The organism is Edaphobacter acidisoli (assembly GCF_014642855.1).
Classification (GTDB): domain Bacteria; phylum Acidobacteriota; class Terriglobia; order Terriglobales; family Acidobacteriaceae; genus Edaphobacter; species Edaphobacter acidisoli.
In genome coordinates this window covers 1-57,671 of record NZ_BMJB01000001.1, presented here as the reverse complement: position 1 = coordinate 57,671, position 57,671 = coordinate 1, and the positions used below count along the sequence as shown (strand labels likewise).

At 59.7% G+C, this 57,671-nt stretch carries 41 protein-coding genes (1 of these 41 running past the window's edge); 18 read left to right on the top strand and 23 right to left on the bottom strand.

The window, feature by feature from the left end; translation table 11 throughout:
* From IEX36_RS00200 to IEX36_RS00165, 9 genes are all read left to right on the top strand, one after another.
* Positions 1–1,413, top strand: the 3' portion of a protein-coding gene (locus tag IEX36_RS00200) for a phosphoenolpyruvate carboxykinase (GTP) (protein WP_188757378.1). The gene continues 411 nt to the left of window position 1, outside the view; the window shows 1,413 of its 1,824 coding nt (coding positions 412–1,824); the start codon falls outside the window, past its left edge; it ends in the stop codon at positions 1,411–1,413.
* 507 nt (positions 1,414–1,920) lie between these two features.
* The gene (locus IEX36_RS17595) at positions 1,921–2,046 is read left to right on the top strand and encodes a hypothetical protein (RefSeq protein ID WP_263364986.1); all 126 of its coding nucleotides are present in this window, start codon (positions 1,921–1,923) and stop codon (positions 2,044–2,046) included.
* Positions 2,047–2,064: 18 nt separating this feature from the next.
* On the top strand, positions 2,065–3,162 hold the full coding sequence (locus IEX36_RS00195; RefSeq protein ID WP_188757377.1) for a YeiH family protein: 1,098 nt from the start codon (positions 2,065–2,067) through the stop codon (positions 3,160–3,162).
* A 215-nt stretch (positions 3,163–3,377) separates the two neighbouring features.
* Positions 3,378–6,569: a TonB-dependent receptor gene (locus IEX36_RS00190; protein WP_188757376.1), complete on the top strand. Its 3,192-nt coding sequence runs from the start codon at positions 3,378–3,380 to the stop codon at positions 6,567–6,569.
* Between the two features lie 46 nt (positions 6,570–6,615).
* Positions 6,616–8,310, top strand: a complete 1,695-nt coding sequence (locus tag IEX36_RS00185; RefSeq protein WP_188757375.1) for an MFS transporter — start codon at positions 6,616–6,618, stop codon at positions 8,308–8,310.
* A 227-nt stretch (positions 8,311–8,537) separates the two neighbouring features.
* Positions 8,538–9,731 (top strand): acyl-CoA dehydrogenase family protein, encoded by a 1,194-nt coding sequence (locus tag IEX36_RS00180; protein ID WP_188757374.1) that lies wholly within the window; start codon positions 8,538–8,540, stop codon positions 9,729–9,731.
* A gap of 173 nt (positions 9,732–9,904) precedes the next feature.
* A complete protein-coding gene (locus tag IEX36_RS00175; RefSeq protein WP_188757373.1) occupies positions 9,905–11,773 on the top strand; it encodes a 2-oxoacid:acceptor oxidoreductase subunit alpha in 1,869 nt (622 codons plus the stop codon).
* Positions 11,774–12,832, top strand: a complete 1,059-nt coding sequence (locus IEX36_RS00170; RefSeq protein ID WP_188757372.1) for a 2-oxoacid:ferredoxin oxidoreductase subunit beta — start codon at positions 11,774–11,776, stop codon at positions 12,830–12,832. It begins immediately after the preceding gene.
* A gap of 84 nt (positions 12,833–12,916) precedes the next feature.
* Complete coding sequence (locus IEX36_RS00165; RefSeq protein WP_188757371.1) at positions 12,917–13,828, top strand: hypothetical protein; 912 nt, start codon at positions 12,917–12,919, stop codon at positions 13,826–13,828.
* 101 nt (positions 13,829–13,929) lie between these two features.
* Here the strand turns inward: IEX36_RS00165 and IEX36_RS00160 are convergent, their stop codons facing one another.
* The 5 genes from IEX36_RS00160 to IEX36_RS00140 all read right to left on the bottom strand — a co-directional run bounded on the left by IEX36_RS00160 (position 13,930) and on the right by IEX36_RS00140 (position 20,072).
* Positions 13,930–14,130 (bottom strand): cold-shock protein, encoded by a 201-nt coding sequence (locus IEX36_RS00160; RefSeq protein ID WP_013581125.1) that lies wholly within the window; start codon positions 14,128–14,130, stop codon positions 13,930–13,932.
* Positions 14,131–14,464: 334 nt separating this feature from the next.
* On the bottom strand, positions 14,465–15,232 hold the full coding sequence (cmk, locus tag IEX36_RS00155) for a (d)CMP kinase (protein ID WP_188757370.1): 768 nt from the start codon (positions 15,230–15,232) through the stop codon (positions 14,465–14,467).
* Positions 15,229–17,406, bottom strand: a complete 2,178-nt coding sequence (locus IEX36_RS00150; RefSeq protein WP_188757369.1) for a hypothetical protein — start codon at positions 17,404–17,406, stop codon at positions 15,229–15,231. The genes cmk and IEX36_RS00150 overlap by 4 nt, the downstream gene beginning before the upstream one ends.
* 146 nt (positions 17,407–17,552) lie before the next feature.
* Positions 17,553–19,466, bottom strand: coding sequence for a DNA mismatch repair endonuclease MutL (mutL, locus tag IEX36_RS00145; RefSeq protein WP_188757368.1), 1,914 nt, complete (start codon positions 19,464–19,466; stop codon positions 17,553–17,555).
* A 33-nt stretch (positions 19,467–19,499) separates the two neighbouring features.
* Positions 19,500–20,072 (bottom strand): hypothetical protein, encoded by a 573-nt coding sequence (locus tag IEX36_RS00140; protein ID WP_188757367.1) that lies wholly within the window; start codon positions 20,070–20,072, stop codon positions 19,500–19,502.
* Between the two features lie 172 nt (positions 20,073–20,244).
* Between IEX36_RS00140 and IEX36_RS00135 the strand changes: the two genes are divergently transcribed.
* Complete coding sequence (locus IEX36_RS00135) at positions 20,245–21,591, top strand: Gfo/Idh/MocA family protein (protein ID WP_188757366.1); 1,347 nt, start codon at positions 20,245–20,247, stop codon at positions 21,589–21,591.
* On the top strand, positions 21,584–22,618 hold the full coding sequence (locus IEX36_RS00130; protein ID WP_188757365.1) for a DUF6807 domain-containing protein: 1,035 nt from the start codon (positions 21,584–21,586) through the stop codon (positions 22,616–22,618). The genes IEX36_RS00135 and IEX36_RS00130 overlap by 8 nt, the downstream gene beginning before the upstream one ends.
* Positions 22,619–22,689: 71 nt before the next feature.
* On the opposite strand, the gene pyk is transcribed toward IEX36_RS00130, so the two are convergent.
* The 4 genes from pyk to IEX36_RS00110 all read right to left on the bottom strand — a co-directional run bounded on the left by pyk (position 22,690) and on the right by IEX36_RS00110 (position 27,029).
* Positions 22,690–24,171 (bottom strand): pyruvate kinase, encoded by a 1,482-nt coding sequence (pyk, locus tag IEX36_RS00125; RefSeq protein ID WP_188757364.1) that lies wholly within the window; start codon positions 24,169–24,171, stop codon positions 22,690–22,692.
* 128 nt (positions 24,172–24,299) lie between these two features.
* Positions 24,300–25,199, bottom strand: coding sequence for a YihY/virulence factor BrkB family protein (locus IEX36_RS00120; protein WP_188757363.1), 900 nt, complete (start codon positions 25,197–25,199; stop codon positions 24,300–24,302).
* A 19-nt stretch (positions 25,200–25,218) separates the two neighbouring features.
* Complete coding sequence (locus IEX36_RS00115) at positions 25,219–25,719, bottom strand: thioredoxin family protein (protein ID WP_188757362.1); 501 nt, start codon at positions 25,717–25,719, stop codon at positions 25,219–25,221.
* A 104-nt stretch (positions 25,720–25,823) separates the two neighbouring features.
* Entirely contained in the window at positions 25,824–27,029 is a 1,206-nt protein-coding gene (locus IEX36_RS00110) for a VWA domain-containing protein (protein WP_229668572.1), read from the bottom strand.
* A 192-nt stretch (positions 27,030–27,221) separates the two neighbouring features.
* Between IEX36_RS00110 and IEX36_RS00105 the strand changes: the two genes are divergently transcribed.
* Entirely contained in the window at positions 27,222–29,585 is a 2,364-nt protein-coding gene (locus tag IEX36_RS00105; RefSeq protein WP_188757361.1) for a sensor domain-containing protein, read from the top strand.
* On the opposite strand, the gene IEX36_RS00100 is transcribed toward IEX36_RS00105, so the two are convergent.
* Positions 29,582–29,845: a hypothetical protein gene (locus IEX36_RS00100; protein ID WP_188757360.1), complete on the bottom strand. Its 264-nt coding sequence runs from the start codon at positions 29,843–29,845 to the stop codon at positions 29,582–29,584. The two genes, IEX36_RS00105 and IEX36_RS00100, sit on opposite strands and share 4 nt — an antisense overlap.
* A gap of 86 nt (positions 29,846–29,931) precedes the next feature.
* Here IEX36_RS00100 and IEX36_RS00095 point away from each other — a divergent pair, with 86 nt between their 5' ends.
* Positions 29,932–30,429 (top strand): VOC family protein, encoded by a 498-nt coding sequence (locus IEX36_RS00095; protein ID WP_188757359.1) that lies wholly within the window; start codon positions 29,932–29,934, stop codon positions 30,427–30,429.
* Between the two features lie 7 nt (positions 30,430–30,436).
* Here the strand turns inward: IEX36_RS00095 and IEX36_RS00090 are convergent, their stop codons facing one another.
* Together IEX36_RS00090 and IEX36_RS00085 are read right to left on the bottom strand one after the other, a co-directional pair.
* Positions 30,437–31,147 carry an ROK family protein gene (locus tag IEX36_RS00090; protein WP_188757358.1) on the bottom strand — a complete coding sequence of 237 codons (711 nt, stop codon included), beginning with the start codon at positions 31,145–31,147 and terminating at the stop codon, positions 30,437–30,439.
* 60 nt (positions 31,148–31,207) lie between these two features.
* Positions 31,208–31,738, bottom strand: coding sequence for an SRPBCC family protein (locus tag IEX36_RS00085; RefSeq protein WP_188757357.1), 531 nt, complete (start codon positions 31,736–31,738; stop codon positions 31,208–31,210).
* 275 nt (positions 31,739–32,013) lie between these two features.
* On the opposite strand from IEX36_RS00085, the gene IEX36_RS00080 reads away from it, so the two are divergent.
* Entirely contained in the window at positions 32,014–33,651 is a 1,638-nt protein-coding gene (locus IEX36_RS00080; RefSeq protein WP_188757356.1) for a TIGR03118 family protein, read from the top strand.
* 93 nt (positions 33,652–33,744) lie between these two features.
* Here IEX36_RS00080 and rpoC read toward each other — a convergent pair whose 3' ends face one another.
* The 7 genes from rpoC to IEX36_RS00045 all read right to left on the bottom strand — a co-directional run bounded on the left by rpoC (position 33,745) and on the right by IEX36_RS00045 (position 48,002).
* Positions 33,745–37,935: a DNA-directed RNA polymerase subunit beta' gene (gene rpoC, locus IEX36_RS00075; protein WP_188757355.1), complete on the bottom strand. Its 4,191-nt coding sequence runs from the start codon at positions 37,933–37,935 to the stop codon at positions 33,745–33,747.
* 174 nt (positions 37,936–38,109) lie between these two features.
* Complete coding sequence (gene rpoB / locus IEX36_RS00070; protein WP_188757354.1) at positions 38,110–42,597, bottom strand: DNA-directed RNA polymerase subunit beta; 4,488 nt, start codon at positions 42,595–42,597, stop codon at positions 38,110–38,112.
* Between the two features lie 647 nt (positions 42,598–43,244).
* Complete coding sequence (gene rplL / locus IEX36_RS00065; protein ID WP_188757353.1) at positions 43,245–43,625, bottom strand: 50S ribosomal protein L7/L12; 381 nt, start codon at positions 43,623–43,625, stop codon at positions 43,245–43,247.
* 147 nt (positions 43,626–43,772) lie between these two features.
* On the bottom strand, positions 43,773–44,375 hold the full coding sequence (gene rplJ / locus IEX36_RS00060; RefSeq protein WP_188757352.1) for a 50S ribosomal protein L10: 603 nt from the start codon (positions 44,373–44,375) through the stop codon (positions 43,773–43,775).
* 75 nt (positions 44,376–44,450) lie between these two features.
* Entirely contained in the window at positions 44,451–45,161 is a 711-nt protein-coding gene (rplA, locus tag IEX36_RS00055; RefSeq protein ID WP_188757351.1) for a 50S ribosomal protein L1, read from the bottom strand.
* 217 nt (positions 45,162–45,378) lie between these two features.
* The gene (locus tag IEX36_RS00050; protein ID WP_229668571.1) at positions 45,379–46,878 is read right to left on the bottom strand and encodes a PAS domain-containing sensor histidine kinase; all 1,500 of its coding nucleotides are present in this window, start codon (positions 46,876–46,878) and stop codon (positions 45,379–45,381) included.
* 119 nt (positions 46,879–46,997) lie between these two features.
* Entirely contained in the window at positions 46,998–48,002 is a 1,005-nt protein-coding gene (locus IEX36_RS00045) for a sensor domain-containing diguanylate cyclase (protein ID WP_188757350.1), read from the bottom strand.
* A gap of 145 nt (positions 48,003–48,147) precedes the next feature.
* On the opposite strand from IEX36_RS00045, the gene IEX36_RS00040 reads away from it, so the two are divergent.
* Positions 48,148–49,170, top strand: a complete 1,023-nt coding sequence (locus IEX36_RS00040; protein ID WP_229668570.1) for a Dyp-type peroxidase — start codon at positions 48,148–48,150, stop codon at positions 49,168–49,170.
* A gap of 191 nt (positions 49,171–49,361) precedes the next feature.
* On the top strand, positions 49,362–50,441 hold the full coding sequence (locus IEX36_RS00035; protein ID WP_188757349.1) for an SPL family radical SAM protein: 1,080 nt from the start codon (positions 49,362–49,364) through the stop codon (positions 50,439–50,441).
* A 45-nt stretch (positions 50,442–50,486) separates the two neighbouring features.
* Here the strand turns inward: IEX36_RS00035 and IEX36_RS00030 are convergent, their stop codons facing one another.
* The 3 genes from IEX36_RS00030 to IEX36_RS00020 all read right to left on the bottom strand — a co-directional run bounded on the left by IEX36_RS00030 (position 50,487) and on the right by IEX36_RS00020 (position 51,844).
* The gene (locus tag IEX36_RS00030) at positions 50,487–50,840 is read right to left on the bottom strand and encodes a MoaD/ThiS family protein (protein WP_229668569.1); all 354 of its coding nucleotides are present in this window, start codon (positions 50,838–50,840) and stop codon (positions 50,487–50,489) included.
* An 87-nt stretch (positions 50,841–50,927) separates the two neighbouring features.
* Positions 50,928–51,302, bottom strand: a complete 375-nt coding sequence (locus IEX36_RS00025; RefSeq protein ID WP_188757348.1) for a DUF6321 domain-containing protein — start codon at positions 51,300–51,302, stop codon at positions 50,928–50,930.
* Between the two features lie 2 nt (positions 51,303–51,304).
* Positions 51,305–51,844: a DUF488 domain-containing protein gene (locus tag IEX36_RS00020; RefSeq protein WP_188757347.1), complete on the bottom strand. Its 540-nt coding sequence runs from the start codon at positions 51,842–51,844 to the stop codon at positions 51,305–51,307.
* 118 nt (positions 51,845–51,962) lie between these two features.
* Between IEX36_RS00020 and IEX36_RS00015 the strand changes: the two genes are divergently transcribed.
* The gene (locus IEX36_RS00015) at positions 51,963–53,063 is read left to right on the top strand and encodes a hypothetical protein (RefSeq protein ID WP_188757346.1); all 1,101 of its coding nucleotides are present in this window, start codon (positions 51,963–51,965) and stop codon (positions 53,061–53,063) included.
* An 89-nt stretch (positions 53,064–53,152) separates the two neighbouring features.
* Here the strand turns inward: IEX36_RS00015 and lon are convergent, their stop codons facing one another.
* A complete protein-coding gene (gene lon, locus IEX36_RS00010; protein WP_188757345.1) occupies positions 53,153–55,600 on the bottom strand; it encodes an endopeptidase La in 2,448 nt (815 codons plus the stop codon).
* Positions 55,601–56,089: 489 nt separating this feature from the next.
* Between lon and IEX36_RS00005 the strand changes: the two genes are divergently transcribed.
* Positions 56,090–57,187, top strand: coding sequence for a hypothetical protein (locus IEX36_RS00005; RefSeq protein WP_188757344.1), 1,098 nt, complete (start codon positions 56,090–56,092; stop codon positions 57,185–57,187).
* The last annotated feature ends 484 nt before the right edge of the window (positions 57,188–57,671 follow it).

The following is a 57,671-nucleotide window of genomic DNA, read 5'->3' as shown; positions in this document are numbered from 1 at the left end:
TCGCGCATCGGCGTGCAGCTCACCGACTCCGCCTACGCCGTAGTGAACATGCGCATCATGGCCCGCATCGGCCTGCCTGTCTTCGCCGAGATCGACAAGGACGAAAAGCGCGTTGTGCCGTGTATGCATTCGGTCGGCGCGCCGCTCGAACCAGGCGAGAAGGACGTCGCCTGGCCGTGCAACGAGACCAAGTACATCGTCCACTTCCCCGAGACGCGCGAGATCTGGAGCTACGGCTCCGGCTACGGCGGCAACGCGCTGTTGGGCAAGAAGTGCTTCGCCCTGCGCATCGCGTCGAACATCGCACGTGACGAAGGCTGGATGGCCGAGCACATGCTCATCCTCGGCGTCGAGTCGCCCACGCATGAGAAGACGTATGTCGCCGCGGCGTTTCCATCCGCCTGCGGCAAGACCAACTTCGCCATGATGATTCCGCCGAAAGGCTTCGAAGGCTGGAAGGTCTGGACCGTCGGCGACGACATCGCATGGATCAAGCCCGATGCGAACGGCCAGCTCCGCGCAATCAATCCCGAGTACGGCTTCTTCGGAGTCGCACCAGGCACCAGCGCGAAGACCAATCCCAACGCGATGGCCACGCTGTCGCGCAACACAATCTTCACCAACGTCGCGCTCACTCCCGAAGGCGGCGTCTGGTGGGAGGGCATGACCGACGAACCTCCCGCCGAATGCATCGACTGGCGTGGCGAAAAGTGGACGCCGGCTATCGGCAAAAAAACCGGCAAACCCGCCGCGCATCCCAACGGACGCTTCACCGCGCCAGCCAGCCAATGCCCCACCATCGACCCTGACTGGGAGAATCCCGACGGTGTGCCCATCTCCGCGATCATCTTCGGCGGACGCCGCGCCAACACGATGCCTCTGGTCTACCAGGCGTTCAACTGGTCAGGCGGCGTCTACGCAGGAGCGACGATGGGCTCGGAGACGACAGCAGCCGCGGCAGGCGCGCAAGGCAAAGTCCGCCGCGACCCCATGGCGATGCTGCCCTTCTGCGGCTACCACATGGGCGACTACTTCCGGCACTGGCTAAGAATGCAGCGTAATCTCTCCGCCACACCGCGCATCTTTCACGTCAACTGGTTCCGCAAAGATTCCGACGGCAATTTCTTGTGGCCAGGCTTCAGCGAAAACATGCGCGTGCTCAAGTGGATCGTCGACCGCGTACGCGGCCGCGCCATCGGAAAAGAATCGCCCATTGGCTGGGTGCCACACTACGAGGACATCAACTGGAAGGGTCTAGACTTTCCACGCGAGACATTCGACGAGCTTCAGCGCGTAGACCGTGCACAGTGGCGGCACGAGGTCATGGATCACGAGGAACTGTTCCTGCTCGTCCACGATCACCTGCCACCAGAGATGGTCTATGAGCGCGAACTGCTCATCTGTCGCCTTTAACCGGCCAATTTCTACAATGGGATAACCGCATGGAAGACTTCATTTTCCGGCAAAAGCTCCTTGACTCCAGGCTGCTTTTATCGTTACTTTAAACGAGTGGCAAGACTCCCTTCGGGTTGAGTCAGTCATAACGAAGTCCACCCACTTCGTTGCATTACCGGAATACCCACGCAACAGCCCCCACCGCGCTGCGTGGGTTTCCTCTTTAACGGCCCACTTTCTGAATCCTCGCCTTGACTCAAACACTCAAATCCATTAGGTTTAACTCAATGGGATTGATGCACATCGCGGCCTGTAGCTGTTGCCTTTGTTGTATGGGCGACTGTTGTTGCTGCTGCGTTGGAGCCTCCCGCACCTAAGCCACTCGAACCTGATTCGACCCTAAGCGCTTAGAGAATTTCGGAACCCACGTATCAGCGATCGACGCGATATGTGGGTTTTCCTTTGCGACCCAAGACAATCAAGACATTCACAGACAAGACATTGGAAGTACCCGAAGGAGTCATCATGTCCACTCCCATCCAACACGCTACCAACCGCCTTACGAGCCGCATCGACCTGATCGCCATTGGTCTCGGGCTGGCGCTCGCGGTGCTGGTTCGCTTCAACATCCTGCCCTCGATTCCCTTCTAAGCGACATCTACCGAGCGCATGTCCTCTCAAGCCACACTGAGCACCACCGAAGTCCAACACACCACGCCTTCGCCGGGTTTTGCTGCCCTGCTGCCGGGCGTGGCGCTCCTGTTTGGCATCGGCCTGCTCGCGAAGCTGCTTGAGGGCGCACTCGTTTTTCTGCACAACCGCTATCCGCACCTGTTCATTCCCCGCATCGAGCACGTGCTGATCGCCATTCTGCTGGGCCTCGGCATCAGCAACACCCTTGGTGTCTCCGAGCGATTCCGCTCCGGTGTTGCGACCTACGAGCTTTGGTTGAAGCTCGGCATCGTGCTGGTTGGCGCAAAGTTTCTTCTTCAGGATGTACTGCACATCGGCGGACTCTCGCTGCTGCTCGTCGCCGTCGAGCTTGTTCTTTCTCTCAGCGTGATGACGCTGCTGGGCCGCATCTTCAAATTGCCGCCGAAGCTGACTTCGCTGCTTGCCATCGGAAGCAGCATCTGCGGTGTCACCGCCATCATGGCCGCACAAGGCGCCATCGACCCCGAGGAAGAAGACACCTCCACCGCCATCGCCGCGATCCTGACGCTTGGCGCAATCGCGCTCCTGACGTTCCCTGCCATCGGCCATCTGCTGCACATGAGCCAGCAAGGCTACGGCGTCTGGGCAGGCCTCGCCGTAGACAACACCGCCGAGTCGCTCGTCACCGGCGCGCTCTACGGGCAAGACGCAGGCCGCTGGGCCATCCTCGCCAAAACGGCTCGCTCATCGTTCATAGGCTTCGTTGTACTGGGCTACGCAGTGTACTGGTCTTCGCGCGGTCTCGCGCCGGACGTGAAACACAAGGGCCTGTTCCTCTGGCAGAAGTTTCCGAAGTTCATCCTCGGCTTCATGGCGATCTCTATTCTCGCCACAGCAGGCTTCTTCACGAAGGGCCAACTGACCAGCCTGGGCAATCTCGCCAACTGGGCATTCCTTCCCGCCTTTGCCGGAGTCGGCCTGCGTACGAACCTGCGCGACCTCACAGGCCAGGGATGGCGTCCACTGATCGTCGGCATCCTCGGCGAAGTATTCATCGCGCTGGTCACGCTCGCGCTCGTTTACTGGAGCTACAACCACGGAGTCAGCCGATGATGACGACTCCATCCCAGAATCTCCCCATAAATTCTGCCTTTATCGCGCTCGCCAAGACGCGAATGCGAAGCTTCACGCCTGATCTCCAAAGCTGTTGTTGTCGCCCATAGCGAGAACCAGCCTCATCTTCCAGTAACCAGTAAAAACAATCGTCGCGAGCACTCACATTCTTTTCACGTGAGCGCCCCCCATATGTGTATTTCCAGGAGACCATCATGCCTCGCTCAGCCTTTACGCTCCGTTCCTTACTCAAAATCTCCATCGCCGAAGCCATCCTGATTGCCGCGCTCGCGCTCTTCTTTGCGCTTACCGCGGGCGCACAGGTTGTCGGCGGCACACTCTCCGGCATCGTCACCGACGCGACCGGCGCCGCGCTCGCCAACGCCACCATCACCGTCCACAACGATGAAACCGGCAATGAGCGCCACCTGACCACAGGCCCTGATGGCCGCTACTCCGCACCATCCGTGCCCGTCGGCACCTACACCATCACCGCAGCGCTCGATGGCTTCACGCCTGAGCGTCGTACCAGCATTCCGCTCACCGTAGGCCAGAGCGCACAGATCGACCTTACCCTGACTGTCGATACGGTCCAGCAGCAGGTCACCGTCCAGGACACGCCCGCGGCAGTCAACACCTCCACGCAGCAGACCTCGGGTCTCGTCGATCAGCGCCAGGTACGACAACTACCGCTGAACGGCCGCAGCTACGACCAGCTCATCACGCTGAATCCCGGCACCATCAACTACTCGGGCCAGCGCTCAGGCTCTATCGGCACGTCAAACTCGTCGGTCGGCAACATGTTCGCCATCTCGGGCCATCGCCCGCAGGACAATCTCTTCCTGCTGAACGGCATCGAGTACACCGGCGCGTCGCTCATCAATGTCACACCCGGCGGCACCAGCGGACAGCTTCTGGGCGTCGATGCCGTACGCGAGTTCAACGTCGTCACCGACACGTACTCGGCCAATTACGGCAAACGCCAGGGAGCTCAGATCTCAATCGTAACCGTATCAGGAACAAATAAGCTTCACGGCTCGGCCTATGAGTTCCTGCGCAACTCTGCGTTCGATGCCCGCAACTACTTCGACCAGGCACGCATCCCCGAGTTTCAACGCAACAACTTCGGCGCATCGCTCGGCGGGCCCATCCGCAAGGACAAGCTGCTCGCCTTCGCCAACTACGAAGGCTATCGCCAGAACCTCGGCCTCTCCGACGTGACGCTGGTGCCTGACAACGCCAGCCGCGCCGCAGCATCATCCAGCGTCCAACCGCTGCTCGCGCTCTGGCCCGTGCAAAACGGTCCCGAACTGGGCAGCGGCATTGGCATCGCGTACTCCAGCCCCGTGCAGCACATCCGCGAGGACTTCGGCACTTCGCGCGTCGACTGGAACATCAGCCCGAAGGACCTCGCCTTCGCCGTCTACACCATCGACGATTCCACCGCGAACACGCCCACGCAGAACCCGCTCTCGGCCATCGACGAAAGCCTGCGCGAACAGGTGCTGAGCCTCGAGGAGCAGCACGTCTTCTCGCCGAGCCTGCTCAACACAACGCGCTTCGGCTTCTCGCGCGCGAGCTTCTTCTTCCTTGGAACGACGCCAGTCGATCTCCCCGGCTGGGTTGAGGGCAAGCCCATCGGCGCAATCGTCATCGCTGGCTCGACGGCCTCGAACGGCTCTTCACAGATCACCGGCGCGGGCGCGAACGTCGGCTCCGACAACACGACCGCGCGCAACCTCTTCACCTTCGGCGACCACGTCTACTGGACCCGTGGCCGTCATCAGATCGAAGTCGGCGCATGGCTCCAGCGCATCCAGTCCAACGACAACCTCGCGCAGAACCAGTACGGGCAAGCGTCGTTCGCGTCGCTCGCCACGTTTCTCCAGGGCACGGTGAAGACCTTCACGGTCGTCCCCGCGCCAACTGAGCTAGGCTGGCGCTCGCTGCTGGGCGCAGGCTACGTCGAGGACACCATTCGCTTCACGCCTCGCCTTGAAGTGCGCGCCGGCTTCCGCTTCGAGTCGACCAACGGATGGAACGAAGCGCAGGACCGCGCCTCGAACTACGGCTTCACCAACGGCGTCATCGATACCAACCCAACCGTCGGCGCATCTGCCCTCACCACAAACCGCGCAAAGTTCCTGCCGGAGCCGCGCCTCGGCCTCGCATGGAACGTGCGCGGCAACGGCAAGACCGCTGTCCGCGCGGGCTTCGGGCTGCACCGCTCGCTGCTCGACACGCTTGACTACCGCCTCGACCAGTCCGCGCCCTACAACACAACACTGTCGCTCTCGAACGTTCCCGTCTCCAGCCTCAACATCACTGCATCAACCAAACCATCTGCCAGCTCGCTCGTATCGCCATCGAATGTGCAGCCCGACATCGAAACTCCATCGGTGCTCGCATGGGACCTTCAGGTTGAGCAACAGCTATCCCCGAGCACCTCACTCACCGTGGGGTACTCAGGCTCGCGCGGATACCACCAGATCCTCTCCGAAGACCAGAATGAACCCGCGACGACGATCGTGAATGGACGCATCTTCTATCCGACAACCGTGAAGGCCAATCCCCTCGTCGCCAACACCACGTCGTGGGTCTCAACCGGCATCAGCAACTACAACGCACTCATCCTCGACCTCAAGCGCAGCTACACCAACGGGCTCCAACTGCGCGCCAACTACACCTGGTCGAAGAACCTCGACGACGGCTCGGCGTGGAACACCAGTGTCAGCGCCAACACTCCGGCCTACGTCGAATATCCTGCCAATGCACACCTCGACTACGGCCCGGCGGCAACCGACGTGCGCAACCTCGTCTCCATCAACGGCTCGTGGGACCTGCCCTTTGGCCGCAGCCACCGCATCGGTTCCAACCTGAACCCAACCCTCAACCGCGCCGCCAGCGGCTGGACGCTGAGCGCCATCGCCGAGCTACAATCCGGCTTTCCATTCTCGCCACAGCTTGGCTACAACCCCACCGGCTCAGGAGACACGCGCAACCCCGTGCGGCCAGACATAAATCCAAACTTCCGCGGCAACCTCTACCCACGCACAACTCAGCAGTACTTCAACTCTGCAGCCTTCTCTGCGCCAGCCTACGGCACCGTCGGCGACCTCGGACGCGATACCCTCGTCGGCCCCGGGCTCGCAAACCTCGATCTCGCCCTGCACAAAACAACGCAGCTCAGCGAGCGTCTCCATGCGGAATTTCGCGCTGAGTTCTTCAACGTCCTCAACCACACCAACTTCTCGACCCCAAACCCGGTGGTCTTCACCTCCGGCCCGACGCAAGGCACAACAGCGAATCAGACGGCAGCAGCAGCCGTCAGCCCGACCGCCGGAGTCATCACCGCAACCGCAACCAACTCGCGCCAGATTCAACTCGGCGTGAAGCTCCTCTTCTAACCCCAACTCCTCGAAGGGCATCCGACCCCGTACACTTAACGGAGCGATGCCCTTCGAGACCCCAAACACCGGGCCACTTACGCCGCAATCGGAGAACCCCAGCGGCTTCGCGCCGCTCCGCATCCCGCTCTTCCGCGACCGTTGGATCGCCAGCACCATCTCCGGGCTCGGCACCTGGATGCAGGACACGGCCGGCACCTGGCTAATGACAGCGCTCACGCGCTCGCCGCTGCTGATCGCTCTGATGCAGACCGCCGCCAGTCTGCCCGTGCTGCTGCTTGGACTGCTTGCCGGCGCAACGGCCGATATCTTCGACCGGCGCAAGCTGCTCATCTTCTGGCAGTCATGGATGCTCGGCTCGGTCGGCATTCTCGCCGTGCTCACCTTCCTCGGCCACGTCTCGCCGTGGACGCTGCTCGCCTTCACCTTCCTGCTCAACATCGGCTCCTCGATGAACAACCCGGCGTGGCAAGCAATCGTGCCCGAGCTTGTGCCCCTGGAGCTGATCCCCGACTCCGTCTCGCTCAACGCCGCCAGCAACAACCTCGCCCGCGCCGTCGGCCCTGCACTCGGTGGCCTGCTTGTCGCAGCCTTCAAGCGCATCGACACCGGCTCAGCCTCGGTCTTCCTGCTGAACGCAGTCTCGTTCGCCGCCGTCATCTGGGTGCTGGTCAACTGGAAGCGCCAGCCGCTGTTCAAGTCCACGCTGCCGTCCGAGCGCGTCGCCGCGTCAATCCGCTCCGGCCTGCGCTACGTTCGTTATGCGCCTCAACTTCAGGCAACACTCGTCCGCACATTTACCTACACATTCTTCATCTCGGCCATCTGGTCGCTGCTAGCCGTTGTCGCCAGCCGCGATCTGCACCAAGGTGCTCTCGGCTATGGAATCCTGAACGGCTCGCTCGGCCTGGGAGCGCTCATCGCAGCAACGTCACTGCCGAAGCTGCGCCGCATGGTTGCAGCCGACACCATCATCACAACGGCCACACTCTACAACGTCATCACCCTACTTACGCTGGCGTTCGTGCATGTCGCGTGGATTATCATCATCGTGCTCATCATCTCTGGCTTTTGTTGGACCAGCACGATGTCCACGCTCAACGTCTCGGTGCAGCTCTCCGTGCCTGACTGGGTAAAAGCCCGCGCGCTCGGCACCTATCTAATGATCTTCCAGGGGGGCATGGCGCTCGGCTCTGTTCTCTGGGGCGTCATCGCCGACCGCACCTCGACGCCAATTGCCCTGACCGTCTCAGCCTGCGGACTGGTTGTGACACTTCCCATCGTCTGGCGCTTTCACATTCTGCAAGGTCCCGTCCCTGACCTGACGCCCCATATACCCGGACGACCTGCGCCTCAACTACTCACCAGCACCGATCCAACCGACGGTCCCGTCCGCATCTCCATCGAGTACCACATCTCGCCAGAGAATTACGCCGAGTTCAACCACGCCATCCATCAGCTGCGTGGCGTACGACTGCGCGACGGAGCCATCCGCTGGGGCATCTACCGCGATGCCCGCGATCCCGAGCGCTTCAACGAAACCTTCCTGATGGAGTCGTGGCTCGACTATCTCCGCTCCCGCGAGCGCGTCACCGCAGCCGACGAAGCCATCCGCGCACACGTCCGCTCACTCCACAACGGGAAGGAACCACCTGTTGCCTCCTACCAAATCTACGAAAAAGAAATCACGCCAAGTCCACACGAGAACCCGCAACTCGGCGAAGTCTCTTCATCGACCTGAAATGCTGAGTGAAGGAAAGTCACCTAAACAGACCGCGTCTTGCCGCGGACCGTGCCACCCCCAACAGACATTCTTCTGCAAGCCCCAGAGTACAGGGTCAGTTACGGCCCGCATGCTTTGCAGAGGACTCGATCACTGGTTCGAGAGAGCACAGGTACGAGATTTGCATCAACTCTTGCGAGAATGGCAACAACTTCGCACACGCAGCCGCTATAAAATGGCCGACGATGGCATTCAAATTCTCTGGCGTTGACTTTATCGAGTTCGATTCTCTGCTCTCGGAAGACGAAATCCTCGTTCGCGCGAACACACGCGCCTTCATCGAAGACAATCTGATCCCGATCATCGAGCAGTGCAATCGCGACGGACGTTTTCCACGCGAGCTGGTACGCCCGATGGGCGAGCTTGGCTTCTATGGCGCGACGCTTGAAGGCTACGGCTGCGCGGGCATGAACAACGTCGAATACGGCCTGATGACGCAGGAACTCGAGCGCGGGGACTCCGGCATTCGCAGCTTCGTCAGCGTGCAGTCGGCGCTGGTGATGTACCCGATCTACACCTTCGGCTCTGACGAGCAGAAGAACTTCTGGCTGCCCAAGATGGCCACCGGCGAAAAGCTCGGCTGCTTCGGCCTGACCGAGCCCGACTTCGGCTCGAACCCCGGCGGAATGCGCACCCGCGCCCGCAAAGACGGCGACGACTACATCCTGAACGGCGAAAAGATGTGGATCACCTCCGGCAGCCTGGCCGATGTCGCCGTCATCTGGGCGAAGGTCGAAGAGCCAGGCATTCCGCAGGAGAACTGGCGCGTGCGCGGCTTCCTGGTCGAAACCGACAGGCCGGGCTTCTCCGCCAGCGACGTTCACGGCAAGTGGTCTCTCAGAGCTTCAGTGACGTCCGGGCTTTCGATGCAGGATGTCCGCGTACCTGCATCGAACGTGCTGCCGAAGTCTGACGGGCTCAAATCACCGCTGATGTGCCTGAGCCAGGCCCGCTACGGCATCGGCTGGGGCGCAATCGGCGCGGCGATGGCCTGCTACGACGTGGCGCTGCAATATGCCAAGCAGCGCAAGCAGTTCCGCGGACAGCCCATCGCCAGCCACCAGCTCGTGCAGGAAAAACTTGCGTGGATGGTCACGGAGATCACGAAAGCTCAACTGCTCTCCCTGCAGGTCGGACGCCTCAAAGACAAGGGCAAGGTCGAGTTCCAGCACATCTCCATGGCCAAGAAGAATAACGTCTGGATGGCGCTCGAGTGCGCGCGCATGGCACGCGACATTCTTGGCGCAAACGGCATCGCCGACGACTACCCGATCATGCGCCACATGATGAACCTCGAGTCCGTGAAAACCTATGAAGGCACACACGATATCCACACCCTGATCGTGGGTCAAAGCATCACCGGCATCGCGGCATTCTGAGCAACATTTTTGCGTCATGAAGACCCCGCAAGTTGCACCCACGAAAGGTGTACGCCGAATCAAAGCCGATAATCGCCCGATGTGGCCGCAGATACGCCAAACGGCGTAAAGTGGATAGGGTAAGAGATTCGTTTGTGGGGCGGAAAACGTCTCACCAAAGGGGAGTACAACACATGGCGACAGAAGACGTCGCGCTGGCTGGCGCAGAGGGTGGAACGCTGGCCAAACCAGACGCGCAACAACGGGCTTCCGAAAAAAGCATCGTAAACGACCTCAGCATTCAGATTGCGACCGTCAACGGTTCCGGTTCGCAGTCAGCCAATTCAGTTCTGCTCAAGTCGATCTTCCGGATGGGTGTTCCGGTCAGCGGCAAGAACCTCTTTCCTTCCAACATCGCGGGCCTGCCGACGTGGTACACCATCCGCGCCAGCAAAGACGGCTATGTCGCGCGCAAGAAGGAGATCGACGTTCTGGTCGCGATGAACCCGGAAACGTCGAAGGAAGACATGCTCTCGCTGCCTGCGGGCGCGGCAGCAGTTTATGAAGAGTCCGCCGACCTGAAGCAGTTCCGCTCAGACATTGCCTGTTATCCGGTACCGTTCGACAAGCTGACCGCAGCGGTCTGTCCCGAAGCCAAGCTCCGCAAGCTGGTCAAGAACATGGTCTACGTGGGCGTTACCGCCCAGTTGCTCAAGCTCGACATGACCGCCGTCGAAGCCGCCCTGCGCAAGCAGTTCGCCAAGAAGGTGAAGGCCGCCGATCTGAATTGGGCTGCCGTGCAGGCCGGCTACGAGTACGCCGCCGCCAACTTCACCAAGCATGACCCGTTCGTGATCGAGCCCATGCACGAGACCGAAGGCAAGATCATCATCGACGGCAACGCCGCTGCGGCGCTGGGCTGCATCTTCGCCGGCTGCACTGTGGCGATGTGGTATCCGATTACGCCGTCCTCATCGCTGGTCGAAAACTTCATCGAGTACGCCAAGCGCTACCGCATCGAGCCGGACGGCAAGGCGACCTTCGCCATCGTCCAGGCCGAGGACGAGCTGGCCGCAATCGGTGCCGTACTCGGCGCTGGCTGGGCTGGCGCACGCTCCATGACAGCAACCTCAGGTCCCGGCATCTCGCTGATGGCGGAGTTCGCAGGACTCGGCTACTACGCCGAGCTCCCCGGCGTCATCTTCGACGTGCAGCGAACCGGCCCCTCCACCGGCATGCCGACGCGCAACCAGCAGGGTGATCTGCTCTCCGTCGCATTCCTCTCGCACGGCGACACCAAGCATGTCTTCCTGCTTCCCGCCAACGTGAAAGAGTGCTTCGAGATGGCGCAGGCCGCCTTCGATCTCACCGAGCAGTTGCAGACGCCGGTCTTCGTGCTGTCGGACCTCGACCTCGGCATGAACAACTGGATGTCTGAGCCATTCAACTATCCCGACAAGCCGCTCAACCGCGGCAAGGTGCTCAGTGCCGAAGAACTCTCCAAACTCGGCGGCTTCGCTCGCTACAAGGACGTAGACGGTGACGGCGTAGGCTACCGCACGCTGCCCGGCACAGACCATCCGCTGGCTGCCTACTTCACACGCGGCTCCGGCCACAACGAGAAGGCGCAGTACACCGAGCGGCCCGACGACTACATCAACAACATGGAGAGGCTCTCGAAGAAGTTCGAGACTGCACGCTCGCTGGTTCCGCGCCCCGAAGTCGTCCAGACCGGCAAGGCCAAGATCGGCCTGATCGCCTTCGGCACCTCCGACTTCGCAACGCTCGAAAGCCGCGACCAGTTGCGCAACGAGTACAAGGTCGAAACCGACTACCTGCGTATCCGCGCGTATCCGTTCTCGCGCGAGGTGCACGACTTTGTTGCCTCGCACGACCGCATCTACGTCATCGAGCAGAACCGCGACGCGCAGATGCTGAGCCTGATCAAACTCGATATCAAAGCGGAAGAAGTTGTGAAGCTGCGCAGCATCCGCAACTTCAACGGGCTGCCGATTGACGCGCGCTCGATCACCGACGAACTCGTCACGCAGGAAGGAATATAAATGGCGACGACTCCTGTTACCTCTGAAGCACCAAAGCCGGCGGCAAAGACCAACCGCCTCGGCCTGCAGGTGCTCGACTACCGCGGCGGCAAGACAACACTCTGCGCCGGCTGCGGCCACAACGCAATCTCCGAGCGCATCATCGATGCCTACTACGAGATGGGCGTGAAGCCCGAGCGCGTCATGAAGCTCTCCGGCATCGGCTGCTCGTCGAAGAGCCCGGCCTACTTCATGAGCCGCTCCCACTCGTTCAACAGCGTCCACGGCAGAATGCCTTCGGTTGCGACCGGAGCCATTCTTGCCAACAGCACCATGGACGCAATCGGCGTCAGCGGCGACGGCGACACCGCCTCGATCGGCATGGGCCAGTTCGTCCACCTGCTCCGCCGCAATGTTCCGCTGATCTACATCATCGAAGACAACGGCGTCTACGGCCTCACTAAGGGCCAGTTCTCCGCGACGGCCGACATCGGCTCGAAGCTCAAGACCGGCGTCATCAACGACCTGCCCGCCATCGACATCTGCGCACTGGCCATCCAGCTCGGCGCAACATTCGTGGCCCGCTCGTTCTCCGGCGACAAAAAGCAGTTGGTCACGATGCTGAAGGCGGCCATCGCGCACAAAGGCACCGTCGTGCTCGATGTCATCTCGCCCTGCGTCACCTTCAACGACCACGAAGGCTCGACCAAGAGCTACAAGTACATGCAGGAGCACGACGAGGTCATCTCCGAGATCGGCTTCGTGCCGCACTTCCAGGAGATCGACGTCGAGTACGATCCAGGCACGACGATCGACGTCCAGATGCACGACGGCAGCCACATGCGCCTGCGCAAGCTGCACGAGAACTTCGACCCAACCGACCGCGTCAACGCTGTCTCGGCTCTGATGACAGCACACCAGAACAACGAAGTGCTCACCGGCGTCTTCTACATCGACACAGAGAAGCCCAGCTTCACCGAGCTTCTGAACCTGGTAGACGAACCGCTCGCCACGCTGCCCGACTCGCGCGTACGCCCCGGCAAAGCAGCACTGGAAGACGTGATGCAGCGCCTCATGTAGGCTCAAACCTCATTCAACTCAATGATGGCCCCGGTCAATCCTCCGGGGCCATCGTCGTCTGCCAGAGGCACTATGCTTACAAATATGAAGAGAGTCGCGCGCAGTGCGGTGCTACTGACTCTGGCGCTCTGCTGGCCAGTGACGGGTGCCCTGGCGCAAACACAACATACCGCGAATCAACCGGCATCCGCTGCGGAAGACACGCGTCCTCTGCCTGATATTCCCACGCTAATGCATGAGGTCGAGGCCAGGCAGAAGACCGCCGAGGCCATCCAGAAGAACTATATCTACCACTCGACCGTCACCGAGCAGGAATCGGACGGCCACAATGGCATCAGGAAGACCGAGACACGCGGGTACGACGTCTTCTGGGTTGAGGGAGTCGAGGTCTCCCGCCTGACGAAGAAAGACGGAAAAGACCTAAGCGCAAAAGAGCAGCAGAAAGAAAACAACAGGCTCAATAAAGAGATTGCCAAAGCCAAAAAGAAGCGTGAGGAGGCCGAACAGCAAGGCAAGTCAACCGATCCTCGTGGTAATGATGAGATTACGGTGTCACGCATCCTTGAGCTTGGCAGCTTCAGTAATCCGCGTCGGATAAAACTAAACGGGCGCGACACGATTGTGGTCGATTACACAGGAGACCCGAAAGCAAAGACCAAAAACAGAGCCGAGACGGTCTTCCGCGATCTGGTCGGAACGGTCTGGGTGGACGAACAGGACCACGTACTGGTGAAGGCCGAGGGGCACTTCGTCAATGCGTTCAAGATTGGCGCCGGACTAGTCATCAACATCCATAAAGGCACCAGCTTCAGCATGGCCCAGACCAAGATCAACAACGAGGTATGGCTGCCGGAGATGTTCGAGGGGCAGGGTGAAGCGCGAATGCTTCTGCTCTTCAACTTCAAGGGCACGGTGCGAATGGTCAACTCGGACTATCGCAAGTTCCGAACCACCTCGACGATACTGCCGGAGATGGGTATCCCCTCGCAACCGTGAGCTCAAACGAAATAAGCGCCGATTGCAGGTTAAATGCGCATAGGGACAGCCATAGCCATCCCTAGCGCCAAACCTGGGTGATGCCTTTCGCTTACCGGAACTTAGAGAGGCTGGACGTCAGATGCCTGCCAACCCTTGGGTCCCTTCACCACGTTGAACTGCACTGCCTGGCCTTCCTGAAGGCTCTTGAAGCCGTTGGAGTTGATCGCCGAGTAGTGCACAAACACATCCTCGCCGTTCTGACGGCTGATAAAGCCAAACCCCTTGGCATCGTTGAACCACTTTACTGTTCCCTGTTCCATGTTCGTTATTTCCTTGTTGTTGCTGATGAATTTCCGCTAGATCCAAATCGGGGTTCGTACAGTGAAGCAATTGCGAAAACCAACTTGTTTCAAACGATGTGTGAAGGTTAGCACAGAAAGCATTTTTTTTTGGGAATTAGTTGAGATTGCACAATTTATAGTGCAATCCGAGGAGAAACTTACGGAAAACCGAGGGACTTACGAGCTTTCAAAAATTGAAAGCAAGGTGAGCTGCCCTGATTTGGCGCGTATTGTTGCCCATCTCACATAGAGAAGGGCGGTGTTCTTCATTTGTGAATTCACTTGAGCGCTGGATACTTTGATTTCGCGGCAGTTATGACAAAGGCGGCAGGTGTGAGCGAACGATCTCTTCCGCCCGTCCCAGAACCTCATCAAGCGTCATCGCAGTCGAATCAAGGATCACGGCGTCAGTCGCCGGTTGAAGCGGCGATTGGGCCCGGTGACGGTCGCGATAGTCCCGCTCCTTCAGCTCACGCAGGATGGCCTCTTGCGCCTGGCGTTGCTCTGCAGTAAGTGCAGGGCTAGCCGTTCGCTCTGAGTTCCCATTGGATGGATTGGCGAATGTCTGGCGATAGCGCCGGTTGCCGCGAACTTCAGGTGCAGCATCAAGAAAGATCTTCACCTCAGCATCGGGAAAAACCGCCGTTCCGATATCTCGGCCTTCCATCACCACGCCCCCCGCTGCCCCCAGGGTGCGCTGCTGACGCACCATCCACGCGCGAACTTGCGGATGGACAGAGACTTTCGAGGCAGCAGCAGTAACATCGGCTTCGCGTACACGCCGCGAGACATCGGCTCCATCCAGCAGAACGCGATTACCTTCAAGCTGCGGCTCCAGCGTGATCGTAGTCCCCTCGGCCAACGCAAGCAGAGGCGCCTCTTCATCAAAGGAAAGATCGTTTTCGATGGCTTTGAGCGCAAGCGCCCTATACATGGCCCCAGTTTCAAGGTTAAGAAAGTCGAACCGCCGCGCAAGATGTGCAGCCAGAGTACTTTTGCCCGCGCCCGCCGGGCCGTCAATGGCGATGACAGGCCGTTGGCGTCTCTGCCTGGAACTGTCTATCGTGCTCGGCTCGCTCATTCGGCAGACTCACCTTTCCCCGGTTTGAATTTACGCTCAGGCGGCCGTTTACCAAAGGGCTTTTTCCCACCCCTAGGTTTTCCCTTGAAGAATGGAGCCGATGACCCAGGCTTACCCGTACGAGGTCCTGATGTCTTGCCGAAGGGCTTCTTGCCACCGAACTTCTTCGGCTTACCCGCGCGATCCTCAAATGGTTTGCCAAAGCCTTTCGCCTTATCGCGGCCACCCTCGAATGGCTTGCCTTCAAACTTTCTGGGCTTGAAGTCTCTGCGCTTTTCTTCGCGCTGTCCAACATCTGAGCCTTCGCTGCTCCGTGGCTTCAATGAGAAAGGTCGCGGCTTACGCGGCGCATCGAACTTGCGGAAGCGTGGCTGCTCTGAGCGCTCGCCCTGCTCCTCACGCCGGAAACCCTCGGTTCGCGAAAAATCCCGTCGCGGGGTAGGACGGCTGCCATCCTGCCGCGGCTTGCGATCAAACGAAGGCCTGTCTTCACGCGACGATCTGCCTGCAAATTTTGGCTTGCGATCAAATGACGGCTTACCTTCACGCGACGGTTTGCCCGCAAATGGCGGCTTGCGGCCAAACGAACCTTTACCCTCACGCGGCGGCCGATCTTCAAACTTCGGCTTGCGACCAAATGACGGCTTACCCTCTCGCGGCGGCCTGTCTGCGAATTTTGGCTTGCGATCAAATGACGGCCTATCTTCACGCGACGGTTTGCCCGCAAATGGCGGCTTGCGGCCAAACGAAGGCTTACCCTCACGTGGCGGCCTGTCTGCAAATTTCGGCCTACGATCAAACGATGGCTTTCCGCTGGCCGATGACCGATCTCCATACGCCGGCTTACGACCAAACGATGGCTTACGGTCAAAGCGCGGACGCTTCTCTTCTCCTTTAAACTCACGCTGCTCGCGCTTGAAACCCTCGCGCGACGCAGGCTGCGCCGCATCACCGGTCTCTGCCTGCTCATCCAGCATCTTGTAATACGACTTCGGGCGGCGAACATCTTCCTCACGCTTCGGACGCCGCTTCTCTTCCTCCCACGGCTTCGTGAAGTTCGACGCATCGCGGCGGAATGGACGGCGCTCGCGCTCCTCAGGTCTCGCAGTCTGCGCTGGCCGCGGCCTCGCTACAAATCCTGTCCCAGTCTTCCGTGGTTTCGGAACAAACTTCGAGATGCGCTCGCCTGCCTCGGCCGAATCTCCCGCCGCTTCCGCTGCCACAGCGATCATCTCGACAGGCTCAACGGCTGGAATCTCCGCTGCGATGAACTGCGGTGTCTCTCCTGTTACATGCAGCAGCGTGCGGCCTTCAATCACCAGCGTCTCAAGCTGACGTGCTGCAACCAGCGCATGAACAACTTCGCGAATACGCGAGCGCGCAGCCAGCGGCGAAAGAAATACCTCAATCTCGTCTTCGGTCGCAGCAAGTGCCTGGCCGAGGTAGAGCGTAATCAACGCAGAGAGCGCCGTAGGCTGCCCCGCATTGACTCCCGCCTTGATCTGTTTCGTAAAGCGTGTCGTCGCAAGCTCCCACTGCGTCGGCGCACCATCGGGCTGCAGAATAGGCAGCACACGCAGATGCTGCCAAAGCTCCGTCAACGCGCGCAAAACAGCCGCCTCGGTCACTTCTTTGCCGAGCAGCGTCGTGAGATCGTAACTGGTCAGAGAGATCTTTTCCGCAAGCAGGTTATACGTCGCCAGCGCCAGCGGTGAGACCTTAGTTGCCCCGCTGATCGCAGGAGGCTGCTTCCACATCTTGTCTCCGCGCAGCGTGAAAATGTACGGGAACGCAGCGGCTGAAACGACAAAGTCAGGCGTATCCGTACCCGCACCCGTATGGCTGCCCAGCAAATTCAACGGCACTGCTGCGCCATCGGCGATCAGACGCACCAGCAGGCTCCGTGCATGCTCCATATCCCCCGACGTAGGTGTGGCCTGCGCAGAGCCCAGCGTAGCCTCGACTAAAGATGGCGCAGGCGCAGGTAATTGCGTCGTCCGTGGCGTAAACAGCACCAGGCCGGATGCATGCAGCCAGTCGCGCAGCATATTGATCGTCAGGATGGGCTTCGCATCCTGGTGCCAGTGCGCAAGGCGCGTAGAGACCAGTTGGCTGGCCGTGGGAGTGCTCGGGTTACTCAAGGTGTTGCCTTCCTGCTGGAGGTGCGTCCGCACACAACAGCCCTCTCACGCCTGGGCCTGAGAGCGTTCAATCTCTGGACTTCATTCGAAGGATGCGCGACACGTCATACGCGCTCGATGTCCTGCTTCAAGGATACCAGCAACTAAGGTGAGAGAGAGCCAGGCACAGCGCAGTCCCGTCAAATGCGATGAAAAGCACGCTGAATATCTTTATGCGAATAACGCAAAGCAATCGGACGACCGTGCGGACAACTGGTCGGATGCTCCGTCTTCGCCAGCTCTCGCAGCAGCCAATCGACCTTGGTCGGTTCCAGCGGCGTATTGATCTTGATCGCTGCATGACACGCAATGCTGGCGGCGATGCGATGGCGGCGCGCCTCTGCGTTCTCCGCCTGCTGCTCACGGTCCGGCACGCCGAGCACCTCCTCCAGCATCCGCTCCATCTCGCGCCCTTCAAGCCCCACCGGAGCAGCCTTGATCGCGATCGTGTGCGGTCCGAACGGCTCAGCCTCGAAGCCATTGCGCTCCAGCTCATCGGCCAGCCGCGCAAACGAGATCATCTGCGCGGGCAGCAGATCGACCAGCACGGGCATCAACAGCCGCTGACGCTGCACTTTCTCCACCTCGCGCTCACGGAGAATCTTTTCAAAGAGCACACGCTCATGCGCAACATGCTGATCCACAATCCAAAGCCCCTCATCGTTCACCGCAAGAATGAACGAATCGCGAAGTTGACCCAGCGGCTTGAGCGTCGCCAGCGCATTCAGCGTCTCACCTTCATCCGGAGACGGAGCCGCATCATACCCAACAGGAATCTGCGTCTCAGGAAACGCAATGCGTCCCGGTGATTCAGGGACAATCGAAGCGGCAAGATCGAAGCTATCCCCATCCTCAGCCGCGAACGCCTGCTGAGGCAGGTTCGGATCAAAGACTGGCGGCTCAGGCCCGCCAGGCAGCGGACTCACATCGAGCATCAGCGAAGCGCTGGCATGCGGTGAATTGTGCAGCGCCGTCGCGAAGCTGGCCACGGGTCGCGCCTCCATCAACGTGGCGCGCACCGTATCGCGCACAAAGTCATGCACAAAGGTGGACTGGCGAAACCGTACCTCGGTCTTGGCCGGATGCACATTCACATCCACCTCCTGCGCGGGCATCTCCAGAAACAGCAGCACCACAGGAAACGAAGTCGGCGGAATGATATTGCGGTACGCCTCCGTCAGCGCGTGCAGAATCAGCTTGTCGCGCACCAGTCGCCGATTCACAAAGATATAGATCGAGTTGCGATTGAGCTTCTGCAACTCTGGCTTCGAGACAAATCCGGTAATCCGCAGATATCCCGGATCAGGTGGCGTGTAATCCTCGTCACGCTTCCACGGCGGAGGCTCCGGCACACCAGCGCGCGTGAAGTCCATCTCCGCCGTAACAGAGATCATCGCATTCGCCGCATCTTTTCCGAATATCTGAAACAGCCGGTCGGCAGCAGTAGCAACCGACGGCGCAATCAGCAAGGCCTGCGTCGCGCTGTGCAGCTCAAAGTGCTTCTCCGGATGCGCAAGCGCGTAGTGCGTCACCAGGGCAGCAATGTGCGCCAGCTCCGTCTGCTCAGCCTTCAGAAACTTGCGCCGCGCAGGTGTATTGAAGAAGAGATCGCGGATAGCGATCGTCGTCCCCACAGGCAGGCCCGCATCGTCAACGCGGATGATCTTGCCACCGGCAATATCGACCAGCGTTCCGGAAGCCTCCTCCGCCAGCCGCGTCTCCAGCAGCAGCCGCGAGACGCTCGCAATGCTGGGCAAAGCCTCGCCGCGAAAACCAAGCGTCGCAATCGAGAGCAAATCGTCCGAAGTCCGCAGCTTCGAAGTAGCGTGGCGCTCGAAGGCTAGCAACGCGTCATCCTTGCCCATGCCGTGGCCATTGTCGACGATGCGGATGAGCTTCCGCCCACCGCCCTCGACCTCCACGCGAATCCGTGTCGCCTGCGCGTCGAGCGAGTTTTCCAGCAGCTCCTTAACCACCGAGGCAGGCCGTTCTACGACCTCACCTGCAGCGATCTGATTCGCCACAACATCAGACAGAACACGGATACGGCCCATCTGACGATTGTAGCCGCATCCTCGCAGCCGGAATTACGCCTCCGGCTGGTGAACTTTGCTGGAAAACCGCGGCGAATTCATCCGGTAGAGCAGGCCGATGCTCAGAAACAGCCCCGTCCCGAAGAGAAACAGAGAAGCAGGCTCCGAAACTGGAGCGGATGAGGAAGCGGCAAGGTTCTCCGGCCTGGCCGAAATCGTCCCGAAAGAAGCAATGCCGTCGTCAATATTGAAGAAGCCATAAACATTCGTCGTGTCGAGCATAAACAACGTGCGGTCGCTGCCAACCAGCGCAGAATAGACAATGTCATCGAGTTGCCCATCGATGAAGCGCACTATCGTGTCGCCAGTATTTTCCGCCATCGTAAACGTCTCGCCATCCATAGCGAACGACACATCCTGCAGCGTGCCTGCACGTTCGGAATAGACCGAGACCCCATTCGCCGACGGCGCGCTGGCCAGCGTCAGTACGCCCGTACCACCCCAGGACGAGTACAGGTCCGGCGTTAACGTGAGCGCATAAGTAAAAGGGGTGGCGCTGAGCGTCACTGGAGCAAAAAGCGCAACCAACGCAGCGCATGCAATGAGGAAGAGGGTCTTCAAGGACATATAACGCGCCTATCGGCCGGAAAACGAAGAAACCTGAGAAGCCCAGACGATAAATCTTCAAAATATTGGCCAGACCTCTTTTTGCTCGTGTACACTTCGTTCGCACATCGAACATGTTTCTTCTAGCAATTCCAAACAAGACGTAGGACCAACACAGGAGGAAGAGCGACCCATGGCACTGGATGCAAACCGCAGGGACTTCTTGAAGATGGGCGGAGCGGCGCTGGCTGCCGCTTCGATGGACGCACGCAGCTACGCCAAAGTCGTTGGCGCAAACGACCGTGTCCAGGTGGGCGTCGTGGGCTGCGGAGACCGCATGAAGGGCGCGCTGATCCCCGCCTTCCTGCAGAACTCGAAGGACCTGAACTTCGAGCTCGTCGCCGTCTCCGACATCTGGAATCGCCGCCGCGAAGAGGGCGCAGCTTACATCCAGAAACTCAGCGGCAGCGCCGTAACGCCCGTCCGCAACAACGACGAGCTCTACGCCCGCAAGGACGTCGACGCGGTGCTCGTCGCCACGGCAGACTTCCAACACGCCATGCACGGCACCGAGGCCGTCAACGCCGGTCGTGATGCCTACGTCGAAAAGCCAACCGCCCACACCATGGAAGACGCGCGCACATTCCGCGCAGCCGTCCACAAAACAGGCAGGATCGTGCAGGTCGGCACACAGCGCCGCAGCACTCCCAGCTACCAGAAAGCCTACGAGTACATCCAGTCCGGCAAGTTCGGCGACATCGTCATGGTGGAGATGACCTGGAACGTCAACCAGCCCGGCCGCTGGCGCCGTCCCGATGTCGTCCCCCTTCTCAAAGAAGCAGACACCGACTGGAAGCGCTACCTGATGAACCGTCCGTATGAGCCATTCAACGCGCGGAAGTACCTCGAGTTCCGCCTCTTCTGGCCATACTCCTCAGGCATCCCCGACCAGTGGCTCGTCCACCAGATCGACACCGTGCACTGGTTCACCGGCCTGCCCCACCCGCGCAGCGTCGTCGCCAACGGCGGCATCTATCTCTGGAAAGACGGCCGCCACAACTGGGACACGATGACCGCGGTCTTCGACTACGGCCCGCTCGACGACCTCTCGAAGGGATTTCAAGTCCAGTACACCTCCCGGTTCACCAACTCGGCCGGCGGCGTGAAAGAGCTCTACTACTCCAACGGCGGCATGCTCGACATGTCGAAGCAGGCCGTCACTCCAACCGGCGGCCTCACCGCAAGGTCCGCTGCGGAGATGCACATGCAGCCCAACCTGCTCGAAAGCTTCTCGCTGCTCGAAAAAACCGAGGCTGTCTCAACCGACGCCAACACCCACGCCGACCCCGAAACCTCAGCCAACATGCGCAACTGGATGGAGTGCGTCCGCTCGCGCAAGACGCCGAACGCCAGCATCGAAGCAGGCTACAGCCACTCCATCGCGCTCTGCATGAACATCGCGGCCATCCAGACCGGTGAGAAGGTGACGTTCGACGACAAGACGCAGCAGGTGCTCGTAGGAGGCAAGGTCCATGCGTAGTCTGCTTCTCTGCTGCCTGGTTGCTGGCTTCGGACTGGGCAGCAGCCTCATCGCCAAGGCCGCGAGTGGCGTGCAGGTCGTCTCAGACGAAGCACACCAGCGCGTCGACATCACCATCGACGGCAAGCCATTCACCTCGCTCATCTGGCCCACCATACTCAAAAAGCCGGTGCTCTATCCGTTAATCTCGTCCGACGGCGTCACCGTCACCCGCGGCTATCCGCTCGAACCGCGCCCCGGCGAGCGCACCGACCATCCTCACCACGCAGGCATGTGGTTCAACTACGGCAACGTCAACGGCTTCGACTTCTGGAACAACTCCGACGCAATCCCCGCCGCGAGACGTCCCAAGATGGGCACAATCCACTTCCTGAAGATCGTCTCCGCAAAGAGCGGCGCTGACGAAGGCGTGCTCGTCGTCGATTCCGTATGGACCGCAGGCAATGGCCAAAACCTGCTCAACGAAACAACGCGCTACGTCTTCCGCCGCAAAGGCGACGAGCGCATCATCGACCGCACCACCACGCTGACCGCGCTCGACCACGTCGTCTTCAACGACGACAAAGAGGGCGTGCTCGGCATCCGCGTGGCACACTTCCTCGAATCCCCGACCGAGAAGGGTGGCACCTTCACCGACGCAAACGGACACGAGACAAAGGTGTCGTCAACGATGCCCGGCGCAACCGGCGTCTACCTGACCAGCGAAGGCGTCAAAGGCGATGCGGTCTGGTCCACGCGCGGCCGCTGGTGTCTGCTGACCGGCCACACCGGCGATCACGTCGAGACCATCGCCATCCTCGACCACACCGGCAACCCCGGCTACCCAACCTACTGGCACGCACGCGGCTACGGCCTGTTCGCAGCCAATCCCCTAGGCCGAAGCATCTTCGACAAAAACGCCCAGCCATTCAACTTCTCGTTGAACAAGGGCCAAAGCACAACGTTCCGTTACCGCGTCATTCTGCTCCCACGCGCAGCCAGCGCCGAAGAGATGAACCACGCATCCGACGCATTCAACGCAAAGTAAACCTCACCAAACACAAAGAACCCCACCAGCATCCAGCAGGTGGGGTTCTCCGCTTCAGTGGCTTCGAAGGCCTATTTCTTCTTGGCCGGCTTCTTCTTCGGTGCAGCCTTGGTCTCCGTATCGCGATCACCAACAGTATGCAGACGCATGAAGTTCGTCGCGCCCGACTTCGTGCGCGTTCCCGCAACGATGCCAAGAATCTGCTTCTGCTGAATATGGCCGTGGCTCTCAAGAATCTCCTCAGCCATATCGACGAGCTTGTCGGTGTCCTGGAAACGCCCGCACAGAATCGGATACGTCCCCCACAGCAGCATCGAGCGGTTGATGACCGACTCAAACGGCGACAGCGCAACGATCGGCGGGTCAGGGTGATACTTCGAGAGCAGCCGCGCCGTAGCGCCAGTCTCTGTAAAGATCGCGATAGCCGCAACATCCAGATCATCCGCCGCATGCGACATGCACTCGCAGATCGTCTCCGCAATCGACAGCCGCACGCTCGGCATATGCCGTGTACCCGGCCGCGAGTCCATGCGAATCTGGTGCTCCGTCTCGGTCACAATCCGCGCCATCATCGCAACCGACTCCACCGGATACTTACCCGCAGCCGACTCCGCCGAGAGCATCACCGCGTCCGTGCCGTCGTAGACGGCATTCGCCACGTCCGACGCCTCCGCGCGCGTGGGCCGCGGATTCTCAATCATCGACTCAAGCATCTGCGTCGCCGTAATCACCGGCTTGCGATACTCCGCCGCGCGCCGAATGATCGCCTTCTGGATCGCAGGTACCTTCTCCGGCGGAACCTCAACACCCAGATCGCCACGCGCCACCATGATCGCATCCGTCACTTCAAGAATCGAATCCAGGTGCTCCACCGCCTGCGGCTTTTCGAGCTTCGCTACAACCCATGCATCGGACTTGAGCGCGGCCAGGCGGCTCTTCACATGGCGAACATCATCCGCGGTCCGCACAAACGATACGGCAACCGTATCCACGCCCTGCCCAACGGCGAACTCAAGATCTTCTTCATCCTTTTCCGTCAGCGACGGCACCTTCACCGGAATGCCCGGCAGATTGATGCCCTTGTTCTCGCCCAGCATGCCGCCATTGATGATGTCGCAGACCACATTCTTGCCTTGAATCGAGTGCACGCGCAGCTCAATCAGTCCGTCTGAGAGCAGAATGCGCGACCCTGGCTCCAGGTTCTCAGCCAGCGTCTTGAACGTCGTGCCAACCATCTCCGCCGTGCCTTCAATCTCGCGCGGCGTAATCGTCAGCAGCTTGCCCGCGACCAGTTGCACGGGCTTATGGCCCTTCAGCTTGCCCGTGCGAATCTTCGGCCCCTGCAGGTCGGCAAGAATACAGATAGGCTTGCCTTCCTCGCGCGAAACCTGGCGAACCATGCGGATTAGTTCAGCCTTCTGCGCGTGCGTGCCATGCGAGAAGTTCAGCCGTGCCACGTCCAGTCCGGCGCGAACCAGTTGCCGGAAGACTTCAACCGAGCTACAGGCAGGCCCAAGCGTGCCAACAATCTTGGCGCGGCGAACACGGTGCATTCCAGAAAGAGGGGCTTCAGATTTTATCGATGTCTTTTCGGTATTCATGTAGCGCTTGCCACGTTCCTTTTCGCGATGCAGTTGATTTTGGAAGGTAAGACCTTAGGTTTTTTGCTGTCGTCGTCATTCTACCGTGTGGCAGAGCTTGTGGGGCCTGAATCGGTTGAATCCGCTGCGCTTTCCGGAAAAAAATGGGCAGCATGCTCTGCGTTATACTCCGCCCCGCAAAACACGCTGAAGGAGATGATATAGAGCCAGAAAAGCAGTGCAATCGCGGCTCCCAGAGGCCCATAGACCTGTGAATAGTTGGCAAAACGGGTCACATACCAACCAAAGACCAGCGTAGCAGCAAACCACATCAATGTAGCCAGCACAGCCCCCGGAATGACGCGCTTCCAGCTTTGGCGCATCGGCGTGCCCATGTGGTAGATCATCGCCACAATCGCTGTGCTTCCCGTCAGCGCAACCGCCCAGCGAATCAGCAGCCCCGCCAGAAAAAGCGACGGGCGCGCGAAGGGCATGATCTCGTGCGCGAGCCACCTGGTAATGAAGTGCCCAAAGACAATCATCATACTGGCCAGCGCAAACGGAACCAGCGAGAGCGGCACCAGCAGCAGCGACCTTACGCGGCGCTGTACAAAGTTCCAGCAGTTGCGCGGCAGGCCATTGGCGCGGCGCACCCCCTCCATCACGCACACAATCACGCTCGAAGCCCCGCTGATACTGACCACAAACGCCGCAATCAGCGCATGAGTCGAGCGCGGATTATGCGGTGAAGTAACAAAATAACTCTGCAACAACGGGCTGACGTCCGGCGGCAGAATGCGATCGAAGAAGACGGAAAGCTGAAAGCGCAGCGGAGCGTTGTACGGCAGCAGGCTGACCACAGCCGCCGCAACAATCAGCGTCGGAAACAACGAGATGATCGCCGAGTAAGCCGTAGACTGCGCCAGGTAGAAACAATCGTGCCGCAGCGCACGCAAGCAGGCGCGTTGAAAGAGCGCGGGAATGCTTCGAAGTCGTTTCACCGGCGCCCTCGAAGACCGCTCAGGCCTTCCAGCGGTTCAGGAAGTCGGTGACAGACTTCGAGCTCATGTTGCGCATGTCTTCGAACTCGCCGGTCTTCTGCGAGTAAAGCAGCTTACCTCTCGCATCCAGCACGGCCAGCGCAGGAACACCCTTATTCAGCGGAATATTGTAGGTCCTGGCGACATCCGTATTCTTGTCGAACCGTCCGATGTCGATGTGGACGACAACGAAGTGCTTCTCCACGAGCTCCGCATTCGGGCTCTGGTGCATATAAATGTCGAGCACCTGGCAATCTCCGCACCAGTCTCCGCCAAAATCGAGAATGACGCGCTTATTTTCCAGCCGTGCCTGCTTGAGCGCAGCGGCAATATCGGCGTGGGCATCAGCCGTAGACGAGTAGAGATGCTTGTTGACCATCGGCGTCTTCATCACCTGCGCCGTGGCCGGGCTCGCACCCACAAGAACAGTAGCGAGCACAACTGCATAAATCGGAAAATAGCGAAGCTTCACCGGCATCATTACGCCTCTCCTCACAGATGAGACCCGAGCGCGGGCCGTATCACTAGAGATGATGCCTGAAAGCACACCGAGGACGCAAAAGAGCCTATCCCCCGCCGTTGCGCCTATTGCCCCGTATAGTAGCCATCGCGGGCCTGCGGATAGAGGTCCTTCCCCTTCACGCTCAGGCTGATCCGATGGTAGCCATCAGTCGCCGAGGATTTGGCCGCCGTATAGCTCAACAGGTATTGCGCATGAAGCTCATCCGCAATGTGGTTGTAGACGTCTTCCAGGTGGTCACGTTTGCTGACATCGAAGAGATGCCCGCCGGTCTGGCTCGCCATCCGATCAAGCGTCTTTCCGCCGTCGTCATGAGGCGTTTGCGATGGCCGCTGTCCACGCCCATTGCCACCGCCGCCACCCGGATATCCACCACCTCCGCCGGGATACCCACCGCCGCCGCCCGGATATCCGCCCGGATAACCACCACCGGGAAAACCAACTCCTCCTCCACGCGGAAAACCTCCGCCCCGATTGCCGCGCTGGCTGTCGTCGCGCCGCTCCGCCTGCTCGCCTTTGAAATAAACGGTATAGACAGTCGCGCCGGCCCGCTGCGCAGCCTCAATGGCGCTCGTCAGGTCCTCTTTGCTGCCATGATCGGAACCGGAAGAGAGGATGATAATCACCTTGCGCCCCTGCTGCTTCGAGATAATCTCATTCGACGCCAGGTAGAGCGCATCGTACAGCGTCCCTCCAGCATGTTGGCTGCTGCTGTCGGAATCGTCACCAACCGACGGCACAGAAGAAGAGTCGGACGAGCTGCCGCTCGAAGTGCCAATCTCCTGAATCGCCTTTTGCAGCCTGGGCCGTGAGTTCGTCAGGTCCTGCAAAAGCTCCGTCTGTCGTGAAAACTGAATCACAAATGCGCGATCAGCCGGCGTACTCAGCATCTTGTCAAGAAACGCATTGCTCGCATCACGCTCCTCGCCAATCACGTTGTAGCGTGTCGGGCTCGTATCAACCAGAATGCCGATCGTTAAAGGTGCGCTGCTGCTCGCACTAAAGCCGCTGATGCTCGCAGCGCCACCGTCCACCTTAAGCGTGAAGTCATCCTGGGTAAGATTCCGAACCAGATCTCCCTTTTTGTTCCACACCACCGTCGGAATGCTGACCATCTGCGTAGTCGCCGCGTTTTGAGATGCAGCCGGAGCGGCAGCCGGCGTATGCAGCACAGGGCCCGAGGGCGTCTGCTGCGCAAAGAGCAGCGAAGATGCGCTGAGGGCAATACAGATGCCAAACTGTCGAGGCAAACTGAGTAATGTCATGTTCATTTAGACGTGCCCCCTCGATACGGGTTTCACCATAGACCACAAAGGTTTCCTTTGCAATTTTGCCCTTCCAAAACGAAACCGCTACTGATAACTTTTTGAAACAAAGCACTGCGCGCGAAATTAGTTCCGAACATCTAACAGAAACAGGTAAACGTTTTTCATGCACACCGGGCCTACCCTTCGAGGTATCGCATGAGGACCCAGATGCTCCACGCTCCACGCACCTGGGTCGGAAGAACAGGTCTGTACATCGTTCCCGGCTGTGTAGCGACCGTTGTGCTGTGGTGGCTGCACAATAGTGCTCGTCTCGAAGGCTTCGCCGTTGCCGCTCTGGCCTCCGCCGGAACAGCAATTGCTCTTTGGACACTCTGGCAGGAGCATGTAAGCGTCGCTGAGAGCAAAGACGCAGCCGAAGCCCACTCGCAATTCCTTGCCGCAGCCGAAGCCAACCTCGACGCATTCGCCATCCTCAAAGCCGTTCGTAACGAGTCGGGCGAGATCGCCGATTTTCGCTTCCTCTACATCAATGCAAACGTCGAACAACTCGCGGGACTCTCCCGCTCAGATCTGTTGGGCAAATCGCTCTGCGAAACGTTGAACGTCGACCGAAACGGAACCATCTTCCAGAAATACTGCCTCGTCGCCCAGACCGGCCGGCCGCTCAACGAAGATATCCAGATCAAACAGGCGCGCATCAAGGCGTCTTGGCTGCACCTCAAGGCCGTCAAGCTCGGCGACGGCATCGCGTTGACATGCAGCGACATCAGCTCCGCCAAAGCTGCCGAAGACCGCTACAAGCATCTCGCCGAGTTCACCGACTCCGTCTTTCAGAACGCCCCCTTCAGCACCATCGCAACCGACACTCACGGAATCATCACGGCCATGAACGACGCGGCGGAAAAACTCTCCGGATACAACCGCGACGAACTCGTCAACAAAGCGCCCCTGACCATCCTGCACGACCAGAAAGAGCTGGCCGAACGCGCAGGGGAGATTAGCCCCACGCTCTCATCAGCCGACGAAGGATTCCTCGTCCTCACCGCTGGTGTCGCCGCTGGTGAGATGGACGAAAGGGAGTGGACGCTTGTTCGCCGTGATGGCGGCCGCACCCCAATCAATCTCGCCATGCGCGCCGTCACCACCGCCACTGGTGAAATCACCGGCTACGTCGGCATCGCCGTCGACATCACCGAGCGCAGGCAGATGCTCGAATACGTTACGCATCTCGCAACGCACGACCAGCTCACAGGCCTCGCCGGGCGCGCCCTGCTGCAAGACAAAACCGTACAAGCCGTCGATCTCGCCCGCCGCTACGGCACCAAAGTCGCCGTCTTCATGATCGACCTCGACCAGTTCAAACGCATCAACGACTCGCTTGGCCACGTGGCCGGCGACCAGATTCTCGTCGAGACAGCCAACCGCCTGCGTCGCGCCGTTCGCAGCACCGACATCGTCGCGCGCATGGGCGGAGACGAGTTCGTCGTCGTCATGCCCGACATCACCAACCTCACCGACGTCGAACAATGCGCCGCCAACCTCGTCGCGAAGCTCTCGCCAGAAATATCCGTCGACGAACATCTCATGCAAGTCACCGCCAGCGTTGGTGTCTGCACCTACCCGGACTTCGCCTCCGACGCCAAGCACCTGCTCAAGCGCGCAGACTCCGCCATGTATGCCGCCAAAGAAAACGGTCGCAACCAATACCAGATCTTCAGCGTCGACATGCTCAAAGAATCGGCCGATCGTCTCGCCATGGAGCACGCCCTCCGCCACGCCTTAGCCAACGGCGAGCTGCACATGCACTATCAGCCACAGATCTCTCTCACCACCGGAACCATCACCGGCATGGAAGCGCTTCTCCGCTGGACCAACCCGAAGCTTGGCAACGTCAAACCCGAGCGGTTCATCTCCCTCGCCGAAGAGACAGGACTCATCGTCCCCATCGGTGCGTGGGCCTTTATGAACGCTTGCCGCGAAGGCAAGGCCATCATCGACGAGCTCGGCCTCGACCTCACCGTATCGGTCAATCTCTCTCCTCGCCAGCTTCAACAGCGCAATCTCGTCGCAATTGTCGAGAGCGCGCTCAAATCCAGCGGCCTGCCCGCCAGCAGTCTCGAAGTCGAGATCACCGAGGGCATGTTGATGGTCAACTCCGGCGGCAATCTCGAGAAGCTTCAGAGTCTCCGCGAACTTGGCGTGCGCATCTCTATCGACGACTTCGGCACAGGCTTCTCCAGCTTCTCCTACTTGCTCGAATACCAGGTGGATCGCCTCAAGATCGATCAGAGCTTCGTCAAGAAGTCCGTCACCGACGCCAACGCAGCCGCCGTCGTCAGGACCATCATCGCCATGTCGCACGGTCTCAATATCCGCGTCGTCGCCGAAGGCGTCGAGAACGACGACCAGCTTCGCTTCCTGCTACGCAGAAAATGCGACGAGGCTCAGGGTAACTTCGTCGCACCGGCAGTCCCTGCCAACGAATTCATCTCCACCGCGCGATCCTTGAGCAGCATCGGTGTACTGCAAGCCGTCGAGCTTAAGCAAGCCAGCGCTTAAACCGAAAAGTTCGCGCCGATTCTCCCAGCCTGCACAACCGGCCACTGCACAAGAGCATTGGCATCCCGATGGTTATGGTCCAGCGGCATTCCTCTCTGCCCTGCGGCCCAGAGGATCCCGAGCAAAACCAGGAACATCGCAAACATAACGACTCCAGCAGCCATCACGACATGCCCAAAACTCTTTCGATCCTCTTCTGCCAGAAGACGCTTCCGTTCAGCTTCTTTCGTGTAGTCGAAATTGGATTTGAAAGTGTTCATACTTGTTTAGATGCCTCAGACCATCACACGCGCAGCCCAAGCCGATAGCGTATAGTCCATGACGGAGGCTGGCACATCACATCTCTATGAGCGCAAAGAGCATCCACCACGGCGTCCGCATGGGCCACGTCCACCTGAAAGTAGCGGATATGGACCGCGCGCTCGCCTTTTACCACGGCGTTCTCGGCTTCGACATCACGCAGCGCATGGGTAACTCCGCTGCATTTCTCTCCGCTGGCGGATACCACCACCACATCGGCCTGAATACGTGGGAGAGCAAGGGAGGCAATGCACCGGCCACAGGCACAACCGGCCTCTATCACCTTGCCATCGTCTATCCCACACGCGCCGAACTCGGCGATGCGCTCGAACGCCTGCTCCACGCCAACATTCCGCTCGACGGCGCAGCCGACCACGGCGTCAGCGAAGCCCTCTATCTACGCGATCCCGATGGCAACGGCGTCGAGCTCTACTGGGACCGCCCGCAGGACCAGTGGCCCAAAGACGTCAACGGCAGACTCGCCATGTACACGCGCCCACTCGATCTCGAAGCTCTGCTTCAAGCCGCGCACCAAGCCACATAGCCGCAAACTACTTCCGTTTGCGCGACGCCTTCGCGCCCTTGCGCGCCACCTGCAGCTCAGGGAGATTCGGATTCTCCCACAGCTTCAGCCCGCCTTCGATCGCGTTCGCATTCGATCCGAGAAGCACATGCTCAGGCAGCTTCTTCATCAACTTCGCATTGCCTCCACCCAGCAACACATAGTCGCAGACCAGCGCCGCCTTCAGCCGCTCAATCACATCCAGCACCGACTTGCGCCAGCGGCTCTTGCCTCGACACTTCAAACCATCCAGCCCCACATATTCCTCATACGTGCGGCCATTTTTGTAGAGCAGATGCGCCAGCTCCAAAGGAACGACCGTGCCGTCGAAGACCACCGCCGACCCCATCCCCGTGCCCAACCCAATGAAGAGCATCTTCCCGCCGCGATATCCACCCATCGCCTGCATCGCGGCATCATTGATGAAGCGCAGCGGCTTCCCAAAGGCCTTCTTGTACGAAAACCCCACCCACCCGGGCGAAAGATTATGCGGTTCGGTCAAAGGATGGTCATGCTCCACCGGCCCCGGATAGCCAATAGAAATCGCATCATAATGCCAATCCTTCGTAGCCGCGAGCACCTGCTTCACCATCTTCGCCGCCGTCATATCTTCACCGGAGACGATCTTGATAGGAGTGCGGTGGTCGGTAGAAGCAACCTTCACATGCGTGCCGCCAATGTCGATGACCAAAGCTTTCATCCGCCAACCATACCCTTCCGGCGCACCGCGTGCGCAAAATCATCACCCGCACAAGCGAGTCTACGAATGCTCCGCCGTCGACTTCATATTGGCAAGCCCCTTATCAAACTCCTGCCCCAGGAACTTGTCCATGCTCATGAAGACGCTCATCACTTTGCTCGGAAAAAACTTCATCGGCCCATCCATCACCCAGGTCACGCGCGTGCCCGTCCCCTCCGGCTCAATCAGGAAGTTGGCCGTGCTATGGCTCGCGAACGGCTTCACGAAATCGAGCTTGATGGTCGTCTTCGTAGGCGTGATCGAAGCAATCTCCATGCGTCCCGAGCCAACCTTGCTGTTGCCCTGCCACTCATAGACTGCGCCAACACCGTTCGGCGCGCCCGAGAAGGTCACCTTCATCTCCGGATCGAGCTGAGCCCAAGGCGACCACTTGCTCCAGTTATGAAAATCATTGACCAGCGCCGTCACCTTGTCCGGTGAAGCATTAATGGTAGTTGTACGCTCCACCACAAAGGTGTCTGGTTTCATTGCGGCGGCAAAGAGAACCACCACGATGGCAAGCACAACAATGGCCCCGATCGTCTTCAACATGAAGTCTCCTGTAGGTGAGACGCCAGTATATGTGCTCGAGGCCGCTCACGCTAGCGCAAAAAATGCATCGTCTTCTCACCTGTTTTCAAACGGGTGACATCTCATTCCGGCCGCCCCAAAAGCAGCGCCAACACAATGACGGAAGTGAGACACCAACGTGACAACTCCCGCGCTCACCGTCGCTAAGGTTGGTCTTGGATTCGGAGGTCTCCTGGCACTCACATATTCGCAACCATGTGCCAGTACCCGCCAAAACCTATCCATGGAGCGACACAATGCACTCATCCCGCCTCAGCTCATCTTCACTCGTGCGACGCCTTCTAGTCGCGGGCTCTCTTGCACTATTCACTTTGCTGACATCGCAGGCTGCCGTTGCCCAATCAAACAGCACCTATCAGCAAACCAATCTCATCTCCGACGGCGCGGTCCAGGCCATGCACACCGATCCAACCCTGATCAATCCCTGGGGAGTCTCTCTCGGGCCGCAGTTCTGGATCGACTCCGCAGGCAGCGGCTTCTCCGAAGTCGACGACGCCAGCGGCAATAAAGCCTTTGCCGTCGCCGTGCCATCGGTCAGCGCAGGCGCAACCCATGGAAGCCCCGCCGGGACCGTCGCCAACAACGACTCAACCGTCTTCAACATCCCCGGCAACGGCTCCGCGCTATTCATCTTCGGCAACCTCGACGGAAGCATCGCTGCATGGAACACCAATACGCCACAAGCCGTCACCGTCGCCAATAACTCCGCAGCCAAAGCCGCCTACACCGACATCGCTATCGACAAAAACTCCACCGGGACATTTCTCCTCGCTGCCAACTTCGCTGGCGGCACAGTCGATGTCTTCGACAGCAACTTCGCCTCCACCCATCTCACTGGCAGCTTCGCCGATCCGTCCATCCCGCAAGGCTTCGCGCCCTTCGGAATCCACTCCATCGGCTCCAGCATCTACGTCACCTATGCCGAGCGCAGCTCCACAGGACGCGAGGTCCTCGGCGCCGGCCTCGGCTACATCGACATCTTCGACAACAACGGCAACCTCACCAGGCAGGCCATCAGCCAGGGCAATCTCAACGCACCCTGGGGCATGGCGCTCGCCCCCGCCGGCTTCGGCAGCTTCGGCGGTAAGCTACTCGTCGGCAACTTCGGCGACGGCACCATCAATGCCTACGACCCAACTAATTTCTCATTCCTTGGCCAGCTCACCGACTCCACCGGCACACCCATCACCAACTCCGGCCTCTGGGAGATCGTCTTCGGAGCGAACAGACTCGGCGACCCAAACACCCTCTACTTCGCTGCCGGCATCAACGGTGAAAAAGACGGTCTCTTCGGAGCGATCAGTGTCGCCTCCGCCCCATCCGGCACTCCTGACTTCAGCTTCCAGGCCTCCGCAAACGCACTCACCGTCACCAGCGGTCAATCCGGCAACCTGACCATCAACCTCGCAGCCTCCAACGGCTTCAGCGGAACCGTCTCCTTCTCCTGCACAGGACTTCCCTCAGGCGACACCTGCACCTTCAACCCTGCAACTGCCAACGTCTCAGGCGCATCAACCGTCTCCGTAGTCACAACCATCAACACAGCGACAACTTCCGCTCCTGCGCCAAACCCATACATAGCCGCCACGCATCCAAAGTCGTCCAATCACAACCGCCCTGTAATGCTCCTCGCATTCGGAATCCCATTCGGGCTACTCAGCTTTGCAGGTCTGCGAAAGAAATCCCTCCTTCTGCGCAGCTCGATTTTCAGTGCAGCGCTCATGCTCTTCACGCTATCGATGACAGGTTGCTCCTCAAAGAGTACCGCTGCAACATCAACTCCAACCCCAACCCCCGCCGCATCGCAACTCACAATCAACGCGACCTCAGGAGCAATCACCCATACCATCAACGTCTCCCTCACCGTCAATTAGGAATTGTCTCTAACCCGCTTTAAACGGCAACGGCAGAGCCTGGGCTCTGCCGTTGCCGTTTGCGCGAAGCGCGTTTCGCCGTCCGCGAAGGGCCTACTCCGCAGCCATCTCTTCCTGCTCGCCTTCCATGCGCATCTGCTCGAGTTCGCGCTCTTCGGCTTCGATAGCCGCCGCGACCTCGTTCTGCACCTGGGCAGCGGCCTCTTCGATCTCCGGAGAGAGCTGCACATTGCGGTAGTACTCCATGCCCGTGCCCGCCGGAATCAGCCGTCCGACGATGACGTTCTCCTTCAGACCGCGCAGCGTGTCCATCGAGCCATTGATCGAGGCCTCGGTCAGCACACGCGTCGTCTCCTGGAAGCTCGCCGCCGAAATAAAGCTGTCGGTCGACAGAGACGCCTTCGTGATGCCCAGCAGCAGCGAGCGGCCAATCGCCGGTTTGCCGCCATTCATCAACACGCGCTGGTTCTCTGCGTTGAAGCGGAAGCGGTCCGTCTGCTGATCGATCAGGAAGTTGGTGTCACCCACCTCCTCGATCTTCACCCAGCGCAGCATCTGCCGCACGATCGTCTCGATGTGCTTGTCCGAGATCGCCACGCCCTGCAACCGATAGACCTCCTGGATTTCGTTGACGAGATACTGCTGCAGCGCCCTCTCGCCAAGCACCTCCAGAATGTCGTGCGGATTGCGCGGACCATCGATCAGCGCGTCACCGGCGCGGAGGCGTTCACCCTCCTGCACGTTGACATACACACCACGCGGCACCGAGTACTCCTCTTCCTGCCCGTTGTCCGCCGTGACGTACACCTTGCGCTGCCCCTTCGACACTTCGCCGAAGCGGACCACGCCGTCGATCTTCGAGATGATCGCCGGGTCACGCGGCTTACGCGCCTCGAACAACTCGACCACGCGCGGCAGACCGCCCGTAATGTCCTTCGTACGAGTTGTCTCACGCGGAATCTTCGCCAGAATGTCACCCGGGAAGACCTCGTCGCCATCGGCCACCATCAAGTGAGCGCGGCTCGGCATCAGGTAACGCTTGTTGCCCGAGGCCGACTTCACGATAATCGCAGGCTGACGCTTCTCATCCGGCGAATCGCCGACAACCAGACGGCTCAGGCCGGTGACCTCGTCCACTTCTTCATTGAGCGTGACGCCTTCCTGCAGGTCCTTGAACTGCACCGTGCCGGCGATCTCCGTCAGCAGCGAGAAGGTATACGGGTCCCACTCGCCCAGCCGGTCGCCCAGCTTCACAGCAGCGCCGTCTTCGACCTTCAGCTTCGCGCCATAAACAATCGCATAGCGCTCACGCTCGCGGCCCTTCTCGTCCACCACGGCAATCGAGCCGTTGCGGTTCATCGTCACCAGGCCGCCGTCCTTCGACCGCACCGTCACCAGGTTGATGAAGCGCACCGTACCCGCATTCTTCGCTTCAAGGTGCGAAGCATCCGACACCCGCGAAGCCGTTCCACCGATGTGGAAGGTACGCATCGTCAACTGCGTTCCCGGCTCGCCGATCGACTGCGCCGCGATCACGCCAACGGCCTCGCCCATCTCCACCAGCTTGCCCGAGCCCAGGTTACGGCCGTAGCACAGAATGCAGGCGCCGCGCTTCGATTCGCACGTCAGCACCGAGCGGATCTTCACCCTCTCGATACCGGCCGCCTGAATCGCGCTGGCCAGCTCCTCGTCAATCTCCTGGTTGATCTCGACGATCGTCTTGCCTTCGTAGTCCTTGATCTTCTCAAGCGACACGCGGCCGATAATCCGGTCACGCAGAGGCTCAATCGTCTCGCCGGCTTCGATGATCGGCGTCACGTAGATGCCTTCCACCGTGCCGCAATCATGCTGCGAGATGATCACATCCTGCGCCACGTCCACCAGACGGCGAGTCAGATAACCCGAGTCCGCAGTCTTCAGCGCCGTGTCAGCCAGGCCCTTACGAGCGCCGTGCGTCGAGATGAAGTACTGCAACACCGTCAGGCCTTCGCGGAAGTTCGCGGTGATCGGCGTTTCGATGATTTCGCCGCTCGGCTTCGCCATCAGTCCGCGCATACCCGAGAGCTGACGAATCTGCTGCTTCGAACCGCGGGCGCCGGAGTCAGCCATGATGTAGATCGGATTCATGGCGCCGTCCTTATCGGCCTGCTTCATGTTCGCAAACATCTCGTCCGCCACCTTCTCGGTGACGCCGGACCACATCTGGATGACCTTGTTGTTACGCTCGCCGTTCGTGATCGCGCCGTCCAGATACTGCTGCTGCACGTTGATCACCTGCTTCTCAGCATCGCGCACCACTGTGTACTTCGAGTCCGGAATGACCATGTCGTCGAGACCGACCGACAGGCCCGAGCGCGTCGCATAACGGAAGCCCAGGTCCTTGATCCGGTCGAGCGTCTTGACGGTGACTTCGAGGCCGAGGTTCAGGTAGCAGTAGTTCACCAGCTGCCCGATTCCCTTCTTCTTCAGCAGGCCATTGATGTACGGCATCCCCTCAGGCAACGCGTCATTCAGAATCGCGCGGCCCACCGTCGTCGAGATGTACTGGTTGTGAAACTCAACCGGCTCCGTATGCGTGATGTCCTGATCGTCATACGCCGTAGTCATGTCGAGCACCTTGCCGGTGTAGCGCAGACGAATCGGCGTCAGCGTCTCCACCTGCTTGGCCTCGAGCGCCATCAGCACTTCCTCGATGTTGGCGAACACACGGCCCTCGCCGCGCGCATTCACCTTCGACTTGGTCAGGTAATAAAGACCAAGCACCATGTCCTGAGTCGGCACCGTAATCGGCTGGCCGCTTGCAGGAGACAGAATGTTGTGCGAAGCCAGCATCAGCACGCTCGCCTCAATCTGCGCCTCAGGCGACAGCGGAATGTGCACCGCCATCTGGTCGCCGTCGAAGTCCGCGTTGAACGCCGTGCAGACCAGCGGGTGAATCTTGATCGCCTTGCCTTCCACCAGCACCGGCTCAAACGCCTGAATGCCCAGGCGGTGCAGCGTCGGAGCGCGGTTCAGCAGCACCGGATGGTCCTTGATGACCTCTTCCAGAATGTCCCACACAATCGAGTCCTGCATCTCAACCATCTCTTTGGCCTGCTTGATGGTCGTGCAGTGTCCCGTCTGCTCCAGGCGGTGATAGATAAACGGCTTGAACAGCTCCAGCGCCATCTTCTTCGGCAGACCGCACTGGTGCAGCTTCAGCTCGGGGCCGACGACGATGACGGAGCGGCCCGAGTAGTCCACGCGCTTGCCCAGCAGGTTCTGACGGAAGCGGCCCTGCTTGCCCTTGAGCGTGTCCGACAGCGACTTCAGCGGACGATTATTCGCACCGCGCAGCACACGGCCACGGCGGCCGTTATCAAACAACGCGTCAACAGCCTCCTGCAGCATGCGCTTCTCATTGCGCACAATGACCTCTGGCGCGTGCAGGTCCATCAGCTTCTTCAACCGGTTGTTCCGGTTGATCACGCGGCGATACAGGTCGTTCAGGTCAGACGTAGCGAAGCGGCCACCATCCAGCGGCACCAGCGGGCGCAGCTCAGGCGGGATGACCGGAATCACATCGAGAATCATCCACTCCGGCTTGTTGTCCGACTTGCGGAAGGCCTCGACAATCTTCAGGCGCTTCGAGTACTTCAGCTTCTTCTGCAGCGAATTCTCGTTCTTCATGCGATCGCGCAGCTCAATCGCCAGCTCGGTCACATCCACGCGCCGCAACAGCTCCTTGATCGCCTCAGCGCCCATCATGGCCTTGAAGCCCGACGGACGATACTGCTGGTCGAGCTCGCGGAAGCGGTTCTCGTCCTTGATGACCTCGCGCTCCTTCACCGGAGCGTCGCCCGGATCGACCACAACGTAGCTCTCAAAGTAGAGCACTGCTTCAAGCTCGCGCAGCGAGATGTCCAGCAGGTGGCCGATACGCGAAGGCAGGCCCTTGAAAAACCACACGTGCGAGCACGGCGAAGCCAGCTCGATGTGGCCCAGGCGCTCACGGCGTACCTTCGACAGCGTTACCTCAACGCCGCACTTATCGCAGATCACGCCGCGGTGCTTCATGCGCTTGTACTTGCCGCACAGGCACTCCCAGTCCGTGATCGGTCCAAAGATGCGGGCGCAGAACAGGCCATCGCGCTCCGGCTTGAACGTACGGTAGTTGATGGTCTCAGGCTTGGTGACTTCGCCATGCGACCAGCTCCGGATCTTCTCCGGGCTGGCAAGCTGGATCTTGATTGCGTCGAAGTCGGCTACGGGGCCGGCTAAATCGAAGGGGCTGGAGCGAAACATAGTGGCGTCTCCCTTGTGTCCTGCGCTTGGCAGGGTGCAGCGGGTTGGCTGCGGTTACAAATTCTCTGCGATGACTCTCGGCTCATCGCGTTACCGTTGGTTCTGGTACTGTTGCTCGTTTTCAGTTGTGTGCCTGAGGAGTTTACGCACAAACCTCCTCAGGTCTTGGTCTCGTTAGTCAGCCGCGGCGATCGAAGGCAGCGGCACCTTCTTCTGGTCGGCCTGCTTGATCAGTTCCACATCCAGGCAGAGCGACTGCAGCTCGCGAATCAGCACGTTGAACGACTCCGGCACGCCCGGCTCAATCGCAGCCTCGCCCTTGACGATGGCCTCGTAGATCTTCGTACGGCCAAACACATCGTCCGACTTCGCCGTCAGCAGCTCCTGCAGGATGTAAGCCGCGCCATAAGCCTCCAGCGCCCAGACCTCCATCTCACCGAACCGCTGTCCGCCGAACTGCGCCTTACCGCCCAGCGGCTGCTGGGTAATCAGCGAGTACGGCCCAATCGACCGCGCGTGAATCTTGTCGTCCACCAGGTGCGACAGCTTCAGCATGTAGATGTAGCCGACCGTCGCAGGCTGTTCGAACTCATCGCCCGTCATGCCGTCGTGCAGCAACGACTTGCCCGAGCTAGGCAGCCCAGCCGATGCGAGCAGCGCCTTGATCTCGTTCTCGCGCGCGCCGTCGAAGACCGCCGTGCCGAACCAGATGCCGCGCTTCATGCCCGCGGCCACGCGCAGCGTCTGCTCATCGTCCAGATCAAGCAGCTGATTGAGCGCCGCCGTCCCGGCAAACCGCGCCTTGAACAGCTCACGCACTTCCTTGGCCGACTGCATCTTCTCCGCAGCCTCAGCCACCTGCTTGCCCAGCTCATGAGCAGCCCAGCCTAAGTGCGTCTCGAGGATCTGACCGACGTTCATACGCGAAGGCACACCCAGCGGATTCAGCACAATCTCCACCGGCGTTCCGTCCGGCAGATACGGCATGTCTTCCTCTGGAAGAATCCTCGCGATGACGCCCTTGTTACCGTGGCGTCCGGCCATCTTGTCGCCGACCGACAGCTTGCGCTTCATCGCAACGTAGACCTTCACCATCTTGATGACGCCCGGCGCAAGCTCATCGCCCTTGCTCATCTTCGAGATCTTCTCGTTGGTGATCTTGCGCAGCACATCGATCTGGCGCGAGGTCATCTCCTCGATCTCGTCGATCTGCTCGTTCACTCGCGGGTCCTTGTCCGCGTAACGAATACGCTTCAGGTTGCGCGTCGAGATCAGCTCAATCGTGTCGCGGTCGAGCACGTCGCCCTTCGAGAGCAGCTTCTTGTTCGTGCGCTCGTCATGCAGATCGGCCAGCACTTCCTTCGCGCCCAGAATGCCTTCAAGACGCTTCAAACGCTCGTCGGTCAGAATGCGGATCTCGTCAGCCAGGTTGCGCTCCAGCTTCTCGATCATCTCCTGCTCGATCAGCTTCGCGCGCTCGTCCTTCTCCTGTCCCTTGCGCGAGAAGATGCGAACGTCCACCACCGTGCCTTCGATACCCGGAGGGCACGTCAGCGACGCATCGCGCACATCCCCAGCCTTCTCACCGAAGATCGCGCGCAGCAGCTTCTCTTCCGGCGTCAACTGCGTCTCGCCCTTCGGCGTCACCTTGCCGACGAGGATGTCGTTGTGGCTGATCTTCGCGCCGATGCGGATGATGCCGCTCTCGTCCAGATCGCGCAGCGCGTGCTCCGAGACGTTCGGAATATCGCGCGTGATCTCTTCCGGTCCCAGCTTCGTATCGCGCGCCTCAATCTCGAACTCCTCAATGTGAATCGAGGTGTAGTAGTCCTCGCGGACCAGCTTCTCCGAGATCAGGATCGCGTCCTCGAAGTTGTACCCGCGCCACGGCATGAACGCCACCAGCACGTTGCGGCCAAGTCCAAGCTCGCCCTGCTCCGTGCAAGGTCCGTCGGCAATCACCTGCCCCTTCACCACGCGGTCGCCATGACGAACCACCGGCTTCTGGTTGATGCAGGTGTTCTGGTTCGAGCGCTTGAACTTCGTCAGCTGATAGATGTCCGAACCAACCTCACGCGAGAGCTGCGTCGGATGGTGCTCGCCCTCGACACGCACAATAATGCGCTCCGAGTCCACCGAGTCCACGATGCCGTTACGCTTGGCCAGAATCACAGCGCCCGAGTCGCGCGCCGTCACTCCCTCCATACCCGTACCGACAAACGGGGCCTCCGACACCAGCAGCGGCACCGACTGACGCTGCATGTTCGCGCCCATCAGCGCGCGGTTCGCGTCGTCGTGCTCCAGGAACGGCACCAGCGAAGCGGCCACCGAAACAAGCTGCTTCGGCGAAACGTCCACGTAGTCCACCTCGGACTTGTTCACCAGCACGAAGTTGCCCTGCCGCCGCGCATCCACCACGTCCTGCACGATGTTCTGCTTCTCATCGAGCTCAATGTTGGCCTGCGCAATCGTGTGCCGGTCCTCTTCCCACGCCGAAAGATAGAAGCTGAACGGAGCGACCTCCATCGCGCGCTTCTTGTCCTTCTTCAACTGTTCATTCAGCTTGCGCGCCTCGCCGCCCTCCAGATAATCACCCTGGCGCAGCCCACTCTCGCCCGCGTTTACAACAGCGACGTAGTCAATCACCTTGCCTTCCTTCACCTTGCGGTAAGGAGACTCGATAAACCCGTACTCATTGATACGCGCAAAGCAGCTCAGCGACGAGATCAGACCGATGTTCGGACCTTCCGGCGTCTCAATCGGGCAGATACGTCCATAGTGCGTCGGGTGCACGTCGCGCACCTCGAAGCCCGCACGCTCACGCGACAGACCGCCCGGCCCAAGCGCCGACAGACGCCGCTTGTGCGTAATCTCCGACAGAGGATTCGTCTGGTCCATGAACTGCGACAACTGCGACGAGCCAAAGAACTCGCGGATCGCCGCCATCACAGGCTTCGCGTTGATCAGGTCGTGCGGCATCGCCGTCGCCATCTCCTGATACACGCTCATCTTCTCCTTGATGGCGCGCTCCATGCGCACCAGGCCGATGCGGAACTGGTTCTCCATCAGCTCGCCCACTGCACGCACGCGGCGGTTGCCCAGGTGGTCGATGTCGTCCACGGTGCCGATGTTCTTGCGCAGCTTCAGCAGGTAGCGGATCGTCCCGTAGAAGTCCTCCGGCGTCAGCGTGCGCTTGTCGAGCCCGGTCGCATCCTGGTTCTCATACAACTTGATGTTGAACTTCAGCCGGCCCACGCGCGAGAAGTCGTACTTGCGCGCATCAAAGAACATGCCCTCAAACAGCGCCGTCGCCGTATCCAGCGTCGGTGGGTCGCCCGGACGCAGCTTGCGGTAGATCTCAATCAGCGCCTCTTCCGGCTTGTGTACCGAGTCACGACGCAGCGTGTTCGAGATGATGTTGCCCACATCGTCGCGCTCCGGGAAGAACACCTCAAAGCCCGTCACGCCCGACTGCTGAATCTTGTGCAGCTTATCGGCGGTCAACTCCTGGTTGGCCTCATAGAGCAGCTCGCCCGTGGTCAGGTCCACCACATCGGCAGCCGTCATCGCGCCATCGAACTCGCTCGTCTCAACCTCGACCTCAGCAACCTTGTGCGAGCGCAGCGACTTCAGCGAGTGCGCAGAAATCTTGCGCGTCGCCGGAGCGAGCTCCTCGCCCTTCACCGTGATCGTCGCCGCCGGACGCGTGCCCTGCAGGTTGGTCGGCGTGCCCTCAGGCGCAACCTTCCACGAGAGCTTGCCGTCCTTCACGCCGATCGTGTCCACCGTGTAGAAGGTCTTCAGAATCTCTTCGTCCGTGCGCAGTCCAAGCGCGCGCAGGAAGATCGTTCCCAGGAACTTCCTCTTGCGGTCGATACGGACATACAGCGTGTTCTTCTGGTCGTACTCAAACTCAACCCAGGACCCGCGGTACGGAATGATCTTGCCCAAAAAGTACGTGCGGTTGTTCGCCGTCTCGAAGAAGACGCCGGGTGAGCGGTGCAGCTGCGACACAATCACGCGCTCCGTGCCGTTCACGATAAAGGTGCCGTTCTGGCTCATCAGCGGAATATCGCCGAAGAAGACTTCCTGCTCCTTCATATCGCGCAGCGTCTTGACGCCGGTCTCCGGGTCCTTGTCGTAAATCTTCAGGCGAATCGTCACCTTCAGCGGCGCCGAATACGTCATGCCGCGCTCTTCGCACTCCGCCTGGTCGTACTTCAGCTGCAACCCGACCGGGTCGCCGCACTTGGTGCAGAAGTCAGGCGTGTTCTTGTTGTACGTGCCGCAGAAGTGGCAGAGCACATCGCCCGGATGAAACGGATCGGTGATGACCATGTGGCCGCAGTTCACGCAGGCCGTGCGCAGGTGGTTCAGCCCCTTCAGGTAGCCGCACTTGCACTCCCAGTTGCCGATCGAGTAGTCGACAAACTCAAGCTCCGACACATTGCGGAAGTCCGTAATCGGGAACACCGACGTAAACACCGACTGCAGACCGTTGTCCTCACGCTCCTGCGGCAGCTTGTCCATCTGCAAAAACCGCTCGTAGCTGAGCCGCTGAACTTCAATGAGGTTAGGAATCTGAATCGCCGTGGGAATCTTCGAAAAATCCAGACGGCTGCGTACCGCGCGCGTTTCGCTGTTGTTGGACTGACCAGACATGCTCTCTCCTGAATGCTTGCCTTCGAGGCCCCGTGAACCGCCGGTTCACAAAGGGGGAAGACCCCGGCCGGGCCCTCCTTGGTTGTTCCGTTGCGCATCTTCAAACCACTTCGGTTTCCGCCGCCCTCGACAGCAGCCGTCCCCGTTGCGCAGAATGTCTCGCCGCCTCACATCTCGCGGCTTAATAAAAACCTCAGGTAAAACCTCAGAAAAACTTCAAAACTTTAACTTCTCTGCTCGCGTTCAAACCTGCTATAAAGTACGCGGACAATCCACCTCGACCCCGCAAGGGGCCGCGTGCCGCCACAAACGCGGCAAAGCGCTCAGAGGGACAGCCCGCCCCTTGAGCGCAAAGTTCGACTTGTGCACTATTTCTGAGTTGCTGGTAATAATGTCTGCCGCCATTTGAGGTTCGCCTTACCCCAAAGTTGCCGCTCGCCTGAATCCCATTCCATCATGCGCATCTGCCGCTCGAAACGCATAACGACCGGCCCCATAACCCGCTCAATCAACAGGATAGGCCGGAGTACCGCCGAAAAATCTGCCCGTCTTCCAAAATGGCCCGCCAAAGAACACGCCAAGGCGGAACGAAATCCCTCAACAGAAAGAATATCGCGTTCCGCCCCAGCTTGCAAGCCGACAGGTTACTACTTGATTTCGACTGCTGCGACGCCTTCGAACTTCTTCGCAATGGCGGCCGCGTCTTCCTTCGAGACGTTCTCCTTGAGAGGCTTCGGAGCGCCGTCAACCAGGTCCTTCGCTTCCTTCAGACCAAGCGACGTCACTTCGCGTACAGCCTTGATGGTGTTGATCTTGTTCGCGCCCGCATCCTTCAGGATGACGGTGAACTCGGTCTTCTCCTCAGCCGCCGCAGCCGCACCCGCGCCGCCGCCCGCCGCCGGAGCAACAGCAACCGCTGCCGCTGCCGCCGAGACGCCAAGGCGCTCTTCGAGCTTCTTCACCAGAGCCGAAGCCTCCAGGAGGCTCAGGCTAACGATTGATTCTTCCAACTGCTGAATGTCTGCCATGTCTATTTCTCCAATCCAAATCTAAACTTCATAAAAATCAACTACTTATTACCCGCCGAAGCCCTACCGCCGCTCCAGCCGCCCAGCCCTTCCGAGGTTCCGTTGCGCCCAGACAAGCGCCCCCGGCAAGACCAGACAAAATTCGCTCTACGCCTCTGCCGCCGGAGCTTCTTCCGCAGCAGGGGCCGCTTCCGCAGGAGCTTCCGCCGCCGGAGCCGCAGCCCCGGCAAACTTGCCCTTCTCGACGCCCTGGTTGATCACCACCGCCAGGTCGCGTCCCGTCGCATTGATGACCGTCGCCAGACGCTGCGCCGGAGCATTGATCAGGAAGAGCAGCTTCGCAAAGATCTCTTCCTTGCCCGGCATCGTCGCCAGCTCGCCAATCTCCGCGACACTGAGAACCTTGCCATCCACAATCCCCAGCTTGAAGGTGAACTCCGAGTTCTCCTTCACCCAGTTCGACAGCGCCTTCGCCAGCGCCACCGGATCGCCCGACGTATACGCCACCGACGAGACACCCTTCAGCCCCTTCAGTGCGGCCTCAATCTGCGTGCCTTCGCCGGCGCGTGCCGCCAGCTTGTTCTTCAAAACGTGATAGTGGCCGCCCGCGCCGCGAATCGTCTTGCGCAGCTCGAAGTCCTTCGAGGCCGTCAGCCCCGTAAACGTGCCAATAATCGCGGAGGTCGAGCTCTCCAGCTCGCCCGCCAGCTTCTTTACCTTCTCCGACTTGGATGACCTGCTCAGTGCCATAAAAACCTAGCCTTTAGCTGCCAGCCCCAAAGGCTGGCCGAAAATTACGCCGCCTCACGCGGCCAGAATCCCGAGTTACGCCTTGTGTGCCGCCTCAAGCGCCGCATGATCCAGCGGAACCCCCGGGCCCATCGTCGAGCTCAGCGTCACGCCCTTGATGTACTTGCCCTTGGCCGCCGAAGGCTTCGCCTTCACCACACTCGCAATCACCGTCGTCGCATTGTCAACCAGCTTCTGCGCATCAAACGACAGCTTGCCTACCGGAACATGCACCAGCGCCGTCTTGTCCGTGCGGAACTCGACCTTACCGGCCTTGATCTCCTTCACAGCCGACGCCACATCCGTCGTCACCGTGCCCGTCTTCGGATTCGGCATCAGGCCCTTCGGTCCGAGCACCTTGCCCAGACGGCCCACCGACTTCATCATGTCGGGCGTAGCAATCAGAGCATCAAACGCCGTCCAGTTCTCTTTCTGAATCTTCTCGACCAGCTCTTCGCCGCCGGCAAACTCAGCGCCCGCCGCCTGCGCATCCTTCACCTTGTCGCCCGAAGCGATCACGGCCACAATCTTCGACTTGCCTAGGCCATGCGGCAGAACGACCGTGCCACGCACCATCTGGTCAGCGTGCTTGGGATCGACACCCAAACGCAGCGTCAGATCGACGGTCTCGTCGAACTTCGCATACTTTGCTTTCTGGAGCAGCGGAACCGCGTCCGCCAGAGCGTAAGGACGGGGCTCAACGAGCGCGCGCGCCTTCGCCAAATTCTTGGAAATCTTCCGTGCCATCTTCCCTCATCTCCCACCCCACTCGGAAAACCGCTCCGGGGCGTGGTATATCGACTGCGCCCAACGGCAAGTTGAGACGCTCTTTTGAGTATGCCAGAAAGAGGCCGGCAATGCAATCAATGACCTCTGCCAGCCACCCGCTACCCCTGGGTTGCGGATCAACTGGAAGAGCGGGAAAATCATTGCTCTCCCAAACTCAATTTGGAAGCATTGCCTTTCACGGCCTTTCCCCCAAGCCATCGAAAGGCAGATAGATGTTGACGAGAGTCCCGCTATCGCCGGGCTCAGTACTGCTCGAAATCGATATCCGTCCCCGATGGCATTCCACAAGTTGTTTAACGACCCACAGTCCAATTCCAGTTCCAAGATTTCCCTTGGTGGTAAAGAAGGGCTCGAAAATCTTGCTCAGATGCTCGCGCCGAATACCTTGCCCGGTATCGTTCACAATAACTTGAAGACCATCTCCCTCAGACTTCATGGTTCGAGTTATCGAAATCGACAGCGTGCCACCCCGCGGCATTGCATCGATGGCGTTCGAGATGACATTCGAGAAGATCTGAACGATTTCGCCAGCACGAACATTGACCTTCTTCAGATCGACATATTTCGCATCAACTGCGATGCCATGATCTAGAATCCTGCCGCGGTATACAGCAAGCACGTTTTCCATCAGCTCGCTCAGATGAACCTCTGAAGGCGATGCAGTGTCCCGGTAGTAGCCGAGGGCACGCCGTGCGATGTGTGAAACCCGTTCCAGCTCACCCTCTGCCATGGCCAGGTAATTTTCGATTTCATGTTTTGAAACCCCATCCTGGCGGGCAAGAAAGATCAGGTTCAGCACGGACGAGAGCGGGTTATTGATCTCGTGAGCAATCGCAGCGGCCATCCGCCCGGTAGTAGCAAGCTTCTCCGCCTGAATTACCAACCGCTCCATCTTTTTTCTGTCCGAGATGTCCCGCGCGATCTTCGATGCTCCAATGACCTCTCCCTTGCTATTGCGAATGGGAGAGATCGTGACGGACACTTCGCAGACCTCGCCACTCTTGTCGATTCGTATAGTTTCGTAGTGTTCGATCTTCTCGCCGGCTCTGAGTTTGCGCAGGATTTCATCCTCTTCGCAATAGAGATTTTCGGGAATCAGGCGCAAAATCGACCTGCCGATCATCTCTTCTGCTTCATAGCCAAAGATTCGCTGAGCTCCCTTGTTCCAGCTCGTGACAATTCCATCCAGATTCTTGCTGATAATGGCATCGTCGGCTGAATCAACGAGTGCTGCGAGCCGCAAGCGGCTTTCATCCGCGCGCCAGCGGTCAGAGATGTCGCGCCCAATCTTCGAAGCTCCGATGATAGTTCCGCTATCGTCCTCGATAGGCGAGATGGTGACGGAGATCGGAAATCTCTCTCCGTTCTTTCTGACTCTGATCGTTTCGAAGTGATCGATGCGTTCGCCTGCGCGAATCTTGGACAGAATGAAGTCTTCTTCGTGACGCAACTCTTCAGGAATCAGGCGCAAAATAGATTGGCCAATGATCTCATCCGCTTCATAGCCAAAGATACGATGTGCTCCTTCGTTCCAACTGCTGATGATGCCGTTCAAATCCTTGCTGATAATCGCGTCGTCCGAAGACGCAATGATGGCTGCAAGAAAATTCTTCGCGGCTTCCGTCAGTACATTTGGTTTGCCAAAGAGCTCGACGGCAATTTTCGTTTTGGTCAACTGAAATCAGCTCCGCGCAGGAACGAGACATGTCCCCATGCTGGACGTGCATGCACGCTACTGGGATGGATGCCGCTCCATGCATTTTGGTTATTCGGACGATTGAAGAATGAGAGAAATCACACGCTCGTCGAACGGGCAAACTCGTCCACCAACTCTGTTGTGGAACCACCATTGCGAGCGCGTGCAGCCAGCAGCAAGCTCTCATCGAAGATGCAAAGGTTATTGCGCCCCGTATCTTTCACGTTGTACATCGCCACATCGGCGTTCGAGAGCAGTTCTTCAGCCGTGCGGCCTCCCTCGGGAAAGATCGAGACGCCAACGCTAAGTGTCAGCCTAACCTTCCGCAAGCCGATCTCAATAGGCTCTGAAGTATTACGAATCATCTGCAAGCCGCAATGCTCAATGTCCTCGATACCCCGGAAGTCAGGCATCAGAATCACAAACTCATCCCCGCCCACACGCGCCACCGTGTCCGCCTCGCCCACCGACGAGAGCAGCCGCTGCCCCACCGTTGCGAGAAGAACATCGCCATCCGCATGGCCGAGCGAATCGTTGATCTGCTTGAAGCAGTCAACATCGATCAGAAACACCGCAATTCTCCGGCCCTGATTCTGCGCGTGAACGACCGCCTGCCTCAGCCGTTCATGCAGCAGCGTGCGATTCGCCAGCCCGGTCAGATGATCGTGATGCGCAAGATAGTGGACATGGTCCGAGCGGCGGCGATGCTCCGTAACATCGCGGCTCGTAATGGCGATGCCGTTGCCAAGCCGCACAACCTGCACATTCAGCCAGGTCGCCTGGATCATCTCGTCATCAATAAACACTTCACAGGTGTAAGGAACCCCGGTACGCACCACCTCACGATATTGGTGAATCAGCCCGGACTTGATCATGAACGGTCGTACTTCCGTCAGGACCTTCCCGTAGAGGCTCTCCCGCGGCACACCAAGCCGCCGCTCCGCATTCGGGTTGATGTAGCTGAAGGTGAAATCGACGATAGCGCCCGAGGCATCCGCAATGCCATCGAAGATATAGAAATCATCCAGGCTGCACTCCGCGGCAGTCAAAAACCGCGCATGGTCCACCGCATCGGATGGACTTCCCCTTCGCAGGGATCGCATCCATACAGCTTCAAAAAAATCGAGAACCCGGCCCCAGAAACGTTTCGTGCGCATACTCAGCTTTCGGCCCTCTCGGACGCGCGAAAGAATGACAGGAAGTAAGTATATCGCTGCCACCAACAGAACCGCTCACCAGCGCCAGATCGTGTCCCAATTCGGAACTGCTCCGGGCAGCATTCCCGCTTTGAAAATCCCCAGGCATTCCACGCTCGACCAACGCGACGCATTCCGCCGAACCACCCCGACCTTCAACCTGCCATATCTGCTCGATATAATTGCCCGCATGTACACGCCACAGGCTGGAATCTTCGCGCTGGGGACCTCCTCGCACGCCTATCTCGAGTTCAATATTCTGGACGCAAGCAAGCGCGAGCAGTTCGCCGCTACCATCGCGGCCATCCGCGAACCGCGAACCACCACCGGAGGCGTAAACTTCGTCATCGGCTTCCGGCCCGAGTTGTGGAGCAATCTCGTCCCCACCGACACCCCTCCCGGCGTCGAAGGTTTCAACCGCGACATCCGCGGCATCGAAGACTTCGTCATGCCTGCCACCCAACACGACGCGCTCGTATGGCTCTCCGGCAGCGCCTACGATGTCCTCTTCGACATGGCCCGCTCCGTGGTCCGCGACCTCACCGGCCTCGCCTCTCTGGCCGACGAAACCTCAAGCTGGCCCTATCGGCACGACCGCGACCTGACCGGCTTCATCGACGGCTCCGAGAACCCCACCCTGCTCGACGCTCCCACCGCGGCCCTCATTCCCGAAGGCGCTCCCGGCGCTGCAGGCTCCGTACTGCTGCTGCAAAAGTGGAAGCACAACGTCAACTCCTGGGAAGCGCTGCCAATCGCTCAGCAGGAGCGCATCATGGGCCGCTCCAAGCCCGACAGCGTCGAGTTCACCGACAAGGCCACCGACGCTCACATCGTCCGCACCGACCAGGACGCCTTCGGAAAGATCTTTCGCCGCAACATGCCCTACGGCGGCGTCGAAGATCACGGAACCATGTTCGTCGGGTTCAGCGCCGACCAGAAGCGCCTGGCCAACATGCTGGACAGCATGGCAGGCATCACCAACGGCATCCGCGACGCGCTCACCCGCTACACCCAGCCGCTCACCGGCTCCTACTATTTCGTGCCATCCATCGAAAGCCTGCGCCAGCTCCGCTAAAGCAGCTCTGATTGAGTCGCAGTCTTGAGGGGGAGTGGCTTCAGCGAAGGGGCGTGGCTTCAGCACGCCATAACATCCCTCGTTGCAATGAGGCTTTAGCCTCTGAGAAATGCACCCGTAGACCACTGTTGAAAACTCCCGCTTGACTTCCCGCCAAACCCGTCCTAATCTCATTCCATTGAGGCGAACAAATGGCGAAAACAACCTCCCCCAACCTCTTCCCCATCCTCGACCAGCCTCACCTCACCGGCATTGCCCGCCTCGCCGCCGAAGCCACCCACGCCGACCAGGGTCACCTCATCGAATTCCGCGCCCTCAACGTCCGCAGCGTCCTCAACCACACCACCTCGCGCCGCGGCCTGCCCTTCGCCTGGAGCATCAACCCCTACCGCGGATGCGAGTTCGCCTGCCGCTACTGCTACGCCCGCTACACCCACGAATTTATGGAGCTCCGCGACCCGGCCTCGTTCGAGCGCATCATCTTTCTTAAGAAGAACGCCGCCTGGTTGCTTCAACAGGAGCTCCGCCACATCGACCCCGCCGACGAGATCGCCCTCGGCACCGCCACCGACCCCTACCAGCCCATCGAGCGCCGCGCCCGCATCACCCGCAGCCTGCTCGAAGTCTTCGCCGCCCACTCCGGCTACCGCCTCGGCATCGTCACCAAATCCACCCTCATCGCCCGCGACACCGACCTGCTCCAGCAGATCGCCCGCCGCAACTCCCTCACCGTCCACATCACCATCACCACCGAAGACACGAGCCTCGCCCGCAAGCTCGAACCACGCGCCCCACGCCCGGACCTCCGTTTCGCCACCGTCACCCGCCTGCGCGCCGCCGGACTCCGCGTCGGCATCCTCTGCTGCCCATTACTCCCCGGAATCACCGACTCGGAAGAGACCCTCGACGGCATGGCCCGCCGCGCCGCTGCCCACGGCGCATGTTTCTTCAGCGCCAACCCGCTCTTCCTCAAACCGTGCTCGCGTCCTACATTCCTGAGCTTCGTTCGCGAGCACTTCCCCACCCTCGTCGCAGACTACGCGCGCCGCTACAGCCACGCCGACTTCGTCTCCCCCGCCTACCGCACCGAGATCGCCACCCGCGTAGCCCGCATCTGCCGCCGCTACAACCTCGGCCGCCGCTCGGTCGGCGAGATGATGACCATCCCTCCCCAACCCGCCGCAGCCCTCCCCTTCACACCTCCACGCAAACCGCCCACCAGCGCCACCGAGCCACTCCAGCGCCCACTCTTCAACTCAACCGCTGGCTGATTCACGGCTGTGCCATTCCCTGCCGCCCAACATCTTTCAAAGTTGTCATTCTGACCCTGAGCGAAGCGAAGGGGAAGAACCCCAGTATTTCTTCTGACCGGGCGAACACGTCTCAGGCGGCAAGCCCCCACTCACCGGAGGCAGCAGCGCAACCTCATCCCCATCCTTCAGCAAAACCGAACCCTGCGCATACTCCCGGTTCACCGCCACCGCAATCGAATCCCACACCGCGCCCGCAAGTCGCTCCCGGCAAACCCGCACCAGGTCCGCCACCGAAGCCCCATCCGCCAGCTCCAGCCACTCACCCTCGCGGCCAAACCCATCCTTCAACGCGCCAAAATAAAGCACTCGCACCCGCATCACAAAAGCATACGCGACCCCGCATATTGCCTTACGCACAACCACTGCACGTCATCTCGACCGGAGCGCAGCGAAGTGGAGAGACCCCCGCATTTTGTCTTTGCCGCACGACAACCTGCGGAGCCGCTACAACTTCTTCACCGCCCGATACTGCGCCAGCAGCTTCCGCCCCTCCACCGCCAGCGCATACGCCTCATCCACCGTCTTCGGCACCGGCTCACCCCACGCATGCGCGCTCAACGCCAGCCTCGTCGGCTTGCCATTCTTCACCATCGGCCCACGCGGATTCGTAAACATCCTCACCAGAAACGACCCCTTCCGCCGCATCTTCTCCGGAGTATCCGCCGGCCCCTTCACTCCCGGCTTCAAATTTGCTCCATCGCGCAGCCGATAGTACTCGCGCCCCACATCCGTCAGCCCACCCTTCGGATCGCGTCCCGCCGCAGGCATCGACCTCGGCGCCTTCACCATCTTCTTCGCAGATTCCTTCTTCGCCCGCATCATTATCCCTCAAACAGCTCCCCATCCCCCGGATACCAAACCCTTCCATCATCCACCCGCGCAAACTTCGTCATCGCATGAGGCCGCCGCGAGCTTCGCCCATCCGGCTGCACAAAAATATCCTCCACCACCCCACCCCGCGCCAGCACCGCATCTCCAATCAGCGACCGATGACACCGCCACGGCACCGCCTCCGCGCACATCACCACCGCGCGCTCAAAGTCCGCCAGCGCCATCAGCCACTCAATCTCATTCCGAAAGTGGTCCGTCTGCATATAGTCCGCATACCCGCGAAACGCCTCATGGTGCCAACCCACATTCACACTGTCAGCCAGCGCCTTCCGCCGCCCACCCAATCCCTCACGCCAAACCGCCCGAATCCCCGCCGCCTCCAGCGAAGCAAACAACCGCACCTGTCCAAACTGCGGATACCGCCTCGACCCGGGAAACCTCCGCACGTCGACCAGCGTCGAGACGCCATTCTCCCGGAGCGCCCCGAGAAACGCCTCGATCGTCAACGTCGAGTGCCCAATCGTCATCATCCGGCCAATTCTCCTACGAAACCCCGAACAGCCCCAAATCAGCAGAGAGCATCACCGACATATTTGTCTGGTATCATTTCCGCCCGAAGCAGAAAGATCAACCAAGGCGTCCTTTCCCATGGAACTGGAAGAGCTTGTCGAGAAGTTCGCGAAGCTGGGAGAAAAAACCGTCCTGTGGACAACGGTCTTTGCCGTCGGTCTCTGTCTTCTGCTCATTGAGCTCGCCGAGCTGCTGCACCAGGGCTCGGACTTCCTTGAAAAGCTCATCCATGCCGGGGTTTACCTGCAAAAGGACGAAGTCAGGCCATACCTCTGGTTTCTCTCCCTGTTCGGATTCCTCATCTTCGCCACTGTCGTCCTCGCCGTGCTTCTGCTGCATGCAAAACTGAACCGAAAGACCCTGGGAGCTTCGCAGAACTCCCTGATCGCGGATCTCACGCAGCAGAAAGCCGGCCTTCAGGAGTCCAATCGGCGCGCGCAAACCTGCATCACCGCCATGATGACTGCCGCCATCCACATCAGGGCACAGCAGACTCCCGACGCCAGCCACACCATCAAGACCATCGAGAATGTTCGCATCATCTATCGCATCTCGAAGGATTTCTCCGCCGACGTCATCCGCGAATACACCGTCAAGGCAGCAGGCGACCCCCTGCACTTCTGGCAAAGCTCCATCACGCCCTCAAGCTACGCCACTCCCGCCGAATATCTCGACGACATCCGATTCCAGGTACTCGACATCACCCGGCCCAACGAGCCCGCTCCGGTCACCTTCCTGCAAACTGAAAATCAGCCCCTGCACAAAAGTGTCTGCATCTACTTTCTTCCGCGGCTGGAACCAGGAGACCCTGCCCGCGTCATTCAGGTCTCGTACAAATGGCCGGGATACTTTCTCGAAATGAAGAACTCAAAACGAGAGAACATCGAATCCAGCTTCAAGACCGCCGAGACAACCAAAAGCGTCCGCATCGAAATCTTCCTCCAGGACGGCAGCGGAGGACACTCGGTTGCGAGGTCCTTACCAAGCTTCACCCCCACACCCTCACCCCAACCCAGGACATTCAAACCAAGTGGAATGGATACGCCTACGAAGCGAAAAACCTCGCCCCGGACTTCCACAAACACGAGCTCCTCGCCAAGTGGACCCCCTCCTAAGCTCGCCTCACGCAAAAAAGCAGCCACAGGCAAAGCGATCAGCTTGCCCGCGACTGCTCTTTGACAATATAGCTAGCGCCGAAACGCTCTAGCCTTCCGACTCGTCATTCTGCGTATCGCGCATAGAAACACCCCTTCCTCAACTTTACTCTCTTACACCCCGGCGTGCAGCACCTCTTCCCGCACCACCTCATCCTCCACCTTTTCCCGCGGAGACTTCGGCAGCGCCACAGCCAGCACATCCTCAATCCGCGACGCGTAATGAATCGTCACGCCTTCAATCTGGTCCGGAGTCAGGTCTTCCTCCACCTGCTGCCTGCACTCCGTCGGCATGATCACATCGCGCACGCCCACGCGTTTCGCCGCCAGAAACTTCTCCTTGATCCCGCCGACCGGCAGCACATTGCCGCTCAGCGTAATCTCGCCCGTCATCGCCGTCAGCGGATGCACCGGCGTATCCGTCAGCAGACTCACCAGCGCCGTCGCCATCGTCACGCCCGCCGAAGGCCCATCCTTCGGAATCGCCCCCGCCGGCACGTGAATATGCAGATCGATGTCCTTCGTGAAGTCCTCATCGAGTCCAAGCTCCTGCGCGTTCGACCTGACCCACGTCAGCGCCGCCTGCATCGACTCCTTCATCACATCGCCGATCTGTCCCGTGATCGTGAAGCTGCCCTTGCCCTTCATCCGGTTCGCTTCGATGAACAGCACATCGCCGCCCGCCGGAGTCCACGCCAGCCCCACAGCCACGCCAGGCCGCTTCGTCCGCTCCGCAATCTCCGTATCCACACGAACCTTGACCCCGCCCAGAAACTCCTTAATCACCTCCGGCGTAATCAACACCTTCTCCGTGCGGCCTTCCGCAATCCGCCTCGCCACCTTTCTGCAGATCGTTCCAATCTGCTGCTCCAGCTTCCTTACGCCCGACTCACGCGTGTAGTGCCTGGCAACCACAGCAATGCTCGCGCGCGGAAAATCAATCAGCGCCGGGTCCACACCGTTCTCTTTAATCTGCCGAGGAATCAGATAGGTCTCAGCAATATTCACCTTCTCCTCTTCCGTGTAGCCGGTCAGCTCAATAATCTCCATCCGGTCCAGCAGCGGCCCCGGAATCGTATCCAGCTGGTTCGCCGTGCAGATAAACAGCACCTTGCTCAAATCAAACGGCTGGTCCAGATAGTTATCGCGAAACGTATTGTTCTGCTCCGGGTCCAGCACCTCAAGCAGCGCCGACGCCGGATCACCGCGAAAATCGCGGCCCAGCTTATCGATCTCGTCCAGCATGAAGACCGGGTCCTTCACCTCAACTCTCTTGAGGTGCTGAATAATCTGCCCCGGCAGCGCGCCAATGTACGTGCGCCTGTGCCCGCGCAGCTCCGCCTCATCATGCATGCCGCCCAGCGAAATCCGCGAGAACTTCCGCCCCAGCGCCTTCGCAATCGACCGCCCCAGGCTCGTCTTACCCACGCCCGGAGGCCCGACGAAGCACAGAATCGGCCCCTTCATATCCGGCTTCAAACGCCGCACACTCAGGTAGTCCAGAATCCGCTCCTTCACCTTCTTCAAGCCGTAGTGGTCCGTATCCAGCGTCTCCTTCGCCTTCTTAATGTCCACCTCGCCCGAAGAAGTCTTCGACCACGGCAGCACCGCCAGCCACTCCACATAGTTCCGCGTCAGGCCGTAGTCGGCAGCCATCGGATTCATCCGGCTCAGCCGCCCCAGCTCCTTCAGCGTCTCCTTCTTCACTTCCTCCGGCATCCCGGCCGCTTCAATCTTCTCCTTCAGCTCCGCGATGTCCTTCTGGGTATCATCCTGATCGCCCAGCTCCTTCTGAATCGCCTTCAACTGCTCGCGCAGATAGTAGTCCCGCTGCGAACTCTGCACCGAGTCCTGCACCTCGCTCTGGATCTTGTTGCGCAACTGCTGCACCTCAAGCTCCTTCGCCAGATGTTTGTTGATGCGCTCCAGCCGCGCCGCAATGTCCGGCGTCTCCAGCAGCTCCTGCTTATCGAGCGTCGTCAGAAACGGCAGGCTCGAAGCAATAAAGTCCGCCAGCCGCCCCGGCTCTTCAATATTGATCGCAATCGTCTGCAAGTCGTCCGACAGCGTCGGCGACGACGTCACAATCGTCTGAAACTGGCTCACCACATTGCGCTGCAACGCCTCCATCTCCGGCGTCTTCAGCGGCTCCGGCTCGATAATCGTCTCGCAGTCCGCCACCATAAACGGCGTCAGCTGCGAAAACTCGCCCAGATGCACACGCTCATTGCCTTCCGTGAACACAAACAGGCTCTGGTTGGGCATCTTCACAACCTTATGCACCGTCGCCCGCGTGCCCACGGCATACAGGTCTGCCGGCTGCGGCGTATCCTGCCGCGCATCACGCTGCGCCACCACCAGAATCGTCTTCTCCTCGCCCAGCGACTGAATCAACTGGATCGAGCTGTCCCGCCCCACCGTCAGAGGCAACACGGCATGAGGAAACAGGACCGTATCGCGCACCGGCAGCACCGGAACCGGCCGCTGCCCGCTCTCTCCCTCAACGCCCGGGTCGCCGTTTCGCTCATTCGGCTTGATGACGCTTACAAAATCGCTTGCCATTGAGTGTACCTCTATCAAATTATTTACCAACAACTCTACTAAATTCCTCGTTTAGATGCACGAAACCCCAGTTCGGTCGCAACCCACCCTGAACCTTCCAAATTGACGCAACCCACTCTACTCCGTAATCGACCCACATCAAGCTGGAAATCCACAAACTCAGCCGATCCATGCCTCAACTACCACAAAATAAAAAACATGCACCCATCGATACCCCCCTTCACCGCTGCCTCTAAGCTTTGCCGCTGCTCTGCCTTTGCCGTTGCCTCTGCCTCTGCCGTTGCCTCTGTCTTTGTCGTTGTCTTTGCCTTTGCCCGTTGTCGTTGCCTCTGAGATAGGCCCGGACTTCAGTCCGGGCATTCCCGGCCCAAAAATAACCCTGGGCTTTAGCCCCCGGGATATGCCTTCATCACCCTTCGTATAAGCCCGACATCAGCCCCCAAAATTCCACCTCCCCCAAACCACTTCTTCGGCTAAACTGCTCGGCACATGAAAAAGCCGGTCGGCATCATCCTCTCAGCCATCGTCCTCATCCTGGTCGGAATCTTCTGCCTGCTCATGTCCCTCACGATGGCCTTCGCCGGGGTAATCGACAACCCGATCGCAGCCTCCGCCACACCCATGCCGCACCTCTTCACATTCCTCATGGTGGGCATCGCAATCTTCTACCTTGCCATCGCCACCTGGATGGGCATCACCGCATACGGCATCCTGCGCCTTCGCCGCTGGGCCCGCTACTCGATTCTCGTCATCAGCGCCTGTATCGCTTTCTTCAGTTTGATGTCCGTTTTCGGAATCGCGGTCTCCTATTTCGCCATGCCTCAACTGCCGGGCGCAAATCCGCATGTCCTCGCGATAGCCTTTCTTGCAATCGCGCTCTTCGAACTGGTCTTCACCGCAATCGGAACCTGGCTCTTCGTCTACTTCATCCGCCGCCCCATCCGCGAACTCTTCGACGCCGCGAACCTTCTCCCGCTCGAACCTTACCCCAACCTGAATCTCCCTCACGACGGAACCTACGCAACACCGCCGCCCCCGCTCGTCTATCCAGCCGCACCCTACAAGACCTACACCGGCTTCTTCTCAAGCCCCAGCCACGCACCGGCAGCCATCAAAGTCCTGGGCTGGATCTTCCTCGTAGGCGCACTTTTCATCGTCCCCTGGATCTTTGCGCCCTTTCCCGGATTCATGTTCGGCATGATCATTCCACAGCCTGAATCGCATCTCATGTTTCTCGCCTTCGCGGTCCTCGGCGCATGTATCGGCTACGGTCTGCTCAAACTCAAAAACTGGTCCCGCCTCACAGCAATCGCCCTGATTGTCGTCGGCTTCATCAACTATGCGGTATGCCTGTTGCCCCAGGCGCAAAACCAGCTTCGCGTCTACTCCGCTGTAATCACCGCCCACATCACCAGCCTCGTCCCCGCCGTCCCAGGACAACCCAAATACCTCTACACCTACCCAACATCCATGCTCTTTTTCGGAATCGCGGTCGGACTCGTCATCAATCTGGTCGTCCTCTGGCTGCTGCTCCACTACCGCTCCGCATTCACCACCCCATCCGAGCCCCAAACCGAATCCGTCTAGAGAGCGTTCCCTTGTGGCTTCCCTTTTGATGCTGTCATTCTGACCCTGAACGAAGTGAAGGGGAAGAACCCCCGCATTTTGCTGAAAGAGCCTCGCGCTTTTGAACGCCCTGGTTCATTCGCACAAAACGCGAACTTCCTCGTTTAAGGGCACGCGTTCACGCGTGCCATAAAGAAAACTGCGCGAAGCGCATTCCGCTCTGCCGAAGGCCGGAGTGAAGCCCACAGGGCGAAACGACCCAATTCCCCCCGCCACAAACTCCCACCACACCTGTCAAGACCAGCCAAACCCAAAAATCAACCCAACCCACTGATTCCAATCACGATATTTTCCAATCAAAGTTGGCGGTTTAGTTTTCCCAACACACTACAATAGAAATGAAGATTATCCCCTTGACGCAAGGTGGTCTCCAATGAGACCATCCGGGGGATGCAGAGTTCCATTGCCTACATGCGACAGTTCTTCGCTACGTTCCTGCACGAAT

What these genes read in the sequence shown, in the direction of transcription:
- IEX36_RS00190 (WP_188757376.1), top strand. Translation starts at nt 3,378, where the DNA reads ATGCCTCGCTCAGCCTTTACGCTCCGTTCCTTACTCAAAATCTCCATC.
- IEX36_RS00185 (WP_188757375.1), top strand. Translation starts at nt 6,616, where the DNA reads ATGCCCTTCGAGACCCCAAACACCGGGCCACTTACGCCGCAATCGGAG.
- IEX36_RS00170 (WP_188757372.1), top strand. Translation starts at nt 11,774, where the DNA reads ATGGCGACGACTCCTGTTACCTCTGAAGCACCAAAGCCGGCGGCAAAG.
- IEX36_RS00035 (WP_188757349.1), top strand. Translation starts at nt 49,362, where the DNA reads ATGGCGAAAACAACCTCCCCCAACCTCTTCCCCATCCTCGACCAGCCT.
- IEX36_RS17595 (WP_263364986.1), top strand. Translation starts at nt 1,921, where the DNA reads ATGTCCACTCCCATCCAACACGCTACCAACCGCCTTACGAGCCGCATC.
- IEX36_RS00130 (WP_188757365.1), top strand. Translation starts at nt 21,584, where the DNA reads ATGCGTAGTCTGCTTCTCTGCTGCCTGGTTGCTGGCTTCGGACTGGGC.
- IEX36_RS00135 (WP_188757366.1), top strand. Translation starts at nt 20,245, where the DNA reads ATGGCACTGGATGCAAACCGCAGGGACTTCTTGAAGATGGGCGGAGCG.
- IEX36_RS00015 (WP_188757346.1), top strand. Translation starts at nt 51,963, where the DNA reads ATGGAACTGGAAGAGCTTGTCGAGAAGTTCGCGAAGCTGGGAGAAAAA.
- IEX36_RS00175 (WP_188757373.1), top strand. Translation starts at nt 9,905, where the DNA reads ATGGCGACAGAAGACGTCGCGCTGGCTGGCGCAGAGGGTGGAACGCTG.
- IEX36_RS00110 (WP_229668572.1), bottom strand. Translation starts at nt 27,029, where the DNA reads ATGAACATGACATTACTCAGTTTGCCTCGACAGTTTGGCATCTGTATT.
- rplL (WP_188757353.1), bottom strand. Translation starts at nt 43,625, where the DNA reads ATGGCAGACATTCAGCAGTTGGAAGAATCAATCGTTAGCCTGAGCCTC.
- IEX36_RS00165 (WP_188757371.1), top strand. Translation starts at nt 12,917, where the DNA reads ATGAAGAGAGTCGCGCGCAGTGCGGTGCTACTGACTCTGGCGCTCTGC.
- rplA (WP_188757351.1), bottom strand. Translation starts at nt 45,161, where the DNA reads ATGGCACGGAAGATTTCCAAGAATTTGGCGAAGGCGCGCGCGCTCGTT.
- IEX36_RS00025 (WP_188757348.1), bottom strand. Translation starts at nt 51,302, where the DNA reads ATGCGGGCGAAGAAGGAATCTGCGAAGAAGATGGTGAAGGCGCCGAGG.
- IEX36_RS00100 (WP_188757360.1), bottom strand. Translation starts at nt 29,845, where the DNA reads ATGAACACTTTCAAATCCAATTTCGACTACACGAAAGAAGCTGAACGG.
- IEX36_RS00005 (WP_188757344.1), top strand. Translation starts at nt 56,090, where the DNA reads ATGAAAAAGCCGGTCGGCATCATCCTCTCAGCCATCGTCCTCATCCTG.
- IEX36_RS00105 (WP_188757361.1), top strand. Translation starts at nt 27,222, where the DNA reads ATGAGGACCCAGATGCTCCACGCTCCACGCACCTGGGTCGGAAGAACA.
- IEX36_RS00180 (WP_188757374.1), top strand. Translation starts at nt 8,538, where the DNA reads ATGGCATTCAAATTCTCTGGCGTTGACTTTATCGAGTTCGATTCTCTG.
- lon (WP_188757345.1), bottom strand. Translation starts at nt 55,600, where the DNA reads ATGGCAAGCGATTTTGTAAGCGTCATCAAGCCGAATGAGCGAAACGGC.
- IEX36_RS00045 (WP_188757350.1), bottom strand. Translation starts at nt 48,002, where the DNA reads ATGCGATCCCTGCGAAGGGGAAGTCCATCCGATGCGGTGGACCATGCG.
- IEX36_RS00020 (WP_188757347.1), bottom strand. Translation starts at nt 51,844, where the DNA reads ATGATGACGATTGGGCACTCGACGTTGACGATCGAGGCGTTTCTCGGG.
- IEX36_RS00080 (WP_188757356.1), top strand. Translation starts at nt 32,014, where the DNA reads ATGCACTCATCCCGCCTCAGCTCATCTTCACTCGTGCGACGCCTTCTA.
- mutL (WP_188757368.1), bottom strand. Translation starts at nt 19,466, where the DNA reads ATGGGCCGTATCCGTGTTCTGTCTGATGTTGTGGCGAATCAGATCGCT.
- IEX36_RS00090 (WP_188757358.1), bottom strand. Translation starts at nt 31,147, where the DNA reads ATGAAAGCTTTGGTCATCGACATTGGCGGCACGCATGTGAAGGTTGCT.
- IEX36_RS00115 (WP_188757362.1), bottom strand. Translation starts at nt 25,719, where the DNA reads ATGATGCCGGTGAAGCTTCGCTATTTTCCGATTTATGCAGTTGTGCTC.
- IEX36_RS00140 (WP_188757367.1), bottom strand. Translation starts at nt 20,072, where the DNA reads ATGTCCTTGAAGACCCTCTTCCTCATTGCATGCGCTGCGTTGGTTGCG.
- IEX36_RS00095 (WP_188757359.1), top strand. Translation starts at nt 29,932, where the DNA reads ATGAGCGCAAAGAGCATCCACCACGGCGTCCGCATGGGCCACGTCCAC.
- cmk (WP_188757370.1), bottom strand. Translation starts at nt 15,232, where the DNA reads ATGAGCGAGCCGAGCACGATAGACAGTTCCAGGCAGAGACGCCAACGG.
- IEX36_RS00160 (WP_013581125.1), bottom strand. Translation starts at nt 14,130, where the DNA reads ATGGAACAGGGAACAGTAAAGTGGTTCAACGATGCCAAGGGGTTTGGC.
- rpoC (WP_188757355.1), bottom strand. Translation starts at nt 37,935, where the DNA reads ATGTTTCGCTCCAGCCCCTTCGATTTAGCCGGCCCCGTAGCCGACTTC.
- rplJ (WP_188757352.1), bottom strand. Translation starts at nt 44,375, where the DNA reads ATGGCACTGAGCAGGTCATCCAAGTCGGAGAAGGTAAAGAAGCTGGCG.
- pyk (WP_188757364.1), bottom strand. Translation starts at nt 24,171, where the DNA reads ATGCACCGTGTTCGCCGCGCCAAGATTGTTGGCACGCTTGGGCCTGCC.
- IEX36_RS00085 (WP_188757357.1), bottom strand. Translation starts at nt 31,738, where the DNA reads ATGTTGAAGACGATCGGGGCCATTGTTGTGCTTGCCATCGTGGTGGTT.
- IEX36_RS00195 (WP_188757377.1), top strand. Translation starts at nt 2,065, where the DNA reads ATGTCCTCTCAAGCCACACTGAGCACCACCGAAGTCCAACACACCACG.
- rpoB (WP_188757354.1), bottom strand. Translation starts at nt 42,597, where the DNA reads ATGTCTGGTCAGTCCAACAACAGCGAAACGCGCGCGGTACGCAGCCGT.